The organism is Rhodococcus sp. RCBS9, assembly GCF_029457415.1.
Taxonomy (GTDB): Bacteria; Actinomycetota; Actinomycetes; order Mycobacteriales; family Mycobacteriaceae; genus Rhodococcus_F; species Rhodococcus_F qingshengii.
The window spans coordinates 6,298,358-6,356,028 of the sequence record NZ_CP120422.1 but is presented as its reverse complement, the minus strand read 5'-3'; the positions used below and the strand labels follow the sequence as shown (position 1 = coordinate 6,356,028).

At 63.8% G+C, this 57,671-nt stretch carries 56 protein-coding genes and 1 riboswitch (2 of these 57 running past the window's edge); of the genes, 31 read left to right on the top strand and 25 right to left on the bottom strand.

The features are described from left to right. From P0M12_RS29545 to P0M12_RS29520, 6 genes are all read right to left on the bottom strand, one after another. Positions 1–240, bottom strand: partial view of a dienelactone hydrolase family protein gene (locus P0M12_RS29545; RefSeq protein ID WP_030537052.1) — the start only. It extends 582 nt beyond the left edge of the window; 240 of the gene's 822 nt are visible here — the first part of the coding sequence; it begins with the start codon at positions 238–240; its stop codon lies beyond the left edge, outside the window. Between the two features lie 124 nt (positions 241–364). Further along, a complete protein-coding gene (locus tag P0M12_RS29540; protein WP_058226930.1) occupies positions 365–1,339 on the bottom strand; it encodes a helix-turn-helix domain-containing protein in 975 nt (324 codons plus the stop codon). A 9-nt stretch (positions 1,340–1,348) separates the two neighbouring features. Beyond that, entirely contained in the window at positions 1,349–2,116 is a 768-nt protein-coding gene (locus tag P0M12_RS29535) for an adenosylcobinamide-GDP ribazoletransferase (protein WP_080961137.1), read from the bottom strand. Positions 2,117–2,118: 2 nt separating this feature from the next. Then, a complete protein-coding gene (gene cobT, locus P0M12_RS29530; RefSeq protein WP_054187294.1) occupies positions 2,119–3,264 on the bottom strand; it encodes a nicotinate-nucleotide--dimethylbenzimidazole phosphoribosyltransferase in 1,146 nt (381 codons plus the stop codon). Positions 3,265–3,287: 23 nt separating this feature from the next. Next, positions 3,288–3,875 (bottom strand): bifunctional adenosylcobinamide kinase/adenosylcobinamide-phosphate guanylyltransferase, encoded by a 588-nt coding sequence (gene cobU, locus P0M12_RS29525; protein ID WP_054828420.1) that lies wholly within the window; start codon positions 3,873–3,875, stop codon positions 3,288–3,290. Between the two features lie 2 nt (positions 3,876–3,877). Further along, positions 3,878–4,534, bottom strand: coding sequence for a DUF3043 domain-containing protein (locus P0M12_RS29520; RefSeq protein ID WP_007730051.1), 657 nt, complete (start codon positions 4,532–4,534; stop codon positions 3,878–3,880). A 134-nt stretch (positions 4,535–4,668) separates the two neighbouring features. On the opposite strand from P0M12_RS29520, the gene P0M12_RS29515 reads away from it, so the two are divergent. The 3 genes from P0M12_RS29515 to P0M12_RS29505 all read left to right on the top strand — a co-directional run bounded on the left by P0M12_RS29515 (position 4,669) and on the right by P0M12_RS29505 (position 7,411). Then, on the top strand, positions 4,669–5,736 hold the full coding sequence (locus P0M12_RS29515; protein WP_217017210.1) for a glycerate kinase: 1,068 nt from the start codon (positions 4,669–4,671) through the stop codon (positions 5,734–5,736). A gap of 150 nt (positions 5,737–5,886) precedes the next feature. Then, positions 5,887–6,237: an iron-sulfur cluster assembly accessory protein gene (locus tag P0M12_RS29510; RefSeq protein ID WP_007730053.1), complete on the top strand. Its 351-nt coding sequence runs from the start codon at positions 5,887–5,889 to the stop codon at positions 6,235–6,237. Between the two features lie 196 nt (positions 6,238–6,433). Next, positions 6,434–7,411: a carbohydrate kinase family protein gene (locus P0M12_RS29505; protein WP_003941700.1), complete on the top strand. Its 978-nt coding sequence runs from the start codon at positions 6,434–6,436 to the stop codon at positions 7,409–7,411. 63 nt (positions 7,412–7,474) lie between these two features. Here the strand turns inward: P0M12_RS29505 and asnB are convergent, their stop codons facing one another. Further along, a complete protein-coding gene (gene asnB, locus P0M12_RS29500) occupies positions 7,475–9,400 on the bottom strand; it encodes an asparagine synthase (glutamine-hydrolyzing) (RefSeq protein WP_003941790.1) in 1,926 nt (641 codons plus the stop codon). A gap of 319 nt (positions 9,401–9,719) precedes the next feature. Here asnB and P0M12_RS29495 point away from each other — a divergent pair, with 319 nt between their 5' ends. Both P0M12_RS29495 and P0M12_RS29490 read left to right on the top strand, forming a co-directional pair. Beyond that, positions 9,720–10,784, top strand: coding sequence for a cytochrome c oxidase subunit II (locus P0M12_RS29495; RefSeq protein ID WP_030537048.1), 1,065 nt, complete (start codon positions 9,720–9,722; stop codon positions 10,782–10,784). Between the two features lie 39 nt (positions 10,785–10,823). Beyond that, the gene (locus P0M12_RS29490) at positions 10,824–11,240 is read left to right on the top strand and encodes a cytochrome c oxidase subunit 4 (protein ID WP_003941723.1); all 417 of its coding nucleotides are present in this window, start codon (positions 10,824–10,826) and stop codon (positions 11,238–11,240) included. 109 nt (positions 11,241–11,349) lie between these two features. Here P0M12_RS29490 and P0M12_RS29485 read toward each other — a convergent pair whose 3' ends face one another. Next, the gene (locus P0M12_RS29485; RefSeq protein WP_030537047.1) at positions 11,350–11,739 is read right to left on the bottom strand and encodes a DUF3224 domain-containing protein; all 390 of its coding nucleotides are present in this window, start codon (positions 11,737–11,739) and stop codon (positions 11,350–11,352) included. A 66-nt stretch (positions 11,740–11,805) separates the two neighbouring features. Here P0M12_RS29485 and P0M12_RS29480 point away from each other — a divergent pair, with 66 nt between their 5' ends. Then, complete coding sequence (locus tag P0M12_RS29480; RefSeq protein ID WP_277377211.1) at positions 11,806–12,102, top strand: antibiotic biosynthesis monooxygenase; 297 nt, start codon at positions 11,806–11,808, stop codon at positions 12,100–12,102. 149 nt (positions 12,103–12,251) lie between these two features. On the opposite strand, the gene P0M12_RS29475 is transcribed toward P0M12_RS29480, so the two are convergent. From P0M12_RS29475 to P0M12_RS29460, 4 genes are all read right to left on the bottom strand, one after another. Then, positions 12,252–13,856 (bottom strand): cytochrome bc complex cytochrome b subunit, encoded by a 1,605-nt coding sequence (locus tag P0M12_RS29475; RefSeq protein WP_007730057.1) that lies wholly within the window; start codon positions 13,854–13,856, stop codon positions 12,252–12,254. 59 nt (positions 13,857–13,915) lie between these two features. Further along, positions 13,916–15,058 (bottom strand): ubiquinol-cytochrome c reductase iron-sulfur subunit, encoded by a 1,143-nt coding sequence (locus P0M12_RS29470; protein WP_007730058.1) that lies wholly within the window; start codon positions 15,056–15,058, stop codon positions 13,916–13,918. Continuing rightward, positions 15,055–15,906 carry a cytochrome c gene (locus P0M12_RS29465; protein ID WP_003941682.1) on the bottom strand — a complete coding sequence of 284 codons (852 nt, stop codon included), beginning with the start codon at positions 15,904–15,906 and terminating at the stop codon, positions 15,055–15,057. Before P0M12_RS29465 ends, P0M12_RS29470 begins: the two co-directional genes overlap by 4 nt. Before the next feature lie 64 nt (positions 15,907–15,970). After that, positions 15,971–16,582, bottom strand: coding sequence for a heme-copper oxidase subunit III (locus P0M12_RS29460; protein WP_007730060.1), 612 nt, complete (start codon positions 16,580–16,582; stop codon positions 15,971–15,973). Between the two features lie 127 nt (positions 16,583–16,709). On the opposite strand from P0M12_RS29460, the gene P0M12_RS29455 reads away from it, so the two are divergent. Further along, positions 16,710–17,198 (top strand): hypothetical protein, encoded by a 489-nt coding sequence (locus tag P0M12_RS29455; protein ID WP_030537046.1) that lies wholly within the window; start codon positions 16,710–16,712, stop codon positions 17,196–17,198. 126 nt (positions 17,199–17,324) lie between these two features. Further along, positions 17,325–18,416: an anthranilate phosphoribosyltransferase gene (gene trpD, locus P0M12_RS29450; RefSeq protein ID WP_042921851.1), complete on the top strand. Its 1,092-nt coding sequence runs from the start codon at positions 17,325–17,327 to the stop codon at positions 18,414–18,416. Between the two features lie 8 nt (positions 18,417–18,424). On the opposite strand, the gene P0M12_RS29445 is transcribed toward trpD, so the two are convergent. Both P0M12_RS29445 and P0M12_RS29440 read right to left on the bottom strand, forming a co-directional pair. Next, a complete protein-coding gene (locus P0M12_RS29445; protein ID WP_003941677.1) occupies positions 18,425–18,700 on the bottom strand; it encodes an Lrp/AsnC ligand binding domain-containing protein in 276 nt (91 codons plus the stop codon). A 78-nt stretch (positions 18,701–18,778) separates the two neighbouring features. Continuing rightward, positions 18,779–20,539: a DEDD exonuclease domain-containing protein gene (locus tag P0M12_RS29440; RefSeq protein WP_277377210.1), complete on the bottom strand. Its 1,761-nt coding sequence runs from the start codon at positions 20,537–20,539 to the stop codon at positions 18,779–18,781. A gap of 522 nt (positions 20,540–21,061) precedes the next feature. Beyond that, positions 21,062–21,240: riboswitch (cyclic di-AMP (ydaO/yuaA leader) on the top strand. Between the two features lie 14 nt (positions 21,241–21,254). Between P0M12_RS29440 and P0M12_RS29435 the strand changes: the two genes are divergently transcribed. From P0M12_RS29435 to P0M12_RS29420, 4 genes are all read left to right on the top strand, one after another. After that, positions 21,255–21,812, top strand: coding sequence for a C40 family peptidase (locus P0M12_RS29435; protein ID WP_003941754.1), 558 nt, complete (start codon positions 21,255–21,257; stop codon positions 21,810–21,812). 324 nt (positions 21,813–22,136) lie between these two features. After that, positions 22,137–23,189 (top strand): C40 family peptidase, encoded by a 1,053-nt coding sequence (locus P0M12_RS29430; protein ID WP_003941704.1) that lies wholly within the window; start codon positions 22,137–22,139, stop codon positions 23,187–23,189. A 74-nt stretch (positions 23,190–23,263) separates the two neighbouring features. Then, on the top strand, positions 23,264–24,622 hold the full coding sequence (locus P0M12_RS29425; protein ID WP_230691661.1) for a hypothetical protein: 1,359 nt from the start codon (positions 23,264–23,266) through the stop codon (positions 24,620–24,622). A gap of 78 nt (positions 24,623–24,700) precedes the next feature. After that, positions 24,701–25,828 (top strand): glycosyltransferase family 4 protein, encoded by a 1,128-nt coding sequence (locus P0M12_RS29420; RefSeq protein ID WP_003941734.1) that lies wholly within the window; start codon positions 24,701–24,703, stop codon positions 25,826–25,828. A gap of 82 nt (positions 25,829–25,910) precedes the next feature. Here P0M12_RS29420 and P0M12_RS29415 read toward each other — a convergent pair whose 3' ends face one another. Beyond that, positions 25,911–27,722, bottom strand: a complete 1,812-nt coding sequence (locus P0M12_RS29415; RefSeq protein WP_042452808.1) for a long-chain fatty acid--CoA ligase — start codon at positions 27,720–27,722, stop codon at positions 25,911–25,913. A 159-nt stretch (positions 27,723–27,881) separates the two neighbouring features. On the opposite strand from P0M12_RS29415, the gene P0M12_RS29410 reads away from it, so the two are divergent. From P0M12_RS29410 to P0M12_RS29375, 8 genes are all read left to right on the top strand, one after another. Further along, complete coding sequence (locus P0M12_RS29410; protein ID WP_125051258.1) at positions 27,882–28,268, top strand: polyketide cyclase / dehydrase and lipid transport; 387 nt, start codon at positions 27,882–27,884, stop codon at positions 28,266–28,268. A gap of 63 nt (positions 28,269–28,331) precedes the next feature. Beyond that, positions 28,332–28,769, top strand: a complete 438-nt coding sequence (locus P0M12_RS29405) for an SRPBCC family protein (RefSeq protein ID WP_003941701.1) — start codon at positions 28,332–28,334, stop codon at positions 28,767–28,769. Continuing rightward, positions 28,770–30,020, top strand: coding sequence for an ArsA-related P-loop ATPase (locus P0M12_RS29400; RefSeq protein ID WP_125051256.1), 1,251 nt, complete (start codon positions 28,770–28,772; stop codon positions 30,018–30,020). Continuing rightward, a complete protein-coding gene (locus P0M12_RS29395; RefSeq protein WP_042453569.1) occupies positions 30,017–30,412 on the top strand; it encodes a hypothetical protein in 396 nt (131 codons plus the stop codon). Before P0M12_RS29400 ends, P0M12_RS29395 begins: the two co-directional genes overlap by 4 nt. A 124-nt stretch (positions 30,413–30,536) precedes the next feature. Then, the gene (locus P0M12_RS29390; protein ID WP_020969875.1) at positions 30,537–31,577 is read left to right on the top strand and encodes an ROK family protein; all 1,041 of its coding nucleotides are present in this window, start codon (positions 30,537–30,539) and stop codon (positions 31,575–31,577) included. Positions 31,578–31,671: 94 nt separating this feature from the next. Further along, the gene (locus tag P0M12_RS29385) at positions 31,672–32,478 is read left to right on the top strand and encodes a lysophospholipid acyltransferase family protein (RefSeq protein WP_029538272.1); all 807 of its coding nucleotides are present in this window, start codon (positions 31,672–31,674) and stop codon (positions 32,476–32,478) included. Positions 32,479–32,544: 66 nt separating this feature from the next. Continuing rightward, positions 32,545–33,036 (top strand): polyadenylate-specific 3'-exoribonuclease AS, encoded by a 492-nt coding sequence (locus P0M12_RS29380; RefSeq protein WP_003941683.1) that lies wholly within the window; start codon positions 32,545–32,547, stop codon positions 33,034–33,036. A gap of 90 nt (positions 33,037–33,126) precedes the next feature. Next, entirely contained in the window at positions 33,127–34,512 is a 1,386-nt protein-coding gene (locus P0M12_RS29375; RefSeq protein WP_007730070.1) for a 3-deoxy-7-phosphoheptulonate synthase class II, read from the top strand. An 83-nt stretch (positions 34,513–34,595) separates the two neighbouring features. On the opposite strand, the gene P0M12_RS29370 is transcribed toward P0M12_RS29375, so the two are convergent. Continuing rightward, positions 34,596–35,024 (bottom strand): protein-tyrosine phosphatase family protein, encoded by a 429-nt coding sequence (locus P0M12_RS29370; RefSeq protein ID WP_277377209.1) that lies wholly within the window; start codon positions 35,022–35,024, stop codon positions 34,596–34,598. 27 nt (positions 35,025–35,051) lie between these two features. Continuing rightward, entirely contained in the window at positions 35,052–37,115 is a 2,064-nt protein-coding gene (gene pknB / locus P0M12_RS29365) for a Stk1 family PASTA domain-containing Ser/Thr kinase (RefSeq protein ID WP_003941667.1), read from the bottom strand. A 303-nt stretch (positions 37,116–37,418) separates the two neighbouring features. On the opposite strand from pknB, the gene P0M12_RS29360 reads away from it, so the two are divergent. Further along, positions 37,419–37,787, top strand: coding sequence for an Rv2175c family DNA-binding protein (locus P0M12_RS29360; protein ID WP_003941747.1), 369 nt, complete (start codon positions 37,419–37,421; stop codon positions 37,785–37,787). 20 nt (positions 37,788–37,807) lie between these two features. Here P0M12_RS29360 and P0M12_RS29355 read toward each other — a convergent pair whose 3' ends face one another. From P0M12_RS29355 to P0M12_RS29340, 4 genes are all read right to left on the bottom strand, one after another. Continuing rightward, the gene (locus tag P0M12_RS29355; protein WP_007730072.1) at positions 37,808–38,752 is read right to left on the bottom strand and encodes a phytoene/squalene synthase family protein; all 945 of its coding nucleotides are present in this window, start codon (positions 38,750–38,752) and stop codon (positions 37,808–37,810) included. Between the two features lie 10 nt (positions 38,753–38,762). Then, on the bottom strand, positions 38,763–40,340 hold the full coding sequence (locus tag P0M12_RS29350; protein WP_003941737.1) for an alpha-(1->6)-mannopyranosyltransferase A: 1,578 nt from the start codon (positions 40,338–40,340) through the stop codon (positions 38,763–38,765). A 98-nt stretch (positions 40,341–40,438) separates the two neighbouring features. Next, entirely contained in the window at positions 40,439–42,031 is a 1,593-nt protein-coding gene (gene crtI / locus P0M12_RS29345; protein ID WP_277377208.1) for a phytoene desaturase family protein, read from the bottom strand. 2 nt (positions 42,032–42,033) lie between these two features. Further along, the gene (locus P0M12_RS29340) at positions 42,034–43,173 is read right to left on the bottom strand and encodes a polyprenyl synthetase family protein (RefSeq protein WP_080961139.1); all 1,140 of its coding nucleotides are present in this window, start codon (positions 43,171–43,173) and stop codon (positions 42,034–42,036) included. A 170-nt stretch (positions 43,174–43,343) separates the two neighbouring features. Here P0M12_RS29340 and P0M12_RS29335 point away from each other — a divergent pair, with 170 nt between their 5' ends. Next, positions 43,344–44,333 carry a methylenetetrahydrofolate reductase gene (locus P0M12_RS29335; RefSeq protein ID WP_003941803.1) on the top strand — a complete coding sequence of 330 codons (990 nt, stop codon included), beginning with the start codon at positions 43,344–43,346 and terminating at the stop codon, positions 44,331–44,333. 49 nt (positions 44,334–44,382) lie between these two features. Here P0M12_RS29335 and P0M12_RS29330 read toward each other — a convergent pair whose 3' ends face one another. The 3 genes from P0M12_RS29330 to P0M12_RS29320 form a co-directional block, all read right to left on the bottom strand. Continuing rightward, positions 44,383–45,177, bottom strand: coding sequence for a hypothetical protein (locus tag P0M12_RS29330; protein ID WP_064444269.1), 795 nt, complete (start codon positions 45,175–45,177; stop codon positions 44,383–44,385). 70 nt (positions 45,178–45,247) lie between these two features. Next, positions 45,248–46,846: an NAD(P)/FAD-dependent oxidoreductase gene (locus P0M12_RS29325; RefSeq protein WP_277377207.1), complete on the bottom strand. Its 1,599-nt coding sequence runs from the start codon at positions 46,844–46,846 to the stop codon at positions 45,248–45,250. After that, positions 46,843–47,448, bottom strand: a complete 606-nt coding sequence (locus P0M12_RS29320) for an N-acetyltransferase (RefSeq protein ID WP_042921844.1) — start codon at positions 47,446–47,448, stop codon at positions 46,843–46,845. The genes P0M12_RS29325 and P0M12_RS29320 overlap by 4 nt, the downstream gene beginning before the upstream one ends. A 147-nt stretch (positions 47,449–47,595) precedes the next feature. Between P0M12_RS29320 and P0M12_RS29315 the strand changes: the two genes are divergently transcribed. Then, complete coding sequence (locus P0M12_RS29315) at positions 47,596–48,147, top strand: SAV_6107 family HEPN domain-containing protein (protein WP_223304500.1); 552 nt, start codon at positions 47,596–47,598, stop codon at positions 48,145–48,147. A gap of 237 nt (positions 48,148–48,384) precedes the next feature. After that, positions 48,385–48,831, top strand: a complete 447-nt coding sequence (locus P0M12_RS29310; protein ID WP_003941660.1) for a DUF3040 domain-containing protein — start codon at positions 48,385–48,387, stop codon at positions 48,829–48,831. Here the strand turns inward: P0M12_RS29310 and P0M12_RS29305 are convergent. After that, the gene (locus P0M12_RS29305) at positions 48,828–49,022 is read right to left on the bottom strand and encodes a hypothetical protein (protein WP_003941749.1); all 195 of its coding nucleotides are present in this window, start codon (positions 49,020–49,022) and stop codon (positions 48,828–48,830) included. The genes P0M12_RS29310 and P0M12_RS29305 overlap by 4 nt on opposite strands. A gap of 403 nt (positions 49,023–49,425) precedes the next feature. On the opposite strand from P0M12_RS29305, the gene mraZ reads away from it, so the two are divergent. From mraZ to mraY, 7 genes are all read left to right on the top strand, one after another. Then, a complete protein-coding gene (mraZ, locus tag P0M12_RS29300) occupies positions 49,426–49,857 on the top strand; it encodes a division/cell wall cluster transcriptional repressor MraZ (RefSeq protein ID WP_003941779.1) in 432 nt (143 codons plus the stop codon). 190 nt (positions 49,858–50,047) lie between these two features. Continuing rightward, positions 50,048–51,061 carry a 16S rRNA (cytosine(1402)-N(4))-methyltransferase RsmH gene (gene rsmH, locus P0M12_RS29295; RefSeq protein ID WP_007730079.1) on the top strand — a complete coding sequence of 338 codons (1,014 nt, stop codon included), beginning with the start codon at positions 50,048–50,050 and terminating at the stop codon, positions 51,059–51,061. Next, on the top strand, positions 51,058–51,702 hold the full coding sequence (locus P0M12_RS29290) for a hypothetical protein (protein ID WP_003941715.1): 645 nt from the start codon (positions 51,058–51,060) through the stop codon (positions 51,700–51,702). Before rsmH ends, P0M12_RS29290 begins: the two co-directional genes overlap by 4 nt. Then, a complete protein-coding gene (locus P0M12_RS29285; RefSeq protein WP_003941764.1) occupies positions 51,699–53,573 on the top strand; it encodes a penicillin-binding protein 2 in 1,875 nt (624 codons plus the stop codon). The genes P0M12_RS29290 and P0M12_RS29285 overlap by 4 nt, the downstream gene beginning before the upstream one ends. A 183-nt stretch (positions 53,574–53,756) precedes the next feature. After that, positions 53,757–55,391 (top strand): UDP-N-acetylmuramoyl-L-alanyl-D-glutamate--2,6-diaminopimelate ligase, encoded by a 1,635-nt coding sequence (locus P0M12_RS29280; protein WP_030537036.1) that lies wholly within the window; start codon positions 53,757–53,759, stop codon positions 55,389–55,391. Next, the gene (murF, locus tag P0M12_RS29275; RefSeq protein WP_030537035.1) at positions 55,388–56,956 is read left to right on the top strand and encodes a UDP-N-acetylmuramoyl-tripeptide--D-alanyl-D-alanine ligase; all 1,569 of its coding nucleotides are present in this window, start codon (positions 55,388–55,390) and stop codon (positions 56,954–56,956) included. Before P0M12_RS29280 ends, murF begins: the two co-directional genes overlap by 4 nt. Continuing rightward, positions 56,953–57,671 carry the 5' portion of a phospho-N-acetylmuramoyl-pentapeptide-transferase gene (gene mraY / locus P0M12_RS29270; protein ID WP_003941699.1) on the top strand. The gene runs 364 nt beyond the window's last position, so 719 of the gene's 1,083 nt are visible here — the first part of the coding sequence; the start codon lies at positions 56,953–56,955; its stop codon lies off the right edge, out of view. Before murF ends, mraY begins: the two co-directional genes overlap by 4 nt.

Below are 57,671 nucleotides of genomic sequence, written 5' to 3'. Positions count from 1 at the left end.
CGTCAGCCCCTCGTTCACTGTGGGGACCGCTCCGTCGCGGCCGAACAGTGACGGAACGAAGACCGTGAAACCGGCGTCGCGCACCCAGCGGGCGAATCGCGCTACATGCGGGCTGATGCCCGGCATCTCCGGCATGACGATTACTGCGGGACCGGTGCCGGCCACGTACACGGACTTCGCCACTGCGTCGATGGTGATCGTTCGACGGTCGAAGTCTTCGAGCGGATCGTCTTCGGTCATGCTCCGGTTCGGCACGGTGAGCCCTCCCAAGTAGTCGAAACAATTCCTCTGCACAGTCTTTCGGCGCGGGATCGACTACAGAAGAGGGCGGTTCGCCATGTTTTCGGGCGGGCTCGCCACGCACCTATCCCGCGCCGCCGTTGCGGAATCGCTTTCGGTAGTCGGCCGGGCTGATGCCGACGCGGTCGGTGAACAGGCCACGAAAGGTTCCAGGATCCTGATAGCCGATGTGCCCCAGGATCTTTCCGAGAGGCCAGTCGGTCGATTCCAACAACCGTTTCGCTTTTCGGATCCGTGCACGCTGCAGATAACTGCGCGGCGATTCCCCGGTCTCGTCCTTGAACTTCCGAAGCATGGTTCGGGTGCTGAGGTGAAAAGCACTCGACAGCAGATCCAAGTCGTAAGGTTCCGCCATCCGTTCGACCAGCCACCTTCCGACGTCGTCGGCAAACTGTGTGTGTTTGGCGGGCAGCATCGAGTCGAGGATGTACGGAGCTTGACTGGTTCGGTTTTCGGGCGCCAGCGTAATTCTTGCGGTCGTACGCGCAATCTTGTCGCCGAGATGCTCGCGCACGAGTGCTGTTGCGAGGTCGAGCGCGGCGGTGAACGCAGCAGTGGTGGTGACGCCGTCGTCCTGGACGATCAACGAGTCGGTTCGAACCGTCGCACCGGGGTAACGACTTGCGAGGTCCGCACCGTACAGCCACGACGTCGTACATCGGCGTCCGTCGAGCAGTCCCGCCTCGCCCAGCAGATACGCGCCGACACAGACCGACGACACCCGAACGCCGCGCGCCTCGCACGCACGGATGAACTCGATTTCTCTGTCCCACAGCGACAAACGCGTCGCAGGGTCTTCGGACGGCACGAGTTCGAACCCCGGCACAACCAGGTGATCGATGTCGTGATGCCCCTCCTGCACGCCGAGCGAAAATCCACCTGCCGCAACGACGGGCGTGCCGGACGCTGCGATGACCGATACCTCGAAGGGGTCGGCGGGCGCTCCATCAGCGACCCGATTCGCGATCAGGAGAAGGTCGGTGAAAACGAAGATCTCGGCCGCGAGGCAACCTTCGTACGCAAGGACACCTACTCGCACGACGTCGGATCACAGTCCGAGAGTGAGGCCGACGGCCGTCAGCGTCACAGTGAGTTCGAGTGCGAATCCGAGAACGTCTCCGTTGAGTCCGCCGAATCTACGGACGCAGTGACGCACGCACAGCACACTGATCACCAGCGCCGACGCGGTCACGAGAGGGCCGAGCCACCACCGGTCGGTGGCAAAGCCGGAAGCGGCGATCAGCGGAACCGACCACACGATTGCGGCCCACAGCGGTTGTGAATCGGCGACGAGCGCACCGAATCCGCTCGGGCTCGACGCGAGAATACCTCGGCGGCAGGCAAAAACGACGGCCACACGACCCGCAGCGACAGATACGAGAACGGCGATCCACTGCGTGGGGGAGTCGGCAACAGCGAGGACGCCGAAGGAGACCGATTGCAGCCCGAGGAAGATGAACAGCGCCGCGACCCCGAACGGTCCGGCACCGCCGCTGTGCATGACTTCGCGGGCGCGCTCCGGTGGACCGTAACAACCCAGTCCGTCGACGGAGTCTGCCAGTCCGTCCACGTGCATCCCGCGTGTCCCGAGAGCGAGCGCACCGACCGTCAGCAAGCCTGCGAGATAGGGATTCAGGCCGATACTGGTTGTGCCCCAGAGCAGAAACGTCGCGGCAATGCCGAGAGCGATCCCGGTGAGCGGAGCTGCCGCGATGGCGCGACGGCCGGCAGTTCGATCGATGTCGGAGGGACCACGAACCGGAAGGACCGTCAGCCACGAGAAGGCCAGCGGCACTCCGGACAGCGGGCCCGCCACGCTCACTCCGCCGTATCGGTCTTGGTCAGGTCGATCGACTCCGGTTCGTCGGCAGGTGCGCTGCCCTGAGTGCTGACACCGGCTTCGGAGAATGTCGCCATCTTGCTCAGGATCGCCACTGCGCCCTGAAGAATCGGGAGAGCTGTGACTGCCCCTGAACCTTCACCGAGACGCATGTCGAACTCGACGATCGGGTCGAGACCCATTCGGGTCAATGCGATGGTGTGGGCGGGTTCGGTGGAGCGGTGTCCGGCGACCCACCATTCACGTGCGCCGAAAGCCAGTTCGTCGGCAACCATGGCGGCTGCGGTGACCACAACGCCGTCGAGGATCACCGGCGTACGACGCGAAGCTGCCTGGGCCAGAAAGCCGGCCATCGCGGCGAGGTCGGCACCCGAAGACGTGCGCAGCAGCGCGACTGTGTCGCGAACGTGCGGACGGGCACGCCGGAGAGCGTCGCGAATCGCTGCGGTCTTGCGGATCCATCCGGCGTCGTCGATACCGGTACCTCGACCCACGACCGCGACGGGTTCACTGTCCGTGAGTGCGGCGATGAGTACGGTTGCGGGCGTCGTATTGCCGATGCCCATGTCGCCGGCGATGAGAAGATCTGCGCCCCCGTCGATTTCCTCGTCCGCGATCGCTCGGCCGGCGGCGATGGCCTGAAGGGTTTCCTCGTTCGACATGGCGTCTTCGCGGTCGATGGACCCGGAAGACCTGCGTACCTTGTGGTTCGAGACGGACGGATCGGTATCGCCGTCCACTGCGATGTCGACGACGCGTACCGTGGCGCCGGCAACCTCGGCGAGGACGTTGACCGCCGCGCCGCCCCCGAGGAAGTTGGCGACCATCTGTGCGGTCACTTCCGGCGGATAGGCGGAGACCCCGTTGCGGGCGATTCCGTGATCACCCGCGAACACGACGACGCGAGGCCGAGCGAAAGCATGTGGGGGACAAACTCCTTGGCAGGCTGATGCCCAGCCGGCGAGAGCCTCCAGTCGGCCCAGCGAACCGGCCGGCTTGGTCAGATCACGCTGACGCGCATCGGCCTGCGCTCGCACCTCGCGGTCGGGCGGGGTGACGGGTTCGAAGTCGGCGCTACTGACTGGCGCGACGTCAGGGTTGGCATCTGGATTCGCCCCTGAAATGGCCCCTGGATTGGCCTCGGTACTCACATCGTGCCTTCCGGTTGTGCAGCAGTATCTTTCAAGATGAGCGGTAACCCTGCAACCACTAGTACGACACGATCGCACACCGCCGCGATACGAGCGTTGAGAGTGCCGATCTCGTCGCGGAACAATCGTCCGGACCGCGTCTCGGGGATGACGGCCAAACCCACTTCGGGGCTGACCAGCACCAGGTGTCCGCGATAGTTCTCGACACTGGCGACCAGGCTGTCCGCCGCGGGCGTGACGGTGCCGCGCGGAGCGTCCCAGGCGCCTTGCCGATCGAGTTCCGTGGTCAGCCACGTTCCCAGATCGTCGACCAACGTCGCTGTGTGTGAATCGCTTTCGAGCTGCGCCGCGAGATCGCCGGCATCTGCGGTTTCGACCGTCGACCAATGGGAAGGCCGCCTGTTGCGGTGTTGGTCGATCCGGCTCTCCCAGTCTGCGTCGGAGACATCGCGCCTTGCCGTCGCCAGATACCGGATCGGTGCCGAACTTTCGGGTAGGTGGCCTCCACAAACCAAATCCTCGGCGTGCGCGGACTTACCAGACCGCGCGCCGCCGAGGACCAAAGTTCTATACGTGTTCGTCACGCTCAGATTGCGTCGCCCGGCCCCACACGAGGCTTCGGTGCGCGCAGCTTGCGGATCTGCGACGCGCGAACGAACGCGTACCAGCCGAGCTTGAAGCCGCCGTCGGTGCTGTCGGGGAAGCGCTCGGCGACGCGGTTGTTGATCATGCGACCGAGCCAGATGCCTTCACCGACCATGAAGAGCATCATCACGAGCATTGCCAGTGTGACGATCTGCTGGAGCGCGGGCGTGACGAACATGGTCATGATGAGGATCAACGCGAGCGGCATGAACAGCCCGACGAGGTTGCGGCGAGCGTCGATGAAGTCGCGGACGTAGGCGCGAACCGGTCCCTTGTCGCGGGGGAGCAGGTACTTGTCCTCGCCGGCGAGCATGCGGGCGCGGCGGTCTGCCGACGATGCGCGACGCTCGGCGGCTTCGGCCTTGCGGTCCTCCTTGGAGCCGCGGGTCGCCTTGCGGCGGGCGCGGGCTTCCTTCGCGGTCAGCGGGGCAGGGGCAACGGGGCCACGCCTCTTCGCCTCGGCGTCACGACGCTTGGGTGTGGGGCGGCCCTTGCCCACCTGCTCGATGGGCGCCTCTTCGGAGGCCGAGGATGCCTCAGTGCCCTCGACGTCACGTTTGTCGGAGTTGTCTGAGTCACCGCGGCGTAGCAATTTCACACCTCCAGGCTATTGGATAAGTGCACGGTCTGGGAAACCGACCTCGGTCTTTCTGAAAAACCCAATCGCCCGAGGCACTGAAACGCGCGAGATCGTGAAACATCGGGGTCATTCGGGACTCTTAGACTTCGGCTATGCGGGTAATAGTTGCTCCAGATTCGTTCGGTGAGACGTTGACGGCCGTCGAAGCGGCCGAATCCATTTCTGCCGGTTGGCGACGTGGCCGACCCGAAGACGACGTCGTCACCGCGCCACAATCCGACGGTGGTCCGGGATTCGTCGACGTCTTGGCCACGGCCGGGGGCGACATCCGGACTGCACGGGTGTCCGGGCCTTTGACCGCCGCCGTCGACGCCACGTGGCTGTTCGATTCGGACACGGCATACATCGAGTCCGCCGAGGCCGTCGGGCTCGGCCTGCTCGGAGGTCCGCCGACGCGGGACACTGCACTCGCCGCGCACAGTCTCGGTGTGGGAGAGCTGATCGCTGTCGCGCTCGAGGCAGGCGTGAAGACGGTTGTCGTCGGACTCGGTGGGAGTTGCTGCACCGACGGGGGACGTGGACTGGTGGAGGCGCTGGGCGGCCTGGAGGCTGCAACGGCGGCTACGGCTGGCATTCAGTTGGTCGCCGCCACCGACGTCGAACACGTACTTCTCGGCGAGCACGGTGCGGCAGCGGTGTTCGGCCCGCAAAAGGGCGCCGACGCCGAAGCCGTCGCAGTCCTCGAAGCGAGCAACGCGAGATGGGCCGAACAGTTGGAGTCCGTCACCGGAAAACGAGTGTCGAATTTTCCGGGTGCCGGCGCCGCGGGTGGTATCGGTGCCGCGCTCTTTGCGCTCGGTGCACAGCGGCGATCCGGGGCCGACGTCGTCGCGGATCGCACCGGACAGGCCGCGCTACTGGCTTCCGCTGACCTGGTGATCACGGGCGAAGGCAAGTTCGACCACCAATCTCTGCGCGGCAAACTCGTCACAACGCTCGCTTCGGCGGGGGCAGCGCACGGCGTTCCGACGCTCGTCTTTGCCGGCCAGGTGACGCTCGACGAGGCGGACTATGCGTCGACCTCGATAGTCGCGGCGAAGTCGGTGACGGATTTCGCCGGGTCGGTGGAACGTGCGATGGAGGAGGCGTCGGCGTGTCTCGAGGGACTCGCCGAACACACGGCACGCGAGTGGAACTTCTGGCGCGGCGTCCGGAGGTGAGGATCCACAAGCGTCGACGCGCCGTTGCCGTGTCTGGAAGACCGGATAGGATGAAGACGAATCGCACCCGGTAAAGGACTGGCGGGAATAAGTCGGCAGCGGCGTACCGTTGAAGCGTTCACGGGTTGGTACGAACATTAGGGAGAGCCCATGACTGTGCAGAACGAGACCGCCACCCACGGCGTCAAGATGACCGAGGCCGCGTCCGCCAAGGCGAAGGCACTCTTCGATCAGGAGGGTCGCGACGACCTCGCGCTGCGTATTGCAGTGCAGCCCGGCGGCTGTGCCGGACTGAAGTACCAGCTGTTCTTCGACGACCGCACGCTCGACGGTGACCTCACTGTCGACTTCAACGGCGTCAACCTGGTTGTCGACCGGATGAGCGCGCCGTACGTCGAAGGTGCGTCCATCGACTTCCTCGACACCATCGAGCAGCAGGGCTTCTCGATCGACAACCCCAATGCAACAGGCTCCTGCGCCTGCGGTGACTCGTTCAACTGAGTCTGTCGATCACAACTCAATTCACGAACAACTGACGCGGAACCGACATTCGGTTTCGCGTCAGTTGTTTGTGGTGACTCGTACGTAGACCGTTCCGATCCGACAGCTCGGGCGCCGATGACGGCGCTACGGGCGGTAACGTGAACTTTTGCTCCTCTTTCATTCTTGTACTCACTTCGCTGAAAGGCCACGATCCGTGACTATTGCGGTAACCGGTTCCATCGCCACCGACCACTTGATGCGCTTCCCCGGCCGCTTCGCCGATCAGCTCCTCGCCGATCAGCTCGCCCACGTTTCGCTGAGTTTCCTGGTCGACGATCTCGTGATTCGCCGCGGTGGTGTCGGCGGCAACATCGCTTACGCCATGGGCGTGCTCGGTGGGTCCCCGCTACTCGTCGGCGCAGTCGGTGCCGACTTCGCCGAGTACCGCACGTGGCTCGAGGACAACGGCGTCGACTGCAGCGCGGTCCGTATCTCGGACAAGGCACATACGGCGCGTTTCGTGTGCACCACCGACGAGGACATGGCGCAGATCGCGTCGTTCTACCCCGGTGCGATGAGCGAGGCTCGCGAGATCGAACTCGCGGCAGTGGCCAAGACTGCGGGCGCAGTCGAGTTGGTGCTGATCGGCGCCAACGACCCCGAGGCCATGGTTCGCCATACCGACGAATGCCGTCTGCTCGGGATTCCGTTCGCAGCGGATCCGTCGCAGCAGCTTGCCCGCCTGTCCGGGGACGAGGCCAAGGCGCTCATTCACGGCGCGAAGTACTTGTTCACCAACGAGTACGAGTGGGGTCTTCTTCAGCAGAAAACTGGTCTGAGCGAGGAAGAGATCCGCGCGCAGGTCGGCATCCGTGTCACCACCCTCGGCTCCAAGGGTGTGGAAATTGTTGACGCCGAAGGCAATTGGGTGCGCGTCGACGTAGTGCCCGAGACCGGCAAGGTGGATCCGACGGGCGTTGGTGACGGCTTCCGCGCCGGGTTCCTGCTCGCACACGGCGCCGGTCTGAGCTTCGAGCGTGCTGCACAGTTGGGATCTTTGGTCGCTGTGTTGATTCTCGAGACCGTGGGAACGCAGGAGTGGGTGTTCAATCGCGACGAGGCACTCAAGCGCCTTACCGACGCATACGGCAGCGCGGCAGCGGACGAGATCGCGACGATCCTGCCGAAGTAGGGCTCCGCCCCGTGAGTGGTTGAGGAGTCCGGAGACTCCCTAACCGCTCACGGGGCCGAAGGCCTAGATATTGACCGGGTACACCGGTTCCTGGATCTGCGGCACGATGCGCTTCTCCACGAAGATTCCGTGCCAGACCATGAAGGTCAGGACGGTCCACAGGCGTCGGCTGTGGTCGGACACGCCCTCGCGGTGATCGTTGAGCATCTTCACGACGGCCTGCTTGTCGAAGATGTGGTCGGTACCCGACTCCTCGATCTGCAGATGTGCCCAGTCGAAGAGTTCGGTGCCGCGCAGCCAATGGCGCAGGGGAACCGGGAATCCGAGCTTCGCACGGTGCAGAACATGGTGCGGCACAATGCCTTCCAGGGCCTGGCGCAGTGCGTACTTGGTCGTGTCCTTCGTGATCTTCTGATCGAGCGGTACGCGTGACGCGACGTCGAAGACCTCGGGATCGAGGAACGGCACACGCAGTTCCAGCGAGTTGGCCATCGTCATCTTGTCTGCCTTGACGAGGATGTCGCCGCGCAGCCAGGTGAACAGGTCGAGATGCTGCATCCGCGCAACCGGATCCCAGTCCCGTGACTGCGCGTAGATCGGCGCAGTGACGTCCTGGTGAGTCCACTCGGGGCGGAAATCGCGCAGGACGGCGCGGAGCTGAGCGTCGTTGAAGCTACGAGCATTTCCGTAGTAGCGCTCCTCGAGCGTCAAGGAACCGCGGTTGAGCAGACTCTTGCCACGAGTGCCGTCCGGGATGCGTTCGGACAACTTGCCGGCAGCCCGACGCAGTCCCTTGGGGAGGTACTCGAAAGGCTTGAGCGACAACGGTTCACGGTAGATCGTGTAGCCGCCGAACAGCTCGTCGGCGCCCTCGCCGGACAGCACCACCTTGACGTGCTTGCGAGCTTCCTTCGCGATGAACCACAGCGGAATCAATGCCGGATCGGCCACCGGGTCGTCGAGGTACCAGACGATCTCGGGAATGGCAGCGGCGAACTCGGCGGGGGAGACCACCTTGACGACGTGCTTCGCGCCGATCGCTGCGGCAGATTCTGCAGCGACGTCGACCTCGGAATAGCCCTCACGTTCGAAACCGGTCGTGAAGGTGATCAGGTTGGGGTTGTGGCGCATCGCCAGCGCCGCGATCGCCGTGGAGTCGATACCACCGGACAAGAACGAACCGACGGTGACGTCGGCGCGCATGTGCTTGGCGACCGAATCCTCGAGTGCCTCGGCGATTTCCTGGTAGCGCGCCTTCTCGGTGCCAGGTGCAAAAGGCTTGGCCGGGAACTTCGGCGTGAAATACCGCGTGAACGTGGGCTCCTCGCCCGGACGCACCCGGGCGAAGCTGCCCGACTCCAGGCGTCGGATCTGCTTGTGCAGTGTTTCCGGCTCCGGTACGTACTGCAGAACGGTGTAGTGCTCGATGGCACGCGGATCCAGCTCGGTACCGATGCCGATCAGATCGGTGAGTTCGAGCAGGCTCTTCTTCTCGCTGCCGAACGCGGTGCCGCCGGCGCCGGTCGCGATGAACAGCGGCTTGATCCCGAACGGATCGCGCGCGATGAACAGCTCGCGTGTGTCGGTGTCCCAGATCGCGAACGCGAACATTCCGCGCAGGCGCCGGACCGCGTCCTCACCCCAGTAGTGGAATGCAGCGACGATGGCCTCGGAGTCGCCCTCGGTGAAGAACTTGGCGTCGTGGTCCTTGACCAGTTCGGCGCGGATCTCCAAGTAGTTGTAGATCTCGCCGTTGAACGTGAGCGCATAACGCTCCGGGTTCTCCGGTGGGCCCCAACGCAGCGGCTGGTGGGAATGAGCGATGTCGATGATCGCCAGGCGGTTGAACCCGAAGACGAGGTGATCGTCGTTCCACGTCCCGTGTTCGTCCGGCCCGCGGTGACGAAGGCAATGCATCGCCTGGTCGACCCGCGAGACGGCGTCCTCGCTGGTTCCGCCAGATGTCAGTAGCCCGAGCAGTCCACACACAGCGTCCGGTTCCTCGATTCAGAATTTTTGTACAGAAGGCTCCCGGACACGAGTGTCGGGGAGAGGTCAACGAACTCTTGACGAAAGTATGCCGCAGATCGACGTCCCTGCCGATCGCGGCGGAACGAATCGACGTGATGTGCGTCGCCGAAACGACCTGAGCCGTTCCTGAGCAGCACCTGAGAGAGCTGTGTGACGTCCGCCGCGACACGGGCGAGGACCCGAGGATGGATAGCGCCCGGCTTTGGTCTACGCTGCGTAGTAATTGGGCCTTCCCTCCGGGCATGCCCTAGTTGAATTTTGTGGCGATCAGGAAGGCGTGAACGTGGCGCAAGGTCGGATCCTTCGGCGAGCGGGGCTGGCAGTATCTCTGGGCATTGCTGCCTTGCTGCTGTCGGGTTGCTCCATCGACAACGAAGTGCTTCGTTTCGGGTGGCCTTCGGGCATCACCCCGGAGGCGACGCGCATGCGTGAGCTGTGGACGTGGTCGGTTGTAGCCGCCCTCGTCATGGGTGTGCTGGTGTGGGGGCTGGTCTTCTGGGCCGTCATCTTCCACCGCAAGAAGAAGGACTCGCCGGAATTCCCGCGTCAGACGGCATACAACGTGCCGCTCGAACTCGGTTACACGGCAGTTCCCTTCGTCATCATCGCGGTTCTCTTCTACTTCACCGTCATCGTTCAGAACCACGTTCTGGACAAGACGGACAATCCTGACGTCGTCGTAGACGTCACGGCCTTCCAGTGGAACTGGAAGTTCGGCTACCGCTCCATCGAGTTCGGTGACGGCTCCGCCAAGTACAACGGAATCGACGTCGAGGCCGAAGAGGCTGCAAAGACCGAGGGTTCCACCGTGAACGAACACGGGGAAGAAGTCCCCGGCCCGATCCACGGCAACAGCACCGAGGACCTGAGCTACCTGCACTACGACAAGATCGAGACCGTCGGCTCCAGCCAGGAGATCCCGATTCTCGTTCTGCCCACCGGCAAGCGGATCCAGTTCGAACTTGCTTCCTCGGACGTCATCCACGCTTTCTGGGTGCCTGAGTTCCTGTTCAAGCGCGACGTTCTCCCGAACCCCAAGGAGAACCACTCGGACAACATCTTCCAGATCAGTGAGATCGAGAAGGAAGGCGCGTTCGTCGGGCGTTGTGCAGAAATGTGTGGCACGTTCCACGCGATGATGAACTTCGAGGTTCGTGCGGTTTCGCCCGAGGACTTCGCCAAGTACATCGAACTGCGCAAGGGTGACGCGGAGGGCAAGGGTGGTCTGACGACCGCTGAGGCTCTGCAGGCAATCGGTCAGTCGCCGGTGGCTACGTCGACCACGCCGTTCAACACCGACCGCGAGTACCGTCAGGCAACCGTCGCCACTGCAGGCAACTGAGCCGGCCAGCCTCTTCACTGAACAAGGACAAGTGCTGATATGAAGATCGAAGCCAAGCTCTTCGAGATCCTGACGATGTTCTTCATTCTCGTCGCGATCATCTACGGAGTGTTCACCGCTCTGTCACGCACAGGTATCGAGTGGGCCGGACTGACGGCCATCGTCCTGTCTGCAGGTCTGACGCTCATCGTGGGTACCTACTTCCGCTTCGTCGCCCGTCGTCTGGACACCCGTCCCGAGGACTACGACGACGCTGAAATCTCGGACGGTGCAGGAGAACTGGGCTTCTTCAGCCCGGGTAGCTTCTGGCCGATCCTGCTTGCCGCTGCTGCTGCACTCGCGGCAGTGTCGCTGGCGTACTTCCAGCCGTGGCTCATCGCAGTCGCAGTTGTCTGTGTGCTCGCCGCAGCCGCAGGCCTGGTGTTCGAGTACTACACCGGACCCGAGAAGCACTAGTTTCACCCGCACTCGAACAGAGGCGCCGCACCCACCCGGGTACGGCGCCTCTGTTGTCGTTTATGTACGTTTCGGTGGTAGGAGGGTCCCTGTCAACAACCGCTCTCTGTCAATCGTGGAGCGAGTATTCGAGGTCGTAGCGGTGCAGACCGTCGACGACCTCCAGCTCGAGAGTGCCTGCGATACCCTTCAACTCGCCGGTTCCGGACCCCGGCACGATCTCGTACAGAAGCTTCTGCGTTCCGTCGATCATCTGACCGAACTGCTGCAGGGCGAACGATCCCACAGCTTCGTCGACCTGCCCCGTGACAAACTCCAAAGCGACATAGCCCGCTGCACCGGCTGTCGGATCGCCCGCGGACAGCATCAGTCCGGACGACGTGCCTTCGACGCCGCCGATGAACGTCTTGTCGAACTCGAAGCGTCCGACGCGTCCGGAGAGCTCAGGATCGGCGGGGCGAAGATCGATCTCGAAGGTGCCGCGTGCATGGGATGTCATGGTCCGAGTATCTCACCAGGCGACAACGCCTCGAGGGGACTCCCGAGAACGTGCAACACTCCGTAGATGATTCTCGAACATGCCGTCCTGCAGGTCGATCCGTCGCAGTCAGCGCGTTTCGAGGCCGCATTCGACGAGGCCCGAACCATCATCTCCGAGGCTCCCGGATTCATCAGGCTGCGGCTCTCGCACTGCCTGGAATCACCGGAGCGATATCTCCTGCTGGTCGAGTGGGAAGACGTGGAGTCACACACCATCGGGTTCCGTCAGTCCACGGGATACGAGAAGTGGCGAGAACTTCTCCATCACTTCTACGAGCCGTTCCCGACGGTGGAGCACTATTCAACTCTGTTCGAGGACTAGTAAGGCGTAGTGCCCGCTGTTGTCGGCGCTCGGACAACGAACCGGGGGAGTGGTGCCCACTTGGAGGTTGTCCATACTGAATCGCTCAGAGAACGAGTGAGGCCCCGAACCGGAATCCGGTTCGGGGCCTCACTCGTCAACTGACGTTCTTAGTGGAGTTCTCCACTTGAACCATCGGACTTGCCGTTGGTTCGGTTCTGGTAGTCCAGAAGGATCTGAAGCTGCTCGTGCTCAGCTTCGTGATGAGCGGCTTCGAGAGCCTCGCTCTCCTCGACTGGGTCAGCGGTGATCAGGCTACCGCTACCGGGCTTGCCGGCGAGGCCGAGCTTGTTCATCTTCTTCGGGACAGCAGCACCCTGGTACTCGAGCGGGATCGGGTGTCCGTGCTCGTCGACGGGGCCGAGCGGCTGGTGGATCTCGATGTACTGGCCGTTCGGCATCCGCTTGATGATGCCGGTCTCGATGCCGTGTTCGAGGACTGCACGGTCACTGCGCTGCAGGCCGATGCAGAACCGGTACGTCACGAAGTACGCGATGGGCGGAAGGATGACCATGCCGATACGGCCGATCCACGTCATTGCGTTCAGCGAGATGTGCAGGTGGTACGCGATGATGTCGTTGATGCAGGAGATCGTGAGCACCAGGTAGAACGCGATGGACATCGCACCGATAGCGGTACGGACCGGCACGTCGCGCGGGCGCTGCAGGATGTTGTGGTGAGCGTCGTCTCCGGTGAGACGCTTCTCGATCCACGGGTACGCGATCAACAGTGCGAAGACGAGGCCCATGATCAGGGCGACGGCGAACACTGCAGGGATCGTGTACCGGTTGAACAGGTAGATCTCCCACGCCGGCCACAGTCGAGCAAGGCCGTCCGTCCACATCATGTAGATATCGGGCTGGGAACCTGCCGAGACCTGTGACGGGTTGTACGGACCGATGTTCCACACGGGGTTGATCTGGAACAGACCACCGAGCAGTGCGAGCACGCCGAAGGTCATGGCGAAGAACGCGCCACCCTTCATCGCGAAGACCGGGAGGATGCGGACGCCGACGACGTTCTGTTCCGTACGGCCGGGGCCGGGGAACTGCGTGTGCTTCTGGTACCAGACCAACGCGAGGTGGCCGGCGATCAGAGCCAGGATGATGCCCGGGAACAGCAGCACGTGAGCGACGTAGAGACGCGGGATGATGAGGTCGCCGGGGAAGTCGCCGTCGAAGATCAGCCAGTGCATCCAGGTACCGACGATCGGGATACTCATCGTGATACCACCGAAGGCGGCGCGGAGGCCGGTGCCCGAGAGCAGGTCGTCGGGGATGGTGTAACCGAAGAAGCCTTCGAACATCGCCAGGATGAGCAGCAGGCAGCCGATGACCCAGTTCGCTTCACGTGGGCGACGGAAGGCGCCGGTGAAGAAGATGCGAGCGAGGTGAACGATGATCGACGCCGCGAACATCAGTGCAGCCCAGTGGTGAATCTGGCGAACGAAGAGACCGCCGCGCACCTCGAAGGAGATGTTCAGGGTCGTCTCGTAGGCGCGAGACATCGTGACACCGCGAAGCGGCTGGTATGCGCCCTGGTAGACGACGTGTGCCATCGACGGATCGAAGAACAGCGTCAGGAACACACCGGAGATCAGCAGGATCACGAAGCTGTAGAGCGCGATCTCGCCGAGCATGAAGGACCAGTGCGTCGGGAAGACCTTGTTGATCTGCCGGCGCATGCCTGCGGCGAGGTGGTAGCGGGAGTCCATAGCCTCCGCTTGTCCAGCCGCTGCCGCGCTGATCTTGGACGGTTTGGTTGTTGTTGTGGTCACGGTCGACGCTCCCAAAATGCCGGGCCGAGTGCTTCGATGAAGTCACCGTCGGCGACCAGGAAGCCCTCTTCGTTCACTGTAATAGGCAACTGCGGAAGTGCGCGAGCAGCGGGACCGAAGATCGGCTTGCCGTAGGTCAGTGCGTCGAACTGCGACTGGTGGCAGGGGCACAGAATACGGTTGCTCTGCTGTTCGTAGAGCGAGGTGGGGCAACCCAGGTGGGTGCAGATCTTCGAGTAGGCGAAGTAATCGCCGTAGTTGAAGCTTTCCTGGCCCTTACGCTTGGTGACACGCGCGGTGTCTTCCGTGCGGAGGCGGATGAGCATCACCGAGTTACGAATGCCGCGCAGTGCTGCGAGCAGAGCGTGCTCGTCGCCACGGTCGGACTCGCGGAACGGGAAGACCGTTTCCATCGAACCGGCATCGAGATCTTCCGGGCGAACGAGGACGATGTCCTCGGGACGGCCGGTGTCACGACGCAGGTAGATGGTCTCGCCCGGGTAGTTCGGGGTCCAGCCGGACACCCACAGAGGTGAGTCGTCGCCCTTGGCCCACGGGTTCTTGATGAGTCCGCCGAGGGGCATGACCATCATGACGCCGAGTGCGCCGCCGCCGAACATCAAGCTGCGCTTGATGGCCTTGCGGCGGGGGAGGGTGGACGTCTCGAGGGTGTCGCCGAGCTCGGCGACGATCGTGCGACGATCGACCTCGGTGGAACCACCGTCGTGGCGGTCCTGGATCGAGACCTCTTCGGGGATGAACTTCTTCGTGAACTGAACGGCACCGATGCCGACGCCGAGGATCGCCAGACCCATGGTCAAGCCGATCAGCGGGGTGTACAGGCTGTACTTGCCGTAGTTCTCGTCACCGGCGCCTGCGTACTCCCAGGGCCAGAACAGGTAGATCGCGATGAACGCGATCGCCGAAACGCCGGCGAGGCCGAACCAGAAGGCGACGTTGCGCTCGGCGCGCTTTTCCGCCCTGGTGCCCTTTACCGACCAACGATCACGGCGGTAGACGACATCGACGCCATCGAGATTGGTACCCAGCTTGACCAGGTCGTCGCGTGACATCGCGTCGAGCTCTTCATCTGTGTACTTCTTAGGCGTATCGCCGCCATGCTGGCCAGCGTCGCTCATGACCTTGCTCCGATCCACAATGCTGCACCGACGACAGCGATGATTCCGACGGCCCACATGGCGAGACCCTCAGAGGCCGGACCGAGGCCACCGAGCCCGTACCCACCGGGGTCCTTCGACTCGCCCGACGACTTGACGTAGGCGATGATGTCCTTCTTCTCCTCGATCGTCAGCTGACGATCCGAGAACTTCGGCATGTTCTGGGGACCGGTAACCATGGCAGCGTAGATCTGCTGCTCGCTGGCCGGATCCAGGACCGGGGCGTACTTGCCCGAGGACAGTGCGCCACCGCGGCCGGTGAAGTTGTGGCACGACGCGCAGTTGAGCCGGAAGAGCTCACTGCCGCGTCCGACGTCGCCACCGCGCAGCGAGGACTGGGCGATTTCGCCGTTCTCGTCGCGGATGAGCGTCGGGCCGCCGCCGTTGGCCTGGATGAAAGCGCCGAGGGCGTCGGTCTGCGCAGCATCGAACTTGGGGTCCTTGCGTGCAGCCTGGGCCTCGTTGCGAGCTGCCGGCATACGACCAGAGGAGACCTGGAAGTACACGGCTGCTTCGCCGACGCCGATGAGGCTGGGACCGCGGTCCTGCACGCCCTGCAAGTTCGCGCCGTGGCACGTGATGCATGACGTGTCGTACAGCTGCTTGCCTTCACGAATCAGGGCTGCTGAATCGTCACTGGCGGTCGCAACCTGCGGAGCTGGTGTCAACGCCGAAGCGAGGAAACCTGCGCTGATCAATCCCATCATCAATACGAGCGCGCCAGTGACGCGCCGGCGGATTTTCCGCTGGCGACGCGACTTCGCGGCATTCGCTGAGTTATCGGATGCGGGAGGGGGGGATGAACTCATCTGTATCCCTTTGGTATGTCGGGACGGAACTGGACGTCAGGGGCTGCCTGGGGCGTACAGCTGATTAACGGATGAAATAAATCGTGGCAAACAGCGCGATCCACACGATGTCGACAAAGTGCCAGTAGTACGAAACAACGATCGCGGCGGTGGCCTGGGCGGGCGTGAACTTGCTGACCCGGGTACGTGCGATCAAGAAGACGAAGGCGATGAGACCGCCGATGACGTGCAGACCGTGGAAGCCGGTGGTCATGTAGAACACCGAGCCGTACACGCTGCTCGAAATCGTGGTGCCCTCGTGCACGAGGTGGTAGTACTCGTAACCCTGGCCGGCGACGAAGAACGCCCCCATGACCAAGGTGATGGTGTACCAGCGACGAAGTCCGAAGACGTCGCCACGCTCAGCCGCGAAGACACCCATCTGGCAGGTGAACGAAGATGCGATAAGCACCAAGGTCACCGGCACGGCCAGATAAAGGTTCAATTCGGTTGGCTCCGGCGGCCAATTTCCGTTCGCCTGAGCTCGTGCCACGAAGTACATGGCAAAGAGCCCTGCGAAGAACATGAGCTCACTTGACAACCACACGATGGTGCCAACGCTGACCATATTCGGCCGGTTCAGCGAGTGCACGCGTTGGGTGATTGCCGATCCTGAAGTCCCTACTGCGCTCGTCACAGACAGAAGTATGACGCTTCGTCGTAAGAGACGACCACTCGGGTCCACCATCGGCGCGTCGCTCGGCTCGAGTTCGCGGGATCGGGCGGCGAACGCGCTGGTGGCGTGGTCGGAATATGCTGGCGCGATGGCAGCTACACACAAGAGTAGACCGTGGTTCCTGAGAATTTTCGGCACGAAGATTCCGACACCGCTCGATGCAGGGCGGTCGGATCTGGTCGTCGTTGCCGAAGGCTTCGACGACGCCGAGGCGAGCTCGACGGCTCTCGAACGTGCCGCCTCCACCGAGCCGGAGTTCAGGGCGGAGTCCGAAGTGGTTCTGCGGCATCATCTCGACCTCCCGGAGGGCTCGGTAGCCGATGCCGAGAGCATCGTCGCCCAGGACGGATATGTGCGAGGCGTGGGTCGGCCCGAGGACGTGACTCCGGTGGTCGAGAATTCGGTTCGCGTCGTCTTCGAGCGTGTCCAGGTGCTTGACGCCCTGCATTGCTCCCAGGAGCGGTCACGAATGGCCGGTCTGGCGCAGCGACTCGGTGGTTCGGTCGCCGGGTGGGACGCGCTCCAGCCCCCGATACTTGCGGAGGCGCCGCCCAAACGCGGTCGCAGAAAGTCCTGAGCGGCCCTATTCGGTTTCCTCCTTACCTCACTGACTAGGCTGCGAGGGTCATCGGCAGCACAAAATGGCAGCGCGAAACGACAGCTCGAAATCCAGCCCACTTGAACGACAGGGGACCAAGGCACTATGGCCGGCACCGACGCATCCAACGCCGTGAACGTCGATTCGAGTGCAGTGGTGCGGTCCTGGCCGTTGATTCTCGGTTTGCTCACGGACGGCAGTGACTTGTCGGAAGCCGACAGTCGCTGGGCGATGGGCGAGATCATGTCGGACAACGCCACCTCCGCTCAGATCGCTGCTTTCGGGGTCGGTCTGAAGATGAAGGGCGAAACCCCCGCGGAGTTGGAAGGGCTCGCCGCCGCGATGCTCGAACACTCCAGGCGCGTGCCGGTCGATTCCGACGTCGTCGACATCGTCGGCACGGGTGGTGACCGCTCCAACACGGTGAACATCTCGACGATGGCCTCGATCGTGGTTGCCGCGTCCGGTGTGCGAGTTGTCAAGCACGGCAACCGCGCTGCTTCGTCCAAGAGCGGTGGCGCCGACGTGCTCGAGGCGCTCGGCGTTCGCATCAACCTCGGGCCGGAGCAGGTTGCGAGGTGCGTCGAAGAGGTCGGCATCGGCTTTTGTTTCGCGCCGGTCTTCCATCCCGCACTGCGCTTTGCGGCGGTGCCTCGCAAGGAAATCGGCATTCCGACGGCATTCAACGTGCTCGGTCCACTGACCAATCCGGCTCGTCCGCGTGCCGGGCTGATCGGGTGCGCATTTCCGAAACTGATCTCGGTCGTCGCGGGAGTCCTTGCGCAGCGCGGCAATTCGGCGTTGGTGGTACGGGGAGACGACGGACTGGACGAACTGACCACATCGACGACGTCGACAGTTCACATCGTCGGGGGTGGAAGTGTGCGAACTGTCACGCTGGATCCGCGTGACCTCGGAATCGACCGCGTTCCTCTCGAAGAGTTGCGTGGAGGCGACGCCGAAATCAACGCCACCGTCGCCAGAACGCTGCTTTCCGGGCAGAAGGGGCCGGTCCGGGACGCGGTCCTGCTGAACGCGGGAGCAGCCATCGCGGCATTCAACGGTGTCGGCGACGATCTCGAGAGTGCGATCTCTGCCGGGATGACTGCAGCCGCTGCCGCGATCGACAGCGGCGCGGGCGCTGAACTGCTTCACAAGTGGGCGGCGCTCACCGCCGAGCTGGCCGACCAAGCCTGATCGAGGGGCTATTCACCCAGCGAGAAACCGGCCTCGACGTCTGCGCTGGAGAATGACTGGAACGCAATGTGTGTGGCGGTTCGGAGAACGCCGGGCACCTTGTTGATTCCTCCGGTGACCACGTCGGCGATCTGGGCGTGGTCACGCACTTTCACGATGGCGATCAAATCGACGTCACCTGCGCACGAGTAGACCTCGGTCACTCCGGACAGGTCGGCGACGGCCTGCGCGGTTTCCGGGATCCGAGCGGACTCGGCGTGAATCATGACGATGGCGTTGATCATTTCTCTCCTCGATTTCCCTGCGGGTTGTGATGACCCGGTGGTTTCGATCGAGCTTAGGGGTGCCGCCCCGCCGTTACGTCATCGATGTTCGGATTCGGTTCCGGCTCGGGCGAGTCGGCACCAGGCTTCCCACTTGCCGGCGCCGCTCACAGGTTCGACGTATCCGGATGTCGCCGACACGATTCGGACACCGTCCGACGAGAGCCACCTTGCGATCAGTCCCAGTTCTTCGGGTGACGCGCCGCGGAACGGGGCGTCGTCCGGTAGGACGGTTTCGGCCGCCGCGGTGATGGCGTCGACGACGGGCATCGGGTGAGTCCCACGTCTGGCGAGCCCGGCGGACGCGAGACGCCCGGACCGGATCAACGACAGCTCCCAGCCGCCGTCTCCGGTGGGGCGGGCGAGAACGAGTTGTTCGATCGCCGCGACTGCAGCGAGTCGCTGAGTGCGCCGCACTGCGGTGGCGACTGCGACCGTTCGGTCACGCAGACGCGCAGCATTCTCGAACAACGCGTGTGCGGACAGCTCGTCGATCCGGGCCTGCATCTGTTGGAGGGGAGTGTCGTTGGTTCCTCGGAAGAACCCACGCACGGCCTCAGGGGCGGCCGCGTAGTCCTCTGCGTTGATTTCCGGGGTCCAGGAGGCTGGACACGCCCCCAGTTCGCGAGCGGGGCAGTCAGGGCCGTGAACGGCGCCGCGTCCGAGACGCTTGGTACACGTGCGCAGACGACTGAACTCTGCGACGGTGTCGGCGACGTCGACTGCGTCGGCGCGAGAGGTGAACGGGCCGATCGAATCGGCCGTGGGCGTGCGAACCACGGACAGTCTCGGAAACGCCTCGTCGGTGAGGGTGATCCACCAACCTCGCTTGGGAAACTTGGAGCGACGGTTGTACGGCGGCGCATGCGCGCTCAGCAGTCGTAGTTCACGCACCCCGGCTTCGAGAGCGTGCGCGCACTCGACATGGTCCACGCGGGTGGCCAGCGCGACCATTTCCTTCATCCGGCCGCGGGTCTCCGAACCGGTGAAGTAGTTGCGGACGCGGCGTCGAAGGTCGGTAGCAGTTCCTATGTAGAGGGCTTCGTCGGAAGGACCGCGGAAAAGGTAGACACCGGGGCTTCGCGGCAGGTTTGCGGCGAAGGACCGTTTGGCCCGTTGATGCGAGGAAATGTTGGGCAGGTAGTCGACTAGTTCGCTGTAACTGTGGACACCCTGGTTTCCGACCCTGTCGATCAGTCCGTGGAGGACGTCGACGGTCGCACGCGCGTCGTCGAGAGCCCGGTGCGTCGGCTGGGTGGTCACTTGGAAGAGATGGGCGAGTGCGGAGAGCTTCACCGAAGGTGCTTCGTCGCGTGTGAGTACGCGCCGGGCGAGTTTGACGGTGCACAGGACACGGAACGCAGGCCACGGGCGCGCGCTGCGTGACGCCGCTGCTTTGAGGAAACCGATGTCGAACGGCGCGTTGTGTGCCACCAGCACCGCGCCCTCGGCGAACTCGAGAAAAGCAGGCAGGACACGTTCGATGGGAGGTGCACCGATCAGCATGGCTGTGGTGATTCCGGTCAGTTCGACTATGTACGGCGGAATCGACCGGCCGGGGTCGACGAGTGTTGCCATTTCGCCCAGTACCTCGCCGCCGCGGATCTTGACGGCGCCGATCTCGGTGATGGAGTCCTGGTCGGCGCTGCCCCCTGTGGTCTCGAGGTCGACGACGACAAATGTTGTCTCGCTCAGCGGTGTGTCCAGTTCGTCGAAGCTCAGTTGCCGCCCGACGTCGAACTTCTCCCCGTCGGAGAACGGGGGCGGAGACGGAAATTCTCGGGCCGAGGCGGGACTCACACCGCAGACAGTAGAAGTACCCCCCGACACGAATTCGAGAGTGCAGACACGGAATCCGACCCGCACGGACTTCCGTTGCGAAATCGGTCGATGAACGCCCGACAAAAGTAGGAGAGACGAGGATCACACTTGCGGTGGGAACTCGCGAATGTGGACGCGCGCCTACTTGTGAGTAGGGCGAGTCGAGGGGGTCTTCGGTGCGTCTGTCGACGGCTGAAACCGCGTCCGTGATCGGAACAAGTTCTAGTTTCAAGTAATCATCGTTGAACTGCATGGAAGATCGGATTGTCGGGTTTGGTGAGCCTTGGCAGTGGGTAGCGGGCGCGGGTTTGACGGCCTGGAGTGGGTCGCCGAACCGACCTGTTGTTATCTCCCCGTGACCCGCCGGGCGTATCGCGGGCGCGGCACCGCGATTTCCGGCGAATCGGGCGCGATTGTCACGAAGCGGTCGACATCGTCGCGATCATTTCGTAACCTTCCTGAGACCTAACGAAGTCTTGCCGGACCAAACAGGACCGGCATCGTCAGGAACCGCCTAATCGGGATCTCCGCGAGGAACCCGAACCGGGAACCCAAGTTTCCACTGGGGTGAATCCCGCCTGGGGTGCAGCACGCAGGATCGCTGCAGACCACGCGGGTAGGGCTGATCTTCCCAGCCCGAACCCGTCAGCTAACTCGGTCGGCGGATGAATGGAAGAAATGGAGCACCCCTTAAGTGGCGTCACAGAGTTTCAAGCGTTCAGCGCAGTTGGCAGTAGCCGGCGCGCTCGCAGTCGGAGCATTCGCTGCAACCGCTGCACCTGCCTCGGCAGACCCCATCACCATCCCCGGCGTCGGCACGTTCGAGGTTCCGGGCGTTTCTATTCCTCAGTTGCCGGTCATTCCGGGCATCACCGACATCGCACCGGCTGCACCGGCCGCTCCCATCTCCAGTGTTGGTGAGCAGGCAGTTCGCGCCGCAGAGAGCAAGCTGGGCTCCCCGTACGTGTACGGCGCAGCCGGCCCGGACGCATTCGACTGCTCCGGTCTCGTTCAGTGGGCATACAAGCAGGCCGGTCTCAACCTGCCTCGCACGAGCTACGACCAGGCTGCAGCCGGCGTTGCCGTCGCACAGTCCGATCTTCAGGTCGGCGACGTGATCTCCTTCTACGGCGGATCGCATTCGGGCATCTACGCCGGTAACGGCAATGTCATCCACGCGTCGACCGCTGGTCAGCCCGTGAAGCTCGCTCCGGTGTCCTCGATGCCGTACGACGGCGCTCGCCGTTACTGATTTCTGAACACGCTCGACGGCTGTCTCCGGTAGGCAGTCGGAACGATCCGCCGCTGTGATGCGGCGGAGCTCGGGGGAGCTCCGGATCTTCGAATGTGGGCCTCGAATCTTCGATTCGGGGCCCACATTTTCGTTTCGCGACAATTCGCCCGGTACTTCACCCCGACACGCCTACCGGCGAGTAGACACAAACGTATGCCGTTCCGTAACCTTATCGAGACATTGCGCGGCCGAGACAGGTACTGTGGATAGTTGACAGCCAGCTAACAGATCGTCGACCGGCCCCGGTCGGCGTCGCTTCACCGAGACGGAGAGTTGCATTCCGTGGTTTCATCGAAAAACAACAGTCGAGTACGGGCCGCATTGACAGTGGGAGTGCTGGCGTTCGGACTCGTTGCAGGGCCTTCGATGCAGGCCGGTGCCGACCCCGTCATCACCAACCCCACCGAGGCGCTCGACAAGCTCGGTGAACTCTCCCGGGTTTCCGAGCAGACCAACGAAGCGCTGCACAACGCGCAGATCGACCTCGACGCGAAGCTGGCAGTCGCGAATGATGCGGACGTGCGATCGGCAGCCGATCAGGGTCTTCTCGACGCGGCTTCGGCGCGCGTCGCCGAGTTCGCTCCGGCGGTAAACCGTATTGCCACAGCGAATTACCAGGGTGCGCGAACCAATCGCCTCTTTGCGTTGATGGTGAGCGACTCGCCGCAGCAGTTGCTCGACCAGATGTCTGCGCTCGACGTGATTTCCAACGACGCGGCAGTACAGGTCTCTCAGTTCAACCAAGCCACTGCCGATGCGCGTGCCGCCTCGGAAGCATCGAAGCGATCGGCCGAAGAAGCGCGAACCGCCGCCGATCAAGCCCGCGCACTCAGTGACGATTTGCAGCGCAAGCAGAGTGAACTGCAGACGCAGATCGCCGACGTGACCAAAGCCTTCCAGAATCTCACCGACGACGAACGTAACCAACTGAGCGGTACGCCTTTCCCGCCGGATGTCGATCTCAGCAAAATTCTGGCTAACTTGACCCCTGGCTCGGGTGCTGCTGCTCTGCAGGCAGGCCTCACGCGGATCGGTGACCCGTACGTCTGGGGCGCGACCGGCCCGAACGAGTTCGACTGCTCAGGTCTGGTGGTGTGGGCCTACAAGCAGATCGGAAAGACTCTGCCGCGATCGAGCCAAGCGCAGGCGCAGGGCGGTGTACCGGTGTCGAGGGACCAACTACAGCCCGGCGACGTCGTGACGTTCTACAGCGACAACTCGCATGTCGGCATCTACGCCGGCGACGGAAACATTCTGCATGCGTCGACGTTCGGCGTACCGGTGAAGGTCCAGTCGATGGCAGGCATGGAGTTCTCCACTGCGCGTCGTTACTGACGGCTTGCTGCGCCTGAGTGGCGTGTGGCCAGCCGCCGTGAAGCGTCGAGTCGAGTTCTCCTACACTCGGCACCGTGCCGACTGAACCGATGACGACGCCCGACGTCGGCGCAGATCGACCACGCCGTTGGGAGTATCCGGCCCTCGTGGCGCTCGGTGTAGCCGTGGTGCTCGTTCTGGGCCTGACGATCTTCCTGACGAACAGGTCCGATTCCGACGAAAACGCCGCCGCCGAACAGGACGCGGAACGCAGCGCTCAAGTCCAGAGCTTTCTCGATGCATGGGCCGCGGCTCAGATGTCCGACGATCCGTCGGGGCTGGCGAAGTTCGTCGACAGTTCCGCCGCACCCGGTGTGCTCGAGGCGGAAGTTCGACGAGCCACTGCAGCGGGAGCGCTCGAATTCTCCGACTGGGGATACGAGATTCCCAGCGGCGGCCTGACTCCGGCGCCGCGAACCGGTGCGCCGGGCGGAGACGTCGAAGTATGGAATGCGCAAGTTCTGTTGCGGTACGCCCTCGACGGCGTCGACGCATTGCCCACGCGCAAGGCAGTGTCCATGACACTCGCGAAACGCGGCGATCAGTGGTCGGTTCTTGCGGACGGGTCGATCGTCGGACTGGACGGCGCCCGAACGGCGGGCGAATCCTGGAACGGCCCCTGGGACTTCGGCCCGCTTGCCGTCGCCGAGAATTCTGCGGGTAACGCGCTGGTGATCGGCCACCCGGGTCAGCAGGCGTTCGTCGACGCTTTGGCTGCCGATGTGGACTCAGCCATCGAGAACACGACGCAGTTGTGGGGGCCGTGGTGGTCCGAGCGCGCGGTGCTCATGGTGGCGGGGTCCGCTGAGGAATTCACCGCACTGGTCGGCTCCCATCACGACGGCGCTTCGATTGCCGCAGTGTCGGTCGCGGATGCGACGGCGGACGGGTCTTCCGACGTGAGCGGCCAGCGGGTGGTCTTCTCGCCTGCCGCGGCTTCGAGGTTGACCGACATCACCAGGCGAACTGTGTTGCGCCACGAACTGATGCACATAGCCGCCCGATCGAAAACCCGTGACGGGTCGCCGATGTGGGTATTGGAAGGGTTTGCCGAATACGCGGGAAACCGTGGATCCTCGCGGGCCTGGGGTGAGATCGCGCCGACTCTGGCGGCAGCGGTACGCTCCGGCGATACTCCGACCGAGTTTCCGGACGACACGCAGTTCAGCGGTGTACCGGTCGTGAGTTCACTGGCGTACGAATCGGCGTGGTCGATCAACGCGTATATCGCCGATCGATTCGGAGAAGCAAAGCTGACCGACCTCTTTCGCGCTCTCGCCTCCGGAAAGATGACTGCCGAAGACCTCGATTCGCGGATCCGAGCGGTCGTTGGCGTCGGAACCGAGGAACTGCGAGCCGGATGGGTCGACTGGACCAACAGCCATCTGGGCTGAGCGGTTCGCGGCTGGGTCGATTGCAGCGGCGAGGTGCCCTTCGCACGTTTGAAGCACCGAGTGCCCTACGGTGGACGGATGCGCCGGACCCTCTTGGTGACCAACGATTTTCCTCCTCGCCCCGGAGGTATCCAGTCCTATCTCCACACGTTCGCCGGGCATCTGCCGCCGGACAAGTTGGTGGTGTACGCACCGCGGTGGCGGGGCGACTCGCACAAGAAGTTCGATGCGGCACAGCCTTTCGAGGTCGTTCGGCACCCGACGACGCTGATGCTGCCGTCGCCTTTTGTCGCTCGTCGAGCCGCGAAGTTGGTCAAGAAGCACGACTGCGAGTCGGTCTGGTTCGGTGCGGCAGCGCCGTTGGCGTTGTTGGCGCCGGTTGTTCGACGTGCCGGAGCGAGCCGAGTGATCGCGAGTACTCACGGCCACGAGGTCGGATGGTCGATGATTCCCGGTGCGCGGCAGTCGTTGCGTGTGATCGGTGACCACACCGATGCGGTGACGTTCGTCAGCAAATACACCCGTGGGCGGTTCTCGGCGGCCTTCGGCCCGCAAGCGGCGCTCGAGCACCTTCCTTCCGGAGTGGACACGTCAGTGTTCCACCCGGACTCGGTCGCCCGCGCGGAACTGCGTAAGCGATACGGGCTGGGCGAGCGGCCCACGATCCTGTGCCTGTCGCGGCTCGTGCCACGCAAGGGGCAGGACATGCTCATCAAGGCGCTGCCGACCGTACGCAAGAGCATTGACGGGGCGGTACTGGTGATCGTCGGAGGTGGGCCGTACGAGGACCATCTCCGCCAATTGGCGCGTAAGACCGGGATGGACGATCACGTCGTCTTCACGGGCACGGTGCCCGCCGCAGAGTTGGCGGCGCACCACACGATCGCCGACGTGTTCGCCATGCCGTGCCGTACCCGAGGCGCCGGATTGGACGTCGAAGGACTGGGAATCGTCTACCTCGAGGCCTCGGCTACCGGTGTGCCGGTCATCGCCGGGCGCAGTGGTGGCGCTCCGGAAACGGTGCAGCAGAACAAGACCGGGCTCGTGGTCGACGGCACCTCTGTTCGCGACGTCGCCGAATCCGTGATCGAGGTGCTGTCCGATCGTGATCGCGCGGCCGCGATGGGAGCAGCCGGCCGGGCATGGGTTGCCGAAGACTGGAAGTGGGACACGCTCGCTTCGAAACTGCGTAATCTCCTCGGCTGAGCAAACGGGACTCGAACGCGAACGGCCCGCACCGAATTCGGTGCGGGCCGTTCGTTGCTGCGAGAAGCTGCTTGCCGAAAACCTACTTGGCGTAGATCTTTTCGATATCGGCGGCAAAGCTCTCGTGCACGACGTTGCGCTTGAGCTTCATCGTGGGCGTGAGTTCGCCTGTGTCCTCGGAGAAGTCGACCGGAAGAATGCGGAACTTCTTGATCGCCTCGGCGTGTGAGACGAGCTTGTTGGCCTCGTCGATGGCGTCCTGGATTTCGCCGACCAGTTCGCCGTCCGAAACCAGGTCGGCCGCTGTGGTTCCTGCGGCCTTGTTGTTGCGCTCGTTCCAGGCGGGAAGAGCTTCGGCGTCGATGGTGATGAGGGCGCCGATGAAAGGCTTCTGGTCGCCGACCACGATGGCCTGGCTGATCAGCGGGTGCGCGCGAAGGGAATCCTCGAGCTGAGCGGGGGAGACGTTCTTGCCGCCTGCCGTGACGATGATTTCCTTCTTGCGGCCGGTGATGGTGATGTAGCCGTCCTTGTCGACGGTGCCGAGGTCGCCGGTGTGGAACCAGCCGTTCTCGATCGACTCGGCGGTCGCCTTCTCGTTGCGCCAGTAGCCGGTGAAGACCACCGGTCCCGAGAGGAGGATTTCGCCGTCTTCTGCGATACGAACGGAGTTGCCGGCCAACGGCTTTCCGACAGAGCCGACCTTCTGTGCGCCGATGGTGTTGACGGCGAACGCTGCGGTGGTCTCGGTCAGTCCGTAGCCCTCGTAGATCGTGACACCGATACCGCGGAAGAAGTGGCCGAGTCGAGCGCCCAGAGGTGCACCACCGGAAATGGCCAGCTGGCACTGCCCGCCGAGCGCTGCGCGCAGCTTCGAGTACACGAGCTTGTCGAAGAGAGCGTGCTTGGCCTTGAGAACGATGCCGGCGCCGCCCTTGTCCTGCGCCTCGCTCCACGCGACGGCGGTGTCTGCGGCCGCGTCGAAGATCTTTCCCTTGCCGTCGCCGTGCGCCTTGGCGCGTGCGCTGTTGTAGACCTTCTCGAACACGCGCGGCACCGAGAGGATGAAGTCGGGCTTGAACTCGCCGAACGTCGGAACGAGGTTCGGGATGTCACTCGTGTGCCCCAGCGCTGCACCGGCGTCGAACGACGCGATGCTGACTGCGCGAGCGAGAACGTGCGCGAGCGGCAAGAACATCAGCGTGCGGACGCCAGGAGTCTTGAGCAGCGTGCCGAGGTTGGAGTCGAGGATGCCCTTCGACTCGGCAATCAGGTTGGAGTGCGTCAGCTGGCAGCCCTTGGGTCGGCCTGTGGTGCCCGACGTGTAGATCAGGGTCGCGGGATCGGATGCCTTCAGTGCAGCGACACGGGCGTGGACGTCCTCGTCGGAGATGTCGGCGCCCAGTGCGGTCAATTCCTCGACAACACCTTTAGCGCCTGCCGCGGCATCGATCTGGTAGACCGTGCGCAGCGCGGGGGCGGCTGCAGCGACGTCCTTCACGGTCGCGGCATGTGCGTCGTTCTCGACGATGAGGTCGATTGCTTCGGAGTCCTCGAGAATCCAGCGAACCTGCTCGGCTGCGGAGGTTTCGTAGATCGGAACCGTCACGCCGCCGGCCGCCCAGATGGCGTAGTCGACGAGCGGCCATTCGAAGCGAGTCGCCGACATGAGGCCGACGCGATCGCCCTGCTCGACTCCGATCGCGATCAGGCCCTTGGCGACGGCAGTCACCTGAGCAGCGAAATCGCCTGCAGTGACATCGACCCATGCATTTCCGACTTTGCGCTTGTAGACAACCGCCGCCGGCTTCGTCTTCGCGAAGGCGAAGACCGAGTCGACCGCGGAGGCATCCTCGGGAATGGTGAACGTCTGGGGTGCGCTGAACTCAGGCACGAAATACCTCCGACACTGCGAAATACTGACGAGTAGGGTTTTCGTCTCCTACTGTAGTCGCATGTCCGACGCAGTTGTGGCCAGGCTTACAGTCTGTCCGGTATGTAGTGTTGCGACACCCCTCGACGCTTCGCGGACGCGATATGTGAAGCTACTTCGGTGAGCAGCATTCAGGTCGCAGACCAGACTTTCATCGCCGCCCCGCCCGAGCGGGTCGCCGAACTGTTGTCCTCGCGCGCGCAGTGGCGTCGCTGGTTCAGTGATCTCGAGCTCGAAGTCCGGGAAGATCGCGGTCCCGCAGGATTCCGTTGGGGAGTGTCCGGTCAGCTGGTCGGCACCATGGAGGTGTGGCTCGAACCGGTCATGGACGGGACGATCGCGCACTACTTCCTGCACTGTGAGCCGGTCGGCGTATCGCCGTCCGATCTGGCGACCCTCGACCTCGCCGGGATGAACCGCAATCGTCGGGTCGATGGCAAGGTCATGTCGTTCCAGCTCAAGCGCGAACTCGAAGCGGGACGTGCCGCCGGAGTAGCACCGGACTGATAATCGAAGCACTGCACGTTGTGCAGGTTCTGGACTTTTGACGAAGGAAGGTAGCGCAGTCGTATGGCCGAGAAGACCAAGGGGTTGATCAGCATCGACGCTCCTGCCGACGCCGTGATGGACGTCATCGCCGATTTCGAGCGGTACCCCGAGTGGGTGGCCGCGGCGAAGTCCGTCGAGGTGACGGCGCCGGGACAGGGCGGCCGCGCGGACCGAGTACGTTTCGTCCTCGACGCGGGGATGGTGAAGGACACCTACGAACTGCAGTATTCGTGGGCACCGGACGGTATGGCGGTGAGTTGGGAGCTGATCTCGGGCGAGATTCAGAAGTCCCAATTCGGTTCGTACACACTCGAGCCCGGCCCGAACGGCACCACGTCGGTCACCTACGAGTTGACGGTCGACCTGACGATTCCGATGATCGGACTGTTCAAGCGCAAGGCCGAGAAGATCATCACCGACACAGCTCTGAAGGAACTGAAGAAGCGAGTCGAGGGCTGAGTGCCGGAGCAACGATCGCGCGTCCAACTGTTCGTCGGTAAAGGCGGAGTAGGCACGACGACGCTTGCCGCAGCGACTGCTGTGTCGGCTGCGACCGATGGGGCGAGAGTGCTGCTCGTGTCGATCGATCAGGCAGGTTCTCTTGCAGACGTCCTGGGCGTGCCGAATCCGCGAACGACCACATCTCTCACCGAGCGTCTCGACGTCCGGCAACTCGACACGTCAGCGCTCCTCGAGGACAAGTTCCGAGGATTGTCGGGGTTGATCGACGCTGCAGGAACTTTCGGAGCGGGAGATCACGAACACGGTTCGTCGTTCGAGGGCTTGGAACCGGAAGAGTTGACGGGATCCCTGGGCATCCAAGACATGCTCGGGCTCGCCGAGATCGTCGACCTCTCGGACAGCGGCGACTACGACCTCGTGATCGTGGACTGTCCGGCCGCCGCCGAAGCGCTGCGGATACTCGGCTCGCCGTCGATGGTGTCGGAGTATCTCGAGCGATTGTGGCCGCGGCACAGGCGGATGGTCGCTGTGACAGGTACGGACATGCGGCTGCTCCTGCTCGTGTCCGTCGTCGAACGCGTGCTCGCGTCGGTGGATCGGATCGCGGTTCACCTCTCGGATCGGGAGAACACCGGCGTGCGTGTGGTGACGTCGGCCGACGGCGTGTCGGTCGCGGCGACTCGTCGGACGTTGTCCGGGCTGGCTCTGGCCGGGTTGCGAGTTGACGGGATTGTGGTCAACAACCTTGTCCCGCAGTTCAACTCGTCCGCCGGGAAGGGTGTCGACGATTCACCGGCGGCGCAGTGGCTCGCGTCGATCCGGGCGGCTCAGGCACTCGTCGTGGACGAACTGCGTGGATCAACCGATGGAATGTCCGTCACAACGGTCGAACGCGCTTGCGCCGAACCGGTAGGGTTGGCCGCTCTGGGCGAGATCGCGGCCACGTTCGAGGGTGGAGCGGGCACGGATTCGGGCACCGTCGGTACCGCGGACAACATCGTGGTGTCGTTGGAGTCCGGGACCGGAGTCGATTCGGTGTACGTGATGCGGATGTACCTTCCGCTCGTGGATCCGTCGTCGTTGTCGTTGGGCCGGGTGGAGGACGATGTGCTGGTGGGAGCAGACGGCGTACGACGCAGAGTTCGTTTGGCGTCGGTGCTGCGTCGTTGTGTCGTGAACGGGGCGGAGTTGGACGGCAGTTACCTGATCATCCGGTTCAGCCCGGATCCCGCGGTGTGGCCGGTATGAGCGAAGAGCACGAGCGCCTCGTCGCGGAGTTTCGCGCGCTGGCGGAAACCGTTCTGACGCGCCTGGAACCGGTGCTGCAGAAGGCCGCAGCAGCGACGGCAGACGTTGCGAGTGACTCGGCGTCCACGGACACGCAGCCGGTGTTCACCGGCTGCAGCTGGTGCCCGGTGTGCGCCCTCGCCGCACTGGTTCGCGGTGAGCACCACGAACTGTTGGCATTCCTCGCGGGTCAAGCAGCAGCATTCCTTGCGTTGCTTCGTGAGATTCTCGACGAGTTTCTCGGGGGGCCGTCAGGTCCCGATCGTGGACCGGACGGCGGTCCGACGACGCCAGGTGCGGAGCGAACTCGCACGGCGGCATTTGTCCCGATCAACGTGACGGTCAAGGACTGACTCAGTACCCCGGGTAGAGCGAACGGCCCGAGATGAGCACAATCGACACAATGGTCACCGACGCACGAGGCACCGATTCAGGGTGCGCACTCCAGCGGACGCCGCTCGCGCGGGAATCGTCGCGATGAGCGCGCGCCGCTTGAAAGCGGTCTCCGACTCCACCATGGACGACATCTTGACGGTCGGCATCGACGTCGGCGGGACGAGTATCAGGGCCTCCGTCGTGGACGTCGACGGACAAGTGCTCGAGATGATTCAAGCCCCGACCCCGCAGTCGGCCAGGGCACTCGAAGACGGTCTCGATCGCGTCGTGCGCGAATTGGTCACCAGGCACGAGGTATCGGCCGTGGGGTTGGCGGTCGCCGGCTTCATCACCTCCGATCGAAGCTCGGTTCGGTTCGCTCCGCACTTGCCATGGGTGGACGCGCCGGTCGGAAGTGACTTGAGCAAGCGGCTCGGCTTGCCGGTCGTTCTCGAACACGACGCCAATGCAGCGGCGTTCGCGGAGCACCGATTCGGCGCGGCCGCAGGTGGCCGCAATGTCGTGATGGTGGCAATCGGGACCGGCATCGGTGGTGCGCTGCTGATCAACGGTGAGCTGTACCGGGGGAGTCACGGCGTCGCCCCCGAACTGGGCCACATCCAGGTCGTTCCGGGCGGGCGTCAGTGCGCGTGTGGCAAACGTGGGTGTTGGGAGCGCTATTGCAGCGGAACGGCGCTCGTCGACACGGCAATCGAACTGCTTGCCGCCGACCCGGCCGCGTCGACGGTCCTGGCGCGTGAGGTTGCGGTGGATCCTGGTTCGCTCACCGGTCGCCGGATCGCCAACGCCGCGCAGGACGGTGACCCACTCGCGCTGGCAACGATCGCCGAGTTCACCCGTTGGCTGGCCGTGGGTCTGGCCATGGTCGGTGACGTCTACGATCCCGATCTGGTCGTGATCGCCGGCGGCGTCGCGAGTTCTGCCCCACTGTTTCTCGACGACGCCCGCGAGCAGTACGCGACATTGTTGACCGGGGCGAAGCACCGCCCACTGGCCCGCATCCGTTCCGCTCAGCTGGGCGAAGCTGCGGGCATGGTCGGCGCCGCCGCATTGGCCCGATCGGTAGTGCCTCAGGATCTCGGTGGGGTCGACGGCGCTGGAACCACGTCTGCCGGACTGTGATCGGGTCGATCCTGCAGGGGCGTGTGTAGCGGGGGTTACCGGTCGGCAGTAAGGTCGTACTCAGCGAAATTCAGCTGTGAATGGGAGGGACGCCGTGTGGTATTGGCTCTTCAAGTATGTGTTGCTGGGGCCGATTCTCTGGCTGCTCGGGCGTCCGACGGTCAAGGGTCACGAGAACATTCCGACTGACGGGGCGGCCATTCTGGCCAGCAATCACCAGGCGGTTCTGGACTCGTTCTACCTTCCGCTTCGCGTCAACCGCCGCATCACGTTCCTTGCCAAGAGTGAGTACTTCACCGGTTCCGGTCTGAAGGGCGCTTTCCAGAAGTGGTTCTTCACCGCGGTCGGTCAGGTCCCCATCGACCGAACCGGTGCAGACGCGGCGCAGGATGCACTCAACGCCGGTCTCAAGGTCCTCGGTTCGGGCAGCCTGCTGGGTATCTACCCCGAGGGGACGCGCTCGCCTGACGGTCGCCTCTACAAGGGCAAGACCGGAATGGCGCGCCTCGCACTTGAATCGGGCGTCAAGGTGATCCCGGTAGCGATGGTCGGCACCGACAAGATGAATCCGATCGGCTCACGGATGTGGCGTCCCGCCAAGGTCACCGTGATCGTCGGCGAACCCATCGATTTCTCCCGCTTCGAAGGCATGGGCGGAAACCGCTTCGTCGAGCGCGCTGTGACCGACGAGGTGATGTACAAGTTGATGAAACTCTCCGGCCAGGAGTACGTGGACATCTACGCGGCAAGCCTCAAGAACCAGGCGCCCACGAAACCCGAAGCTGCCGTCGACGTTCCGGCGGAAGGCGGCGAGTCGGTTGTCGATCTCGTGGCCTCGGCCGAGTCGAAGGAATCCGCGAAGACCGACAAGGATTCGCTCCCGGACGCACAAGCCAGCTAGAGATTTCCCACACCGGCCGCACGCGCATTGGCTCCAGAGCCGGCGCGTGCGGCATAGTTTTCGGACGTGCGCTACTTCTACGACTGTGAATTCATCGAAGACGGTCGAACCATCGATCTCGTGTCCATCGGCGTTGTCTGTGAGGACGGCCGAGAGTATTACGCGGTTTCGACGGAGTTCGATCCCGCCCGTGCCGGTAGTTGGGTGCGCAAGAACGTGCTGCCGAAGTTGCCGCAGCCTTCGTCGCCGCTGTGGAAATCACGCGAGAAGATCCGCGACGATCTTCTGAAATTCTTCGTTCCGCGGCCGATGGTGGTTCCGGAGCTCTGGGCGTGGGTCGCCGCCTACGACCACGTCGCGCTGTGCCAGTTGTGGGGCGATATGACCGAACTACCGCAGTCGATGCCGCGGTACACCCGCGAACTCCGACAGTTCTGGGAAGACAACGGCAGTCCTGCCCTCCCGTCGGCGCCCGCCGACGCACACGACGCACTTGCCGACGCCAGGCACAACCTCGTGAAGTTCGACGCCATTTCGGCTGCACGGTCACTTCGCTGACCCAGGTTTCGGTGCGCGGGAAGTGTTCCGATTGGGCTGCGATCGAGAGCCTGTGTGACGCGCCGACGAGCGAGCGAATATCCTGTAGAGGTGAACTGGACTGTCGACGTGCCGATCGACCGCTTGCCCGAACTCCCGCCGCTGCCTGCCGGACTGCGTAAGCAGCTCGACGAGGCGCTCGCGAAGCCCGCTGCTCAGCAGCCCTCGTGGCCCGCTGACCAGGCGGCCGCCATGCGGACTGTGCTCGAGAGCGTGCCTCCCATCACGGTGGCCAGCGAAGTCGAGGCGCTGCAAGAGCGTCTCGCGCAGGTCGCGCGTGGTGAGGCATTTCTGCTCCAGGGCGGTGACTGCGCCGAGACCTTCGCGGACAACACCGAGCCGCACATCAAGGGAAACATCCGCACGTTGCTGCAGATGGCCGTCGTGCTCACCTACGGTTCCTCGATGCCGGTCGTCAAGGTCGCTCGCATCGCCGGCCAGTACGCCAAACCGCGCTCGGCCGACATCGACTCGTTGGGTCTGAAGTCCTACCGCGGCGACATGATCAACTCGCTCGTCGCCGACGAGGCAGTCCGCGCCCACGATCCTTCGCGACTGGTGCGTGCATACGCCAACGCCAGCGCCGCGATGAACCTGGTTCGCGCACTCACCGGCGCCGGCATGGCCGACCTGCACAAGGTGCACGATTGGAACCGCGAATTCGTCGCAGCGTCTCCCGCGGGCGCACGCTACGAGCAACTGGCAGCCGAGATCGACCGCGGCCTGCAGTTCATGAACGCGTGTGGCGTCACCGATCCGAGCCTGCACCAGGCACAGATCTTTGCCAGCCACGAGGCCCTGGTTCTCGACTACGAGCGCGCGATGCTGCGTCTCGACAACGACAGCGATCACCCCAAGCTCTACGACCTGTCGGCTCACTTCCTCTGGATCGGTGACCGCACTCGTCAGCTCGACGGCGCGCACATCGCCTTCGCCGAGTTGGTGTCCAACCCGATCGGCCTCAAGATCGGCCCGAGCACGACGCCGGAAATGGCGGTGGAATACGTCGAGCGTCTCGACCCCACCAACAAGCCGGGTCGTCTGACTCTGATCTCGCGCATGGGCAACGGCAAGGTCCGCGACCTGCTGCCGGCGATCATCGAGAAGGTCCAAGCCACCGGTCACCAGGTCATCTGGCAGTGCGATCCGATGCACGGCAACACCCACGAAGCCTCCACCGGGTACAAGACGCGCCACTTCGACCGCATCGTCGACGAGGTTCAGGGATTCTTCGAGGTCCACAACGGTCTCGGCACGCATCCGGGTGGCATCCACGTCGAGCTGACCGGTGAGAACGTCACCGAGTGCCTCGGCGGCGCGCAGGACATCTCCGACCTCGATCTCGGCGGTCGCTACGAGACGGCGTGCGACCCCCGATTGAACACTCAACAGTCGTTGGAGCTCGCGTTCCTCGTGGCCGAGATGCTGCGAGGCTGAAACCCTGCTTCGCCGAAGCTGATTCGCGCCGGCATAGATTTTCGGCAAACGCCCTCACCCGCTCGCGCAGGTGGGGGCGTTCGCTATTGCGTGAATCGTGTGACGAATCGGCGCTGCCAGGGCATTTCGACGGCGCGAGGTGAGTAACGTGCGCGAACGTACGCGGTGGCGTCCTTACTGGGCGCTCCGTCCATGACGGCAAGAGCGGCCAACGCTGTTCCGGTGCGGCCGTATCCACCACCACAAGCGATCTCGACTCTTTCGGTTTCCGAGCGCACCCACACTTCGTGCAAGGCCCTGCGCAGCGCATCGGGATCGCTCGGCAACCAGAAATCTCGCCAGCGGACCCACTCCGACTCCCACTCGGTGTCGGGAGGTTCTTTGCCGGTCAGATAGACGCCGAAGGTGGGGAGAGGTCCGGAAGGAAGTGGATTGCGGAGTCCTCGACCCCGAATCGATCTCCCCGACGGCAAGTCGAGTATCCCAATGCTCTCGGGTTCCCACGTGGCCATGAATTCAGATTAGGCCGAAGCGGACTGTCAGGGAATTGCGACGACGCTGATGTCGGTGCCCTTGGCAACGAGGTCGTTCTTGACGCTCTGGCTGATGATGACCGAGCTGTCGTTCTGGGTGAGCTGACGCACGGTGATCTCGAGGCCGAGGCGGCCGAGTTCTTCGCGTGCTGAGGAGACGGAGCGGCCGATCAGCGAGGGAACCTTGACGGAGTCGGAGATGAGCAGAACCACGGAGGTGCCGGCGTTGACGGAGGACCCGACTGCGGGATCGGTGCCGATTACGCTACCGCCCTCGACGGCGTCGTCGAACGTTGTTCTGGTGGTGCTGACTGAGATGCCTACCTTGTCGAGGGCGGCGCGCGCAGCGTTCTCGGACATGCCCTTCACATCGGGAATGTCCACGGGCGGTGACCCTTTGGATGTGATGACCTTGACCGAGGAGCCCACGGCAACTTCGGTTCCCGGTGCCGGGTCGAGCGCGGCCACGCCGCCGATCGGGATCTTGGAGCTGAATGTGTCCCCGCCGTCGACCGCGACGAGAGTGCGATCGGCGAGTTGTGCGCCCAGGGCCGAGACGTCGCCGCCGGCCGGAATGGGCGGGACAGTCGGACGCCCGAGCGAAGTCAGCAGCGCGACGGTCGAGCCTTTGGTAACCCTGGAGCCGGAGGCCGGGTCTGTCCCGATCACCGTGTCGATGGGTTGGGCGTCGGAGTACTGACCCTGGACGTCGGGGGAGAGCCCGGCGTCCTGCAGAGCGGTGACCGCAGTGTCCTTGGTCAGCCCGTCGATCGAGGGAACAGCTGTATAGCGGCCCGAGCCCATCCACCATCCGCCGAAGCCCAACGCGAGCGCGAGGACCGCGATGACGAGCAGCCAGATCAGGGTGGCTCGTCGCGATTTACGACGTGCCTCGACAAAATGAGCATGCGGATCGTCGTGCCCCGGGTGGTCGTCGCCGAAATCGGAACCGTCGTCGAAATCCGAGTCGCCGTCGACCGTCGCCGGACGAGCAGTTTGTGCGGTGACCGCGCGAGTGTGCTGGATACCGCCAGGGGGAGGAGAGCCCGTGCCGAGCGCCGTGGTGGCTGCCACAGCCGGGGCCACGCCGGACGCCAATACCGTCGTGGCAGCAGGGTTCGGGCGCGCAGCAGAGTTCGGGTGTACCTCCGTGGGAGGCGCAGGCGCCGGTTGTGGCCGGGCCGGGGCAACTTGCGCGCTCTGGTGCTGGGCGCTTCGACGCGGAGCGGGAACGCGGTATGACGGAAGTTCCAGTTGCTCGCTCACACTGCGAAGTGCAGCTGCCATCTCACCGGCGTCGGCGAAACGATGTGCGGGCTCGCGGTGAGTGGCTTCGGCAACCAGACGATCGAACTGCGCCGGTACACCGGGGATACGTGAACCTGGGCGCGGGACATCGTCGTGGATGCGTTGGTAGGCGATGGAGAGTGACGTATCGCCGGTGAACGGTGTTGTACCGGTGAGAAGTTCGAACATCAACACGCCGGTCGAGTAGACGTCGCTTCGAGTGTCGGCAATTCCTGACGTCACCTGTTCCGGCGACAGATAGGCCGCGGTGCCGAGGATCACGCTGTTGGAGGTGGTGGTTGCTGCCGCAGCTGCACGCACCAATCCGAAGTCGGCGATCTTCACTTCGCCGGTGTCCGAGATCAAGATGTTCTCGGGTTTGACGTCACGGTGAACCAGTCCCGCTCGATGCGCCACCGCCAACGCGTCCAGGACAGGTGCCACGACTGCAGCGACTGCGTGTGGCGGCATCGGTCCGCGCTCACGAAGGAGTTCACGCAAGGTTCCACCGTCGACGAGTTCCATCACGAGGAACACGTGATTGCGATCGCTGCCTTGGTCGTAGACGGCCACAAGGGCAGGATGCTTGAGTCGGGCCACGGCCCGGGCCTCGAACTCGAAACGAGTCAGGAACGCTGGATCGCCGGCGAATTGCGGGTCCATCACCTTGATCGCGACAGGTCGATCCAACCGTGTATCGAGGCCTCGATAAACGGTCGACATACCGCCGCGCGCGATCGGTGCGTCCACTCGATAGCGGCGCTCGAGCATTTCGCCGATCAACCCTCGACCTCCGTAATGACTGTTCCTCCGTGCTTGCGATCTGTCTGCTTGCGGTCTAGGTGGTAGCTGTCGGCATGTGGGTGGTTGTTTACCGCGTACTGGCTCCCGCAGTGAGGGCACCCATTTACATCCACCGCGAAATCCCGGTTACTGATACGCCGCATCCCGTCCATCGTAGCCAGCGATACCGACGCGGAAGTCTCGAGAACGTCACAGAGCGCTGTGACCTGAGCGGAGCGGCAGTTTCGAGCACTGCACCGGGCGGTACACAGCGGGCTCGCCGGACCGGATAAACTTCTCGCGGTGAGCGCGATTCCTTATTGTGATGATGTCCTGGATTCTTCGGTTTCCCTGTTCCAGCTGGTGGATGTGGCGAAGAACGTCGGGTTGCCGGTGAGCAAGGTTCACCAGTTGCTTCGCGATCACAAGATCATCGCAGTCAAGCGGCATGGCGTTCTCGGTGTCCCCGAAGTGTTCTTCGGCGAGGACGGCCAGATCGTCAAGTGGCTGCCCGGTCTGCTGGCGGTGCTGCACGACGGCGGCTACACCGATGTCGAAATCCTCCGCTGGTTGTTCCTGGCCGACGATTCCCTGCCGGGGCGCCCGGTGGACGCACTGCATGGTGATCTCGCGCGTGAGGTCATCCGCCGCGCACAGGCCATGGCTTTCTGAGCTGCCGGCCTTCTGACAACTCACCGCATGCGGTTTTTCGCCGCGTAGGTTGCCGACCGGACCAGACCCGGCGCAGCGACTCGAAGTCGCGTGCGTCCGGGAACGGACACACGTCGATGCAGTATCCGGAAGTCGGCGCGCTCGACCTGGTCGAGAATTGCTCCGTACAACACGAAAGCCGTGCGGATCGACGGCTGGACCCGCCGATCGAGCATCGGGATGCCAGATTCGGCAGACCGATACCGCCCCCGCGTCACGGCAATGAAGTGTGCCAGCGCGCGCTTGACCCGAACGTCCACCGTTCCGGTTCTGCGCCCGTGCTCGAGCATCTCGATGTCGACCCCGAATGCGGCGAACTCGCCCGCCGGTAGATACAGACGTCCCCGGTCGAGGTCTTCACCGACGTCGCGGATGAAGTTGGTCAGCTGAAACGCCTCACCGAGATTCGACGCGGGCACTACAGCTTCCTGCTGCGGAACGCTCACTCCGAGAATCGGGAGCATCTGCAAACCGATGACGACGGCAGAGCCGTACATGTACTCGCTGAGTTCGTCCATCGTGTTGTAAACGGGTCGAAACTTCGCCGTGTCGGGGGCGTCCATCCGCATGGACTCGAAGAAGGCGTCGAAATATGCGCGCGGGATGTCGAACGTCTTCACAGCATCCGCGAAGGCCGGGAGTACGCGTGTCAGGTCGAGGGGAACCGTCGACGGGAAGCCACCTGTCGCAGTGGGGTTGTCGAGTGCGTTGACGGCTGCACGTTCGACGTCGGCGAGCACCGTGCCTCGTTCATGCGGACCCGAGGGTTCGTCCACGATGTCGTCGACGACGCGAGCAAATGCGTAGAGCGCGTGAACTGCGCGGCGTCGAGGTACGGGCAACAACCGGGTGGCCAGAAAGTACGTTCGGCCGTGTTCCCTCGTCACGTCCTCGCAGAATTCATAGGACGCAGGCAGTGCGTTCATGACACGCGGATCACGCAGATCCTGACGTCGAGGGCGCCGAGGCGGCTGACGTCATTTCGATCGGTTTCTCGTGTTTGCGTCCACGAAGTCGCAGTGGGTCTTCCGTCTGCAAGGACATCGCCGCGATCACGGCAGCGACGATGGCCAGAGCCACGTGCGGGAAGGTGTACAGGCCGATCGATCCGTCCGGCTGGAACACCAGCATCAGCCAGGTGGACAGCCCGGTCAGTACGGCGAGAGTCGTCGGCGACATTGCGAAACCGGCCGCTACTGCCAGCGGCCAGGAGTAGTACCAGGGGAGTGCTGCGGGGGACAGAACGACGATGGCGACCATCACGATCACGATGCCCATGACGGCGTCGCGTTCGGTCTTGCGGTAGCGCCACCACACGACGGCGATGATCGCGATCAACACAACCGCCGAGATGGTCCGGGAGACTTCGAGGATGTCGTTGAAATGGTCGCCGGCGAACCAGGAGGTTGCCATGGTTCCGATGTGCGCCACGATCGTGGGCAGCGAGAGCCAGTTGATGATCTTTGCCGAACCGGAGAGTGCCGTCGTCCAGCCGAGGCCGACTCCGGCGATCAGTGAGGTGGATCCGAGTACCGCCACGAACACCGCGAAACCTGCGCCGGCTGTCTTGACGAACGATCGGATCGGTGACGCCGGTTCTCGCCCGGCCGCTGCGGCGTCCTCCCGCTCGTGGATCATCCAGATCCAGACTATGAAGGGAAGTGCGACGCCTGCGGTTGCCTTGATCGCGACGGCGAGCGCGATCAGCCCGATCCCGAAGAGGTGCTTGCGTTCGAGAGCGAGCGCAATGCCTGCGGCCATGAGGCCGACCATGAGCATCTCGTTGTGAACGCCGCCGATCAGGTGGATCAGGACGAGGGGATTGAGTACTGCGAGCCACAGGGCGATCGAGGTGTTTCCGCCGAGCTTCGTCGCGAGATGGGGAACGGCCCACATCATCAGGGCGAGTCCGGGCAGCATCGTGATCCGCAACAGCATCGTGCCGGCGATGACGTTCTCGCCGGTCAGCCGAACGATGGCGTCGGCAAGGAGAAGGTGAACCGGACCGTACGGGGTAGTTGTCGTCGTCCACACGTTGGAGACGTTGTCGAGCAGGATTCCCGGATTGACGACGGGGCCGACGGCATACGGGTCGAAGCCGTTGCGCAACAACGCGCCTTGCGCCAGGTAGGAGTAGGCGTCACGGCTGAACATGGGCACCGCGAACAGCAGCGGAAACGTCCAGACCGGGACGACGTAGCGCAGGCCGCGCAACGAGACGTCACCGCGCAGAGTCGAGCGGCCCAGTCGAACCCAGGCGGCGATCATGCACAGGACACCGATCCAGACGATGGCCGCCGACAGAATCGATCCGTGGCCGAAACGGAGCCAGGACAGATGCATCGACTCGAGCAGCGGATCTTGGCGCCGGACGCTACCGGCACCGAATCCGCCGAAAGTGATCATGACTGCGCCGAAGAAACCGAGCAGTGCACTGTGACCTTCGGGAGTCCGAAGGAAATTGGCGGCCCTTAGGTGCCACGGTCTTTCAGTGGCTGCGGCAGAGGACGTCATCGGTGCAGGTTCCTCCCCCGAGGAGATCGGTGTCGATCGGCGCGTGCAGCGCCCGAGTCGGTGAATCGTGGATGAATGGTCGGTTACGAGGGGCTAGTTTAGTTGCTCGCACGAGTGCCCACCGCGCTGGCTCGCTCGCGTGTACCGGTAATACGTTCGGCGGCGAGCCGTCCGGACAGCAGAACGGTCGGTACTCCCACCCCCGGAACGGTTCCCGATCCGGCGAGAACGACGTTGTCGAAGCCGCGGGCGAGGTTCTTGCGTCGGAACGGCCCCGTCTGGGTGAAGGTGTGTGCCGCTGCGAACGGGCTACCCGCGGCCATGCCCTTCTCGAGCCAGGTCTGCGGGGTGTCGACGTGATCGATCTCGAACCCTTCGACCAGTCCCGTGTAGCCACGTTCTTGCAGCGTGAGGATGATTTCGCGCACGTAGGGCGGGCCGAGAGTCGACCAGTCGAGACTTGCACTGTCCAGATTCGGACACGGCGCGAGGACTGACAGCGGTTCACGGATTCGGCCGTCTCGCGAGAAGGCCAGGCTCGGATCGGTCTGTGCCGGTCGGGTGACGAGCAGTGACGGATCACTCATCAGTCGCCCGCGGCCGCGGCGTGCCGTGATCTCGGCGAAGGTACGCTTCCACGCCTCGCCGAAGTCGATCATGTGGTGTCGCTGCGCGGGCCATTCGTCGGCGACCGCGGAGGAAACAGTGCCGTGAATCACGACAGCGGACGGCGATGTACGCACCGGGCGCGGACGCAATCGCGTATGCGGGCGCAACAGCGAGTCCGTGACGGCCATGTCGGGAGTGAGGACGGCGGCGTCACAGTCGAAGCGCTCGCCGTCGCGTGTGTGAACGGTGTGCACGCGCCGTCCGCTCACCTCGAGGCGTTCGACAGTGCGGCCGAGATGCAGAATTCCGCCGGCCTCGGTGAAGGCGTCGGCCATCGACTCGGCGATCGTGCGCATCCCGCCCTCGGGGAAGTAGACGCCGAGTGAGGTGTCCATGTGAGCGATCGCCCCGTACACCGCGAGGGCCCGAGACGGAGCAACGCCCGCATACAGCGCTTGGAAGGTGAAGATCCGCCGGAGGCGAGGGTCGCGGATCTTGCGATCCACCTGCCCGCCCAGTTTCCCGAATCCTCCCAGTGCGACGAGCCGGCTCAGATCTTTGAGTGCGTCACGCGAATTGACCAGTCCGAGGGGAGAATCGAAGTCGGCGTCCATGAAGCGGTCGAATTCCGCGTCGAAGATCCGGTTCAGCCATCGCCGCAACGCACGGTATCGCTGCGCTTCTTCCGGCCCGCAGACACGGGAGACTTCGGCAGCCATGTCTTCTGGGTCGGCGTGGACATCGAGAGCGGTGCCGTCTGCGAATCGCGCGTGGTACGTCGGATCGAGCTTGTGCACAACGAATTTGGGGTTTGTCGAGGCTGGGTCGGCGCCGACGGCCGCAAGGGCGTCTTCGACGAGTTCGGGCATCGTGAGCACCGTTGCGCCGTTGTCGATGCTGTAGTCATTGCCCTGGTAGACACCGACTCGCCCACCGACCGAGCTGTTGCTCTCGAGAATCGTGACGTCGCGGCCGGCGCCACGCAGATACAACCCCGCAGACAGTCCGGCAAGTCCCGCGCCGACGATCACGACTCGATCGGTCGGCGAGCTGACGGTTCGAGTGCGGTGCACGTGTGCCACGGTCAGTAGCTTCGCTTCGTGGCCGCGATCGCCATGTCGGTCAGGCGAGCCTTGGACTCTGCCGTTGCCGTGCTCGAGTCGAGGGCGTTCGCAGCTGCCTCGACGAGGGTGTCGATCTGCGTTTCGACGTCGGTGACGGCGCCCAGATCGGTGATCACCTGGCGCAGAGTGTCGACCTCGGTGTCGGTCAGCTGCGTGCCGATTCCGTTGCGGAGCAGTTCTGCTGCCGCCGGATCTGCGGCGTCGGCGCGGGCAAGCGCCATCGCGAACAGGACAGTTCGCTTACCGGCGATGAGATCGTCGCCCGACGGTTTGCCCGTGACGGACGGATCTCCGAAGACACCGAGCAGGTCGTCGCGAAGTTGGAAGGCGATACCGATGTCCGTGCCGAAGGACCGGTAGGCATCGACCAACTCGGCGTCCGCACCGAACAGCGCGGCGCCGAGGTGCAGTGGGCGTTCGATCGTGTACGCGGCGGTCTTGTAGCGGTTGACCCGCATGGCTGCCTCGACGGTCTCGTCGCCTCGGGCTTCGTTGCTGATGTCGAGGAATTGGCCACCGAGCACCTCGGTGCGCATTGCCGACCAGACCGGGCTGACACGTGCGGCCGCCTCGGGGCTGATCCCGGATTCTCGGATCATGTCGTCCGCCCAGGCCAAGGCCAGGTCGCCGAGAAGAATGGCGACGGCCTCGCCGAAGTGCGCGGAGTCGCCGCTCCACTCCTCGTCTCGGTGCTGGTCCTCGAATTCGACGTGAACGGTCGGGAAGCCGCGCCTGGTCGTGGATGCGTCGATGATGTCGTCGTGGACGAGCGCGCAGGCCTGCACCAGTTCGAGGGCGGCGCACGCACGAATCACCGCGTCTGCGTCCTTCCCGTTCGGGTCGCCTCCGGCGCCGAGCCATCCCGTCCAGGCGAACGACGGTCGGACGCGCTTTCCTCCGCGCAGGACGAAGGCCTCGAGGGTGCTGACGGCCTTCTCGTATCCACCGCCGATGTTCGTGACGAGTTCGCGGCGTGAAGCGAAGAAGTCGCGGAGCGCTGCTTCGAACAAACCTGGCAGTTCGAGTGAGGTCGGATGCGGTGCGGTGTTGGTCGAACTCTGTCCAACGCGCGCGGTTCCTGCGGACAGGGTGGCCTCCAAGATCGGTATGTTCTCGCGCCGGATGGTTACACGGAAGCGAGCTTGGGGCCCAGCTTAGTAGGGGCTGGAATCAACGGCGGGTCGGGCCGTGAACTGCGCGATCCTGACATTCGGGATACGCAGTACTGGGCGATGAGCTTGTTTGCAGCTGGAAAACATATGCTTGACCGGTGACATTCGATCCAGTCAGGGGCCGCTCCAGCGAGGGGTGGGCCACCCGAACACCGTCGATCGTCGATCGGATCGCTTCCTCGACAGGTAGCCGTATTCCGTTCTCGGTCGAGTTTTCGCCGCCGCGTGACGCGGACGCCGAAGCGCGCCTGTGGCGTGCGGTGCGTACCTTCGAGCGGCTCGGACCGGCGTTCGTCTCGATGACCTACGGCGCAGGTGGCTCGACGCGCGATCGTACGGTGCGTGTCACCGGCGAACTTGCCGAAGAGACGACCCTGCTGCCGGTTGCTCACCTGACTGCTGTCTCACACAGCACCGAAGAGCTTCGCGCCATGGTCGGTGCCTACGCCGATCGTGGGATCAGCAACATCCTCGTATTGCGCGGCGATCCGCCCGGCGATCCGCTCGGCGAGTGGAAGAAGCATCCCGAAGGCGTCGAGTACGCCGAGGAACTCGTGCGGATGGTCCGTGACCTGGGCGACTTCCACGTCGGCGTCGCATCGTTCCCCGAGGGGCACTACCGCGCTCCGGACTTGGCATACGACACGAAGTACCTGGTGTCGAAGTTGCGTGCCGGCGCAGAGTACTCGATCACACAGATGTTCTTCGACGTGGAGGACTACCTGCGTCTTCGTGACCGGGTGAGTGCGTACGACGCAGAACAGGGCGCCAAGCCGATCATCCCGGAGATCATGCCGGTGACGTCGCTGCGCTCGGTGCGGCGCATGCTCGAGCTCTCGGGCTCGTCGTTGCCCCCCGCTCTCGAGCGTCGATTCGACGCCGCGGCCGGAAGCGGTCCGGACGAGAACCGTGCAGCGGTCCGCGAACTCGGCATCGATCTGGCCACCGAGATGGGTGAGCGGTTGATCGCCGAAGGCGCTCCGTGCCTGCACTTCATCACGTTGAACTTTGCACGCGCCACCAGTGAGGTCCTCGAGCGACTCGGTCTCACTCCCGACACTTCGGTCGGGACAGCACAAGCCGTCTGATCTCCGGTTGCCCCGCTCGACACCAATCGAGGGGGGCAATCGTCAGGCGCTATTTCGTGGTGTTTTTCGGATTCTTGTTGTCAGCTTGCTTGCTGGCAGGTGATTTCGTGACAGGCGTCTTCATGACCGGTGCTTTCGCGGCCGGCGCGCGCTTGATCGGTGCTCGATTGCGCGCCATCCAGGCCATCGCACCGACGACAATCGCGACACCGAGCGCCAGCCCGGCCATGATTCCTGCCCACCCGGCGAAGCTTCGGGTGCTTGGGTCCGCGTAGTTGACCTCGGCGCGCATCGTGGACACCTCGCCGGCGGGCAAGGTCCACGACACCCGGGAATCGCCGTCTCGTGTTCCGTTGGTCGTGCCGACCCGTGCCGGGAAGGCGATGCTGACCTGGACGTCGGCGCCCTGAGTCGGAACCGTCTTCAGGTCTGCCTTGCCGTCGAGCGTGACGGTGTCCCCGGATCGCTTGAGGGTGATCTGGAACGACCCGGACCCCTCGGCGTACATGGAGCCCAGTTGGGCGACGTCACCGAAGGACAAGTCGCTGAAGAACGCCTGGCTGCCGACGTACCCGTCCTTCTTGTACTCCTGAACCCGTATCTTGTCTTCCAGCGACGAAGGTGGGGTCAGCTGCGGACCCTTGTCCGCCTCGTTCGCCGGAATAGCGGCAGCTACCACCTGTCCGGTCACACGATCGTTCGCGGACACTCCCATCGACACCTGCACGCGGATGCACCCGGCAAGCAAGGGAACAAGCATGAGGGCGAGCGCGGCAACCGTCAGGAAACGTTTCCGACTGGTCGGCTTGGCGGCGGGATCGGTGGACTGTTGCACAGTGGTCATCGTGCCAGCCGTGGCGTAGCCAGTCATCGAGGCGGGGGCGTGTCGGCGGGTGAAGTTCGGCGGGTGACCTTCACGACCTGCTCGAACGACGCATCCAACGACGAGTCGCGCCCCGGCGGCTGTCCGACAGTGCGATTCGAGCCGCACTGCGACCGCTGGCTCCGGACACACCGCCACCGGGATGAGTCGATGCTCCGGTCAGATACAACCCGTCTGCTCCCGGAACACGATGGCCGGACAGTTCCGGAAGCGGTCGCCACAACATCATCTGATCGAGTGACATCTCGACGTGCATGACATTTCCGCCGATCATCCCCAATTCCGACTCGATGTCCCGGGGAGTCTGAATGAATCGGTCGAGGACGGAATCGGCGAACCCGGGTGCGAAAGCCTCCATCTCGCCGACGATCCGGTCGGCCTCCGCCTTGGCGACCGATGCCCAATCGCGATGTCCGCTGAGGCGATACGGCTGCCACTGCGACCACAGTGTCACCTGATGCCGCCCGGCCGGGGCGATCGTGGGATCGATTCCGCTGAAACTCATTCCGAGAACCGCAGGGCGAGGAGGAAGTTCCCCCGCCAGTGCTGCGCCGTGTGCAGTGCGCAAGTGTGCGCGATCGGAGACGAGTAATTGCAATCCCGAGGTACTTTCCCGTGTCGTGGCGTCGCCGCGGTACGACGGAAGCGCGGATGTCGCCAGTCGAAGTACCGCGCCGATGCCGGGGCCGACCCTGATTTTCCGCCGCCAGTGATCGAGCGTGGTTCGGTCGAAGCCCCCTCGGCCCAGGAGATCGAGCGTGGTCAGGATGTGGCACCCGGCGATTACCTTGCGAGCGTGAACTTCTCGACCGCTCTCGGTTGTGGCGGTCCAGTGACTCGAGTTTCGGCGGATCGACGTCACGCCGTCACCGAGCGCGACGGTGGCGCCGTCGACAGCCATCCGGGAGGCCAGCGCAGCACTCAGTGCGCCGCTTCCACCGACTGCTCGCCCTGGCGGCAAGACGTGCATGAGGGCCGCGAAGCCGACCATCGGAGCGGTTCCCGGTTCCGACATCGCAGGCCCGGACTGGGCGCCGAACCACGCAAGCGCTGCTTTGAGTGCCTCACTGTCGAAATACTCGTCGAGCAGTGCGTCGCCAGGCGCGAGGAACTGCCGAGACAGTTCGCTGTTGCCGCGTGCGGTGGCGAGACCTCCGAACGCACCGATCAGGTTCGATCCGGTGGGCGGTGCGGAAAACGCTTTCATGACATGTCGACTGCGCTCCGACCAGACCGCGACGAATCGCCGGTAGGAGTCGGCGTCCTTTGTCCCGCATGCTCGTTCGATGGACCAGCAGGTTGCGTCGAGGTCGCGGTGAAACACGATGCCCGGCCCGTCGGTGCCCGGGGCGGGCGGCGCGAACGCCCACGGGTCACAGTCGATGTAGCGCAGTCCGTGCGCGCCGAGTCCGAGTTCCTCGATGATGCCGCTGTGTCGGATCATGAGGTGTGCCGACGACCCCCGGTCCACCTTGTATCCGGGAAATCGCTCGACGGTCGAGACGGCGCCGCCGAGAACCGTGTCCTTCTCCAGAACCTCGACCGACCAACCCTCGCGTGCGAGGTAGGCGGCCGATACGAGCGCGTTGTGTCCGGAGCCGACGACGACGGCGTCGAGAAGCGCGCTCACAGCGGCAGTCCACGGCCGAGGACTGCGAACGGCCGGTTGTCGCCGGCAAAACGAAATCTGCGGAGCACGTCACGAAAGCCGAGGCGACGGTACAGCCGCCAGGCTCGGTTGTCCTCGTCGTACACCTCGGGTGTCGACAACAGAACACTACGTTCGGGTCGATCGACGAGGAGGTGACGCAAGAGCGATTCGCCCAACCGGTGACCTTGTCCGCTCGGATGCACGTGGAGTTCGGTGAGTTCGAAGTAGTCGCTCAGAATCGCGTCGATCTCGCTCTGGGGACGACCCGAGCGCCGAAGCCCGTGCAGTACCTGTTGATGCCACCACTGGTCCGGGCTCCCGCGATACCCGTAAGCGATCCCCACCAGCGGCAGATTTTCGTGTGACGGTTGCTGAGGAACCGCCAAAGCGCCGACTGCCTTCCAGCCAGGCCGGTTCGCGTGCTCCTGCCACATCGGTGCGCGATGGAACTCGGTTCCTCGCGGATAGTCCATCGCGGTGACGTACACGGCCAGTGCCTCGTGGAGTCGACTCGCGAATTCTGCGCGATCGAGGTCGACCGTATGTGGTGTCCAGGCGATCTGCGGGTCGACCGGTCTCACCTCTTCTCTTGACGGCGTGTCGGTGGGTGCAGTTATATTGAATAGGTCGAACAGATGTTCGATGTGGGTGATCCGGAGATGCCCGAAGGGAAGCGGGCATCTCCGGCCCACCTGGTCTTGGATCCTCACGGTGCAGGAGGTGCCCCGATGTCCGAGCGTGTGAAGCCTGAACGTGTGAAGTGCCAACGAACTCTTCCTGCCGAGTTGTCGAGTCCGTCGGATGCCGCAATTTCTCGATTGCCGATGTCGGCGAGGCGGTCCTTCGGCGCGAGGGACGCCAGCGACCGCACTGCTCGAGTGGGAAAGTCCGGTGTGGCGTGGGGGCTGCTCCGGAAGGCGGATGCGCTTCTCGAGGAAGCGATTGGGGCGGGCGATCCTGCCGACCGGTTCCGGTGTGCCTACCTGGCGGCCCTACGTGGTGCCGGGGCAGTGTTGGCCGCAGCTCCTGCCGGTGCCGGCTCGAAGCGCAAGCGAAGCGGAAACGCGTGGGTTCTGATGGACGCCGCAGCGCCCGCGTTCGGAGCGTGGTCGAAGTTCTTCGCAGGGTGGTCCTCTACGCGTGCGGCCGTGGAAACCGGCGTGTCGATCGTGATCACGGACTCCGATTCCGACGCATTCTTCGCCGAGGTCGGCCGTTTTCTCACGGCGGTCGAAGATTTCATCGGTCAGGACGCGTCCGAGCATTTGCGAGCGTCGTGAACAAATGGTCCGTGTCGGCAGTTGTTTCCGGGGAATTTCCTGGTCCGCACAGGCAAATGGAGCCGAATCGGGGCCCTTCGGCACGAATACGTACGCTTGTGGCGGAACTCGTACCCGGAGTTGGTGGTCCGAGACCTAAACTGCTCGTATTATGAAAACAGGTAATCGTCCAACTTGATTACCCGCCGCCTCACACCGTGGGGTGGTTGCCAAACTTCCAGTGCCGGGGGAGGTACCGTGCCACTCTCCGAGCACGAGCAGCGCATGCTCGATCAGATCGAGAGCGCTCTCTATGCCGAAGACCCCAAGTTCGCCTCCAATGTGAGGGGCGGCCGTATGCGGGCGCCGTCGAGTAGACGGCGGTTCCAAGCAGCGGCTCTATTCGTGCTGGGTCTGGTCCTGCTGATCGCGGGGGTTGCACTCCCGCTCAAGCCGGGCGGTTTTCCGATCATCAGCCTGTTCGGTTTCTTGTTCATGTTCGGCGCAGGGGTGTTGTTCCTCTGGGGTGGTGGACGTAAGTCTGCGCCGGCCGCCGACTCCGCTTCCGAAGGTGGCAATCATCCCTCCGGTCCGCCGGGTAGGGGTAGTGCCGGCGGATCCGGGCGGGGACGCGGCCGGAAGTCCGGCGGTGGATTCTCGTCGCGGATGGAAGATCGATTCAAACGCAGGTTCGAGCAGGACTAGCTCTCCCGCCCTTCTTCGGGCGTACTTCGAGAGTGATGCAGTTCGGACGTGACGCCCTCTTCAGGGCACGGACGACCACACGTGTGGCGGTCGGCAACCAAGGTTGCCGACCGCCACACGCCGTTGCTGTGGGTGTTGTACGTGTGCGCCGGCAATCCATCGAGTGAATCAGTGACGTGCGAGCGAATCACTCGCCACTCCTGCTGCCTCAGGGCATGCCCGCGGGCTTCCTCCACTTCGCTCCACTCGGCCCTCCACTTTCCTCCACCCTGGTCGAACTGCAACGCACGACCAGACCTCGTCCCGCTCACGTCTATTCGAAAACCGCGCTTGTACTGCGATTTTGTGTGGGGGAGCAACAGATCGTGGCGTAAAGGGTCGATCTGACGGCGGTGTGGGCCGGGACACGGTTACAAATTTCCCCCACGTCTCCCCACCTGCGCTGACCTGCTATTTATCAGCAAATGATGCTGAATAGGGACCATGTGCTCCTTGTTTGTGGGGGAAAGTGGGGTACTGTGGGTTCGGGCGGAGAGCTGAAGCACGATCCGCTCGATAGGGAGGGTTTCAGCGCAAGCTCGCAGGAGGTGTCGAGTGTTCCTCGGTACCTTCACGCCGAAGCTCGACGACAAAGGTCGGCTCACGTTGCCGGCAAAGTTCCGAGACGAACTGGCAGGAGGATTGATGATCACCAAGAGTCAGGATCACAGCCTCGCCATCTACCCCCGGGACGAGTTCGTCAAGCTTGCTCGAAAGGCAGCGGCAGCTCCACGCAATGATCCGGCAGCTCGGGCGTATGTCCGTGCTCTGGCCGCCGGCACAGATGAACAGCACGCCGATGCCCAGGGGCGAATCACCCTCTCGGCTGATCATCGGCGTTACGCAAACCTGTCCAAGGAATGCGTAGTGACCGGCTCCGTCGATTACCTCGAGATCTGGGATCTAGCAGCCTGGGAGAGGTATCTCGGAGACAACGAAGAGGACTATTCGCAGGCAACAGGCGAATCTCTCAGCGAGATCGTCTAGGCGAAGAGCCCCCGGCGAATGCCGCGAGGCCTCTGCCCGGAAAGACCCTGACGCACTTCCCCAGCGCCAGGTTCTCCTTCGGGCAGGGACCTCGAAGCATTCGCCTTCTCGAACAGTCATCGCCTTCTCGGAAAGTCAGCACCTTTTCGAAAAGTCATCGGAAATCATGAAAGTAGGAGCCGGAGCAATCATGGTGGATCACGAGGTGAACGAACCCTCGGATGCCGATGGCTTCGCGCACGTCCCTGTACTTCTGCACCGCGCCGACGATCTTCTCGGCCCTGCCATCACCGCCGTCGGTGACGGTGGAGCGGGCGCATACATGATCGATGCGACGTTGGGGCTCGGTGGCCACTCCGAATTCTTCCTGGGCAAGTACCCGGGCCTTCACCTCATCGGTCTCGATCGCGACACCAACGCACTCCGGATCGCTTCCGAGCGTCTGGCGCCATTCGCGGACCGAACGACGTTCGTGCACACCACGTACGACGGGATCGAGGACGCGCTCGAACAGGCAGGTCTGCCGTCGACGGAGTCGGTTCACGCGATCCTTTTCGATCTGGGTGTGTCGTCGATGCAGTTGGACGAAGCCGACCGAGGTTTTGCGTACTCGATCGACGCTCCTCTCGACATGCGGATGGATCAGACGGTCGGGCTGACCGCGGCAGAGGTCCTGAACACCTACAGTCACGGCGACCTTGCTCGCATTCTGAGCACGTACGGCGAAGAACGGTTCGCGGGAAAGATTGCGTCCGAGATCCTTCGGCAGCGTGAGCGTGAACCCTTCACCACCAGTGCAGCTCTGGTCGAATTGCTGTACCGAACAATCCCGGCAGCCACGCGGCGTACGGGGGGACACCCGGCCAAGCGCACCTTCCAAGCGCTGCGGATCGAAGTCAATGCCGAGTTGGATTCGCTTCGTGCAGCCGTTCCTGCCGGGCTCGACGCACTGGCAGTCGGTGGGCGAGTGGTGTTCATGTCCTACCAGTCGCTCGAGGATCGAGTTGTGAAGGCGGAGTTGGTTCCCCGCTCGAAGTCCACCAGTCCTGAAGGACTACCGGTCGAGTTGCCGGGTATGGGACCGGAGTTCCGCATTCTCACCCGTGGCGCAGAACGTGCGTCAGAGCAGGAAATCGAAGAGAACCCACGATCAGCTCCGGTGCGTTTGCGTGCCGCAGAACGCATTTCCAGGAGGCGGGCATGAGTCGTCAGGGCAAATCCGGTGCAGCGCAACGTGCATACGACAAGCGCACCGCACGGGCGGCAGGCCGGACCGGAACTGTCGCTGCTGCCGGCCCGTCTATCTCTCCTCGGGCGATGCTCAAGGGGAGAGTGCCGTTCGTGGCCTCCGTCATCGGACTTCTGTCCATCGGTCTCGCGGTGACTCTGCTGCTGACCACTCGCGCTGCCGAGGATTCGTACCAACTCAGTGATGCACGTGCATACAACCAGTCTTTGGTCGAGCAGAAAGCAGCGCTCGAACGTGACTTCCAGTCGCGTAACTCGGCTCCGGAGTTGGCAAATCAGGCAAGCGCTCTCGGCATGGTCCCCGCCAAGGACCCTGCACGACTGGTAGTTCATCCGGACGGTTCGGTCGAGGTCGTCGGAACGCCGACTCCCGCGACTGCCGGAGCTATGCCGCCGCTCGATGCGCCCACATCGGTGCCCGCACCGACTGCGACACCCCCGCGCACCACAACGCCGGTTGCTCCCGGAGCCACGCCGAGCGTTCCGAATAACACGCGAAACCTCGCGCAGAGTGAACAATTGGTTCCTGTGATCCCCACGACGACAGCACCCGCCACCACGACGGCGGTGCCTGCTCCGCCTGAGGAACGTCGGTGAGTCAGAACTCCCGTAACAACCCCGGTCGGCGTCCGCGCCGCTCGGCCACCGCCTCATTTCCGTTTCGTCAGCGAGTCGGTCGTATCACCATGTGTGGCGCGCTCGCCGTTGCGGCATTGCAGCTCTTGTGGATTCAGGGAATCGACGCGCCGAGTCTGGCTGCGGAATCTGCCAATCAACGAACCACGACGCAGGTCGATCCGGCTGTACGTGGCTCGATAACCGATCGCAACGGAAACCCCCTCGCCTTCACCATGGAAGCCAAGGCGCTGACTTTCCAGCCGGTGCGGGTACGCAAGGAACTCGAGGAAGCGCGCGCCAAGAGCATCGAGCAGGGCGCCGAGGGTGACAAGCAGGCGCCGGAAGTGAGCGATCGCCTCGCCGAGATCGCCGCCGGAATCCACGCCAAGCTCGGCGATACCGTTCCGGAAAAAGATCTGCTTCAGAAGATGAACAGCAACGAGACTTTCACGTACCTCGCGCGCAGCGTGGATCCGGCGGTTGCTGCCGAGATCTCGGACAAGTTCCGGGAGGTCGGCCTCGAGCGTCAGGACATCCGCGAGTACCCCGGTGGCTCTCTGGCCGCGAATCTCGTCGGCGCGACCGGCTGGGACGGGCACGGTTTGCTCGGTCTCGAAGATTCGATGGACTCCACGCTCGCCGGAACCGATGGATCCGAAACGTACGACCGCGGTTCCGACGGCGCTGTGATCCCCGGCAGCTGGCGTGACAAGCAACCGGCAGTCAACGGTTCGGGTGTCGAGCTGACCATCGATTCGGACCTCCAGTTCTACGTTCAGCAGCAGGTCCAGATCGCCAAGGACAAGTCGGGCGCAAAGAACGCTTCGGTTGTGGTCATGGACTCCAAGACGGGACAGGTGTTGGCCATGTCCAACGACAGCACCTTCAACCCCGCAATCGGCATCGACAAGAACGCGCCGACAGCCGAAATGGGCAATCCGTCGGTCAGTACGCCGTTCGAGCCCGGATCGGTGAACAAGATCGTCACCGCAGCAGCGGCCATCGAGGACGGTAAGACAACTCCGGACGAAGTTCTGCAGGTCCCGGGCAGCATCACGATGTCCGGTGCCACAGTCAAGGACGCGTGGGATCACGGTGTGGCCCCGTACACCTCTACCGGTGTATTCGGAAAGTCCTCGAACGTCGGCACCTTGATGCTCGCTCAGCGCGTGGGCGAGGATCGCTACGCAGACATGCTGAACAGGTTCGGCCTCGGACAACGCACCGACGTCGGACTTCCCGGCGAGAGCGCGGGCAGCGTTCCAAGTCGCGACCAGTGGTCCGGCGGAACCTTCGCGAACCTGCCGATCGGGCAGGGTCTCTCGATGACAACCCTGCAGATGACCGGGATGTACCAGGCCATTGCCAATGACGGCGTGCGAATTCCTCCGCGGATCGTGAAGTCGACTGTCGACTCTTCCGGCACGCGGACCGAGACGCCGCAGCCCGAGGGCGTCGAGGTGGTCAGCGCCCAGACAGCGGCGACCGTTCGGGACATGTTCCGGTCGGTCACTCAGGAAGACACCGGCAACCAACGAGGAACCGGTGTTGCCGCGGGTGTGGAGGGATACCAGGTCAGTGGAAAGACCGGGACCGCGCAGCAGGTGGATCCCGCGTGCAAGTGCTACTCCAACTCCAACTACTGGATCACCTTCGCGGGAATCGCGCCTGCGGACAATCCTCGATTCGTGATCGGAATCATGCTCGACGCACCGGTTCGCGGCGTGGACGGCGGCGGCGGTCAGTCGGCGGCACCGTTGTTCCACAACATCGCGTCGTGGATGCTCCAGCGTGACAGTGTCCCGATGTCGCCGGACCCCGGTCGCAAGTTGGTGTTGCAGGCGGACTGATTGCGGTGTGTCGGTTTCGACACGGTCTTCGGGTGAATCCCGGACACGGTAATCTCAAACGTCGCAGTAACCTCATTCATCGCAGTGCGCCGAACTTTGCTTGCGTTGCGACCGCCATAGACAACGACCGCCATAGACAACGACCGCGATAGAACAACGACAATTGCCAGGAGTCGAGTGACAGTGCCGAATCGTTTGCAATCGTCGAACTCGGACGGCGCTCCCGGGACGCGTCCGACACAACCGGTTGCTACCGCGATCACGGCGCTCTCCGAACTGTCCGGGGCTCGCCTCGAATGGGTGGGGCAACCGGGATCACAGTCCTCGGAGGTCGTCGTCAAGGGCGTCGACCTGCGTGCGCAGGGAATCGTGACCGATGACCTCTTCGCCGCTCTGCCCGGTGCACGGACCCATGGCGCTCAGTTCGCCGTCGACGCTCTGGGGCGTGGTGCGACCGCGATCTTGACCGACGAGGCCGGCCTCGAACTGATCGAGGCCGCGGACAAGGCGCCTGACCGGTCCGTCCCAGTTCTCGTTCATCCGAACCCGCGGGATGTGCTCGGTGAGATCTCCGCGGAAATCTACGGCCGGCCCTCGGAGAAGATGCAGGTCGTCGGCATTACCGGTACATCGGGCAAGACCACGACGTCGTACTTGCTCGAAGCTGCGATTGCCGGAGCCGGCCGCAAGCCCGGCCTGGTCGGGACCATCGAGACTCGAATCGACGGCCGCCGGGTGCCCAGCGCTCTGACCACGCCGGAAGCTCCGCAACTGCATGCTCTGTTCGCCGTGATGGCAGAGCAGGGGATCGATACCGTCGTCATGGAGGTCTCCAGTCACGCTCTTGCTCTCGGACGCGTCGACGGCATCCGCTTCGACATCGGCGCGTTCACCAATCTTTCGCAGGACCACCTGGATTTCCATCGGGACTTCGAGGAGTACTTCCAGGCCAAGGCTCGGTTGTTCGATCCTGAGTCGACGGTGCGAGCCGAGCATGCCGTCGTCTGCGTCGACGACGTGTGGGGTCGACGGATGGCCGAGTTGGCCGCGACCGACGAGAGCGACGCGGTGACCACGGTCTCGACCTCGACGGCCGAGGCCGAGTGGACGGTCGGCGCAGTCGAGGTTGCCGAGGACGGCTCCCAGACCTTCGAGTTGGTCGGGCCGGACGGACAGTCGTGGCCAGTCTCACTTCGTCTCCCCGGGCGATACAACGTGGCCAACGCTGCGCTGGCGTTGACCGTCAGTTTTGCTGCGGGACTCGACCCGGACGCGGCTGTTCGAGCGCTCGGGACCGTGGACGTCCCGGGGCGAGTTCAGCGGATCGACCGGGGGCAGAGCTTTCTCGCCGTGGTCGACTACGCCCACAAGCCGGCAGCGCTCGAAGCCGTGATCGCCACGCTGCGCAACCAGGTTCCCGGCCGAGTGGCCGTGGTGGTCGGTGCGGGCGGTGACCGCGACGCCGGCAAACGGGCACTCATGGGTGAAGCGGGTGCGCGAGGCGCAGACCTGCTGATCGTCACCGACGACAACCCACGCACCGAGGATCCGGCGAAGATTCGCGCTTCGGTGATGCAAGGCGCCATGGACGTGCCCGAATCCGAACGCGGCGAGGTTCGCGAAGTGGGGGACCGGGCCACCGCGATCGAGCAAGCAGTCCGGTGGGCACAGCCAGGAGATGTCGTCCTGGTGGCAGGCAAAGGCCACGAAGTAGGTCAAGAAATCGACGGGGTCAAACACCCGTTCGACGACCGCGAGGTGTTGGGCGAAATGATCGGCCGATTCGCGATCAACACAGCACATGGAGGCAAGCAATGATCCCGATGACGCTCTCTCGGATCGCCGAGATCGTCGGAGGAACCCTGCACGACGTCGACGATTCGTCGACGCAGGTGACTGGAACCGTCGAATTCGATTCGCGCAAAGTAGCTCCAGGTGGGCTCTTCCTCGCCCTACCCGGAGCGCGTGTCGACGGTCATGATCACGCGGAAGCGGCGGTGGCAGCGGGCGCTGTGGCGGTGCTCGCGGCGCGGCCGGTCGGAGTTCCGGCAATCGTCGTTCCATCGGTGCCGAACGACGGTCCCAGTGCAGTGATGCTGCTCGAACACGACACCGACGGGTCCGGAGCCGCGGTCCTGCATGCCCTCGGCCTTCTGGCCCGAGCAGTCGTCGACGAACTGGCAACTGATGGCACACCGGCCGATGGTGGACTGACGCTGGTCGGTGTCACCGGTTCTGCCGGCAAGACCTCGACCAAGGATCTGATAGCAGCGCTGCTGCGCGAGTGCGGCGAGGTGGTTGCGCCCCCCGGGTCGTTCAACAACGAATTGGGTCTGCCGTGGACAGTGCTCCGTGCCGACGAGAAGACCCGCTTCCTCGTTCTCGAGATGTCGGCCCGTGGGGTCGGTCATGTCGGCGAACTGACGAAGATCGCGCCGCCGAAGATCGGCGTAGTTCTCAATGTGGGCACTGCCCATCTCGGTGAGTTCGGTTCGCGTGAAGCGATCGCGGTCGCCAAAGGTGAACTGGTGGAAGCACTCCCGTCGGCAGCCGACGGTGGAGTTGCGGTCCTCAACGCCGACGACCGCATGGTCGCCGCAATGGCGAGTCGAACCAAGGCCCGGATCGTATTCGTCGGTCAGTCGGAAGACTGCGACGTTCGGGCGACCGACGTGGTTGTCGACGACCAGGCCAGGGCTTCCTTCACACTGAACTGTTCACAGGGTTCTGCACGTATTCGCCTGGCCGTTCACGGCGAACACCACGTGAGCAACGCCCTGGCCGCGGCGGCCGTCGCACTCGAGAACGGCCTCGCGGTTGCAGACATCGCCCGTGTCCTCGAGGGCACGAAGGCAGCGTCCGCGAGGCGGATGGAAGTCACCGAGCGCGCCGACGGCGTCACCGTCGTCAACGACAGTTACAACGCCAATCCCGATTCCATGCGCGCCGCCCTCAAAGCGTTGGTGTCCATGGCGCGATCGGATCGGCACTTCGGTCGCCGTAGCTGGGCTGTGCTCGGAGAGATGGGTGAGCTCGGACCGGAATCAGTTGTCGAGCACGACGCGATCGGTCGCCTGGCCGTCAGACTCGATGTCAGCAAGTTGATCGTCGTCGGAACGGGCCGCACCTCGCGTGCGATGCATCAAGGAGCAGTGATGGAGGGGTCGTGGGGTGACGAGTCCGTCGTCGTGCCCGACGCAGCTGCGGCAATCGCCATTCTCGAAGCGGAACTCGAACCGGGCGATCTCGTCCTGGTGAAGGCGTCCAAGTCGGTTGAACTGTGGACGGTCGCCGAAGCGATACTGGCTGCAACGCCCAACACCGACAGCGAGAACACCGGTGACGCGAACACCGCTGGCGAGAACGGCGGGGATTCGCAGTGATCCAGATTCTTCTCGCCGCAGGCATCGCGCTGGCGGTCTCCATCATGCTCACGCCGATCCTGATCAAGGCGTTCTCGAAACAAGGTTTCGGGCAGGAGATCCGAACCGAAGGTCCAGCCAGTCACCAGGCCAAGCGCGGCACGCCGACAATGGGCGGCGTCGCGATCCTGACCGGAATCTGGGCCGGCTATCTCGGCTCACACCTCATCGGTCTCGGCATGGACAACGCGGAGGGGCCATCGGCGTCCGGCCTACTGGTACTCGGTCTGACCACCGCGCTCGGTGGAGTCGGTTTCCTCGACGACTTCATCAAGATCCGCAAGCAGCGCAATCTGGGACTGAACAAGACAGCGAAGCTGGTCGGACAGTTCGTCGCTGCCATTGCCTTCGGAATCCTGGCCCTTCAGTTCCGCGGTGACGACGGGCTGACTCCGGGCAGTGTTCATCTGTCGTACGTCCGCGACATCGCCACCGTCTCACTCGGTTCCGTGGTCTTCATCGCCTTCTGCTACCTACTGGTCAGCGCCTGGTCCAATGCCGTCAACCTGACCGACGGCCTCGACGGATTGGCCGCCGGAGCGATGAGTTTCGTTCTCGGCGCCTACGTCATCATCACGTTCTGGCAGTTCCGCTACTCGTGCGAGACGAATCCCGGTAAGGGTTGCTACGACGTCCGAGACCCGCTCGACCTCGCGGTGCTCTGCGCGGCCGGCGC

Coding starts and splice junctions, on each gene's coding strand:
- P0M12_RS29355 (WP_007730072.1), bottom strand. CDS start 38,752: ATGAACGCACTGCCTGCGTCCTATGAATTCTGCGAGGACGTGACGAGG.
- P0M12_RS29330 (WP_064444269.1), bottom strand. CDS start 45,177: ATGACCACTGTGCAACAGTCCACCGATCCCGCCGCCAAGCCGACCAGT.
- murF (WP_030537035.1), top strand. CDS start 55,388: ATGATCCCGATGACGCTCTCTCGGATCGCCGAGATCGTCGGAGGAACC.
- rsmH (WP_007730079.1), top strand. CDS start 50,048: ATGGTGGATCACGAGGTGAACGAACCCTCGGATGCCGATGGCTTCGCG.
- P0M12_RS29390 (WP_020969875.1), top strand. CDS start 30,537: ATGAGCGCGCGCCGCTTGAAAGCGGTCTCCGACTCCACCATGGACGAC.
- P0M12_RS29290 (WP_003941715.1), top strand. CDS start 51,058: ATGAGTCGTCAGGGCAAATCCGGTGCAGCGCAACGTGCATACGACAAG.
- P0M12_RS29445 (WP_003941677.1), bottom strand. CDS start 18,700: ATGATCAACGCCATCGTCATGATTCACGCCGAGTCCGCTCGGATCCCG.
- P0M12_RS29465 (WP_003941682.1), bottom strand. CDS start 15,906: ATGAGTTCATCCCCCCCTCCCGCATCCGATAACTCAGCGAATGCCGCG.
- trpD (WP_042921851.1), top strand. CDS start 17,325: ATGGCCGGCACCGACGCATCCAACGCCGTGAACGTCGATTCGAGTGCA.
- P0M12_RS29405 (WP_003941701.1), top strand. CDS start 28,332: ATGGCCGAGAAGACCAAGGGGTTGATCAGCATCGACGCTCCTGCCGAC.
- P0M12_RS29370 (WP_277377209.1), bottom strand. CDS start 35,024: ATGGCCACGTGGGAACCCGAGAGCATTGGGATACTCGACTTGCCGTCG.
- P0M12_RS29475 (WP_007730057.1), bottom strand. CDS start 13,856: ATGGACTCCCGCTACCACCTCGCCGCAGGCATGCGCCGGCAGATCAAC.
- P0M12_RS29420 (WP_003941734.1), top strand. CDS start 24,701: ATGCGCCGGACCCTCTTGGTGACCAACGATTTTCCTCCTCGCCCCGGA.
- P0M12_RS29480 (WP_277377211.1), top strand. CDS start 11,806: ATGATTCTCGAACATGCCGTCCTGCAGGTCGATCCGTCGCAGTCAGCG.
- P0M12_RS29395 (WP_042453569.1), top strand. CDS start 30,017: ATGAGCGAAGAGCACGAGCGCCTCGTCGCGGAGTTTCGCGCGCTGGCG.
- P0M12_RS29490 (WP_003941723.1), top strand. CDS start 10,824: ATGAAGATCGAAGCCAAGCTCTTCGAGATCCTGACGATGTTCTTCATT.
- P0M12_RS29455 (WP_030537046.1), top strand. CDS start 16,710: ATGGCAGCTACACACAAGAGTAGACCGTGGTTCCTGAGAATTTTCGGC.
- P0M12_RS29510 (WP_007730053.1), top strand. CDS start 5,887: ATGACTGTGCAGAACGAGACCGCCACCCACGGCGTCAAGATGACCGAG.
- P0M12_RS29315 (WP_223304500.1), top strand. CDS start 47,596: ATGTCCGAGCGTGTGAAGCCTGAACGTGTGAAGTGCCAACGAACTCTT.
- P0M12_RS29470 (WP_007730058.1), bottom strand. CDS start 15,058: ATGAGCGACGCTGGCCAGCATGGCGGCGATACGCCTAAGAAGTACACA.
- P0M12_RS29515 (WP_217017210.1), top strand. CDS start 4,669: ATGCGGGTAATAGTTGCTCCAGATTCGTTCGGTGAGACGTTGACGGCC.
- P0M12_RS29485 (WP_030537047.1), bottom strand. CDS start 11,739: ATGACATCCCATGCACGCGGCACCTTCGAGATCGATCTTCGCCCCGCC.
- P0M12_RS29350 (WP_003941737.1), bottom strand. CDS start 40,340: ATGACGTCCTCTGCCGCAGCCACTGAAAGACCGTGGCACCTAAGGGCC.